Here is a 54,735-nt window from a genome sequence, read left to right on the forward strand (position 1 = left end):
GGCGGCGGCGAGCACCCCCACGACGAGGACGGACACAGCGGCGGAGAGGAACGGACGAACCTGGGCGGGTACGCGTCCCCGACGTGGCACGGTCATTGGTAGCCCCCTCAGTACCTGACCCGGCGCCGGCCTGCGGCTACCGATCCGGCCCGGTTGCTCCGACCGCAGCGCAGCGGGCCGAAGCCCTGCCAAGAATTTATGCCCTTCGATCTATAACCGCATTATGCCGCACGAGCTTCGTACCGGGGCCCCCACGTCGGTGCGATGGCCGCCATTGCTATCTCTGTGCCCGCGATGGCAGCGGCGTCGTCTCCTGCTGGCTAGTCGAACTTGCGTAACTGGCCGCACAGCCGCCGACCGCCCCGCAGCGGCAGTTCCGCGCAGCCGACGCCGCAAAAAGCGCAAGACTCCACGAGATTGCCTAGTGCACGCTTAGCGGCATGGAGCCCACCTACCCCTGTGTGTGCTGCGGATATCGCACCCTCTCGGAACCACCGGGATCCCATGAGATCTGTCCCGTGTGCGGGTGGGAGGACGACGTCTACCAACTCCGTTGGCCGTATCGGGCGGGCGGTACGAACGAACGCTCATTGTTCGATGCCCAGAGGAGCATCACTCCGTTCGTGTCCAGCCCAGATGCCGGTACGCAAACCCGCGCCGACGTAACCGGTTTCGAGCGGGAGCCCTTCTGGCGGCGCATCGATGATCGCCGCGACCGGTTTGAGCCACGCGGCGGGAGCCTGGCCCCGTGGCCCGCCGACCGGACGGTCCTGTACTGGTGGCGGCGCCGCACCGCGCGAGCCTGGTGGGAGGACGTCACGCCCAGTGCCCTCACCTACGGCGACGACGGCGACAGTCGGGTCACCGAATTCGTCGCTGCCGTGCGTGCTGTCGCCGACGCGACGCCGCCTGCCGATCCCGACAACCTCTCCGGCATGGAGATCGACTTCGACCACCACCTCTGGCGCTGCCGATCGATCCGGCAGGTGACCGTGTCCAGCAGCGCGGATCCTGCCCGTCAACTGACCGCCTACTGCCTCGCCGAACAAGCCGCATCGCCGCACCAGGTCGCAGCAGAACTCGAAGATGTGTGGTTGCGGGACCTCCGCTACCAGGACTGGGACGCCCACCTGCTGAAGGTAACGCCGACCTCGGTAGATCTGCACGTGGTGACCGTGAACAGTCAAGGCGGCTACTACATCACTGCTTCGATCATCACACGATGGTCCGGCGATCCCGATGCGCCGGCAGACGCAGCACCCGTGGTCAGAACGTGGCGATCGGGTTGACCGGGCTGCCGGACGTGCCGGCGAAGCGGACCGGCGCTACTGCCAGGTGAAAGTCCCACTGGCCGAGCTCGGTGGCCGTCGTGGCGCACGCCTCCAGGTCGCAGTTGTCGAGCATCCACAGACCCATCGCGACGAGGCTCACGGCGTGCACCGGCATCAACACGTCGTCGTACCCCGACGGCTGAACGTCCTGGGGAGAGTCGGCCCCGATCAGCGCCACTCCTCGTTCCTGCAGCCACGGCAGGCAGGACGCGTGCCAGCCGGCCTGCGTGAAACCGCTGGCCGCACCGTTCTCGTGCCGGAAGCGGCCGTAGCCGGTCCGCAGGAGCACCGCGTCGCCGGGTCGCACCTGCACACCCTGGCGACGCTCGGCCTCCTCGAGATCGTCGGGAAACACGCCGTGCCCCGGCTCCAACCACGGCACCTCGCGGGCCGCCGCAACGTCCAGCAGGACTCCACGCGTGACGATCCCGTTCGCGGCCGCCGTGACGGCCGCCCACGCCGAGCCCGTCGCGGCGTCGACCAACGAGTGGGAGCGCCCGTTGTACGTCTTGCCGTCCCAGAAGATGTGGCACGGCGAGTCGAGGTGGGTGATGGTGTTGCCGTGGTACGAGATGCCGAGCCGCTCGGACGAGAAGCCCCAGCGCCGGTCGGCGTGGAAGGCCGGCGGCATGTTCTCGGCACCCGGCATGTCGGCGGTGCACGGGCAGGCTGTCGTCGTCCGCTCCATGTCTCCCGGTGCGGCAACCTCCCAGGCGCAGGACACGCTCCTGCCGTGACGCACGGCCCGCGCCGCCGCCAGCCGCACGTCGTCGGTGACGTGGTTCAGGGTTCCGAGTTCGTCGTCGTCGCCCCAGCGCCCCCAGTTCGACAGCGTGTCGAAGTACCCGAGCACGTCGTCCTGCGTCGGCATCGCTCGCCCTGCCGTCATGTCAGCATCGACTCCTCTGGTCACGCGGTCTCGAAGCACCGCAGGTCAGGGTATCCCGCTGCTTGATCGACGGACGACCGCAGGCAGCGCGGATGCGTTGCCGCCGGTGTTCTACTCACTGAACTCGGTCACCGAGAGCGCCTTCTCCAGCCGACCGGCGGCCAGGTCGTCGTGGCGGATCACGAAAGTGCCGTGGTAGTACTCGTCGGTCAGGGAGAAACGGGCGAGCGACACCCACTCGCTCGTGAGCCGGTGCTGCTCCCGCTCCAGCTGGGAATACCACTGCGCCACCGGGATGACGATCTCGCCGTCCTTCTCGCGGCCGGCGAGGGTCTGCTCCGCGATACTCCTGATCACCTCGTCGTCGGCATACCCGCCGATGTCGGCGCTGGCAAGCCCTTCGTCCGGCGGCCAGAGGTCGTCGGCCAGCGCGCAGAGCTCATCCAGATGCGGCAGGTCACGCTGCAGGTCACGGGCCAACTGCTGCTGGAAGGGCGACAGGTCGTCCTCGTCCTCATCCTCATCCTCATCGTCGTCTGTCGCGATCCACGGAGGCAGCCCCGCGCCGAGCGTGGCGCAGATGTCGTACTGCTCGCCGACGTGCTCGTAATTGGCGGGCTTCTCCACCACCTGGGTGTCGGCATCGACCGGTACGTAGACGACTCGGGCGTACCCGCGTTCCCCTTTGCCAGCGGCCAGATGGTCCTCCTCGTGGTTCAGGAAGAAGAGCAGGGAGCCGTCCGCCGGCAGGCCGAAGCCGTCGACTCTCGGCAGCGCCGCGCAGTCGACGGAGAAGATGAACGGCAACGGTCTGGCCTCGGCGGTCGGCCAGTCCGTGCCCACCGGCAGTCGGGGCAACCCACCGAACTGCCCGACCGGAGCGCCGCCTGCACCGCCGCTCAACCGGATCGACAGACGCAGGTGCTCGGTGAACCTGCTGATCTCGTCGTCCGGGATGCCCAAGCCGAGCGCGGCACGACCAAACCGCCCCTGATGATCCATGGTCCGGAATGATGCCAGGAAGGCGGCATCACGGCCGTACCGTCAGAGACCCTGTCCGATCTCGACCAGGTATCCGTCCGGGTCGCGCAGGTAGCAGCGGATCTCCGTTCCGTGGTCCTTCGGCTCGGTGAGGAAGTCCGCGCCCCGGGACTTCCACTCCTCGTAGAGTTTCCGGATGTCCCGGACCCGCACGTTCATCGCGCAGCTCAGGGTGTTGGAGTCGGCCGGCGCCTTGGCCTGCACCGTCGGCTTGTCGTCGGTCGGACCGCCCTCGACGTTGATGATGATGTAGCTGTTGAAGAACTTCATGATCAGCGGGCTGCTCTCATGGACGCAGGTCGCCCCGAACACCCGCTCGTAGTACTCCCGGGACCGCTCCAGATCGCGAACGATCAGCAGTGTCGCGAGGAACATGCCGTCCTCGGGCTCGAAGTAGTCGGGTGCCGGGTTGGCCAACGCCATGACCGTCCTCCTGTCGTGAGCGAGTAGCGCGGACATTCGGGCGGCGTCGGTATCCCCCGCAGACGTCGGCGAAAACGCCACCGCGGCGGGTGATGCCCCGAACTCACCCTTCGGACGCCCGAACCCGCACGGACGCACGGGCAGGCCGCCAACCCGGCAGGGGGAAGAGATCTCGCTCTGGCGAGGGAGGCTGTGCGTCAGTGGCGGTGCGATGGTCAGGTCCTGACCGGTGCCGCCAGCGGACGAGGATGTCGCGGCGCGTCGGCGGTGGCGACGGTGACCGAGCGGGGCGGGTTGGGGTGACGATGACGAAGCATGCTGTCCGGGTGGCCCGGATGTTCGACGGCGAGCGGCTCGTGGACGGCGGGGTGCTGGTCCTGCTCGACGACGGACGCATCGTCGACGTGCACCGGGGTAGGGCCGAGGCGCCGGAGGGCTGGCCGGTGCGCGAGGAGCCGAACGGCACCGTGCTGCCCGGCTTGATCGACGCGCACGTGCACCTGTGCGCCGACGCCGGTCCCGACGCGCTCGGCCGGCTCGCCGAGCGTCCCGAGTCGGAACTCGACGCGGTCGTCGAGGCGTCACTGCGCCGGCACCTGGCGGCCGGGGTCACGACGGTCCGGGACCTGGGCGACCGGCGCGGCGCGGTGCTCCGGTGGCGGGGCCGAGGGGTACGCAGCGACCTGCCAACGGTGCTGGGGGCGGGTGCACCGCTCACCAGCGTCGGCGGGCACTGCTGGTTGTTGGGGGGCGAGGCGAGCGGCGTCGACGGGGTCCGCGAGGCCGTACGCCTGCGGGCGGCGGCCGGCGCCGATCTGGTGAAGGTCATGGCGAGCGGCGGGGTGTTCACCCCCGGCACCGACACCACGAGGCCGCAGTTCACCGACGAGGAGCTGACCGCAGCCCTGACCGAGGCTCACGATCTGGGTCTGCCGGTGACCGCGCACGCGCACGCGCTCAGCGCGGTCGAGCAGGCGCTGCGCGTCGGTGTGGACGGCATCGAGCACTGCACCTGCGTGACGGCGGCCGGCGCCCGCGTTCCCGGCGAGCTCGCGGACCGCCTGGCCGCGTCCGGGGTGGCGGTCTGTGCCACGCTCGGCACCGACCCGGCAGTGGTCACGCCACCGGAGGTGGTGGAGATGGCAGCACGGGCCGGGCTCAGTGAGGCCGCGCTGCGGGACGGCGCCGCCACCCTTCAGCGGGCCGGGGTCCGCCTGGTGGCCGGTTCGGACGCGGGTCTCGGCCCCGCGAAGCCGCACGGGATCCTGCCTGAGACGCTCGTCGAGTACGTGGCCTGCGGCATCCCCGCCAGCGCCGCTCTCGCCTCGGCCACCTCGGTCGGCGCCGAGGTGTGTGGCCTGGGCCGACGCAAGGGCCGCGTGCGCCCCGGGTTCGAGGCCGACCTGCTGATCGTGGAGGACGACCCGACGAGCGACATCACGGCGCTGCGCCGCCCGCTCGCCGTGTATCGCGCCGGTGACCTGGTGAGCTAGGTGTGTCGCCGGGTCAGGACGAGCGGAGTTGCTCGCGGAACCAGGCCCGGTCGGGGTTCACGACAGCCTGATCGCCGAGCACGACGGTGGGCACGGTCTCGTTGCCGCCGGCCACCGCCCGGACGGCGGCAGCAGCGGCCGGGTCGCGCCAGATGTCCACCCAGTGCGCGCGTTGGGCGAGCCGGCCCAGGGAGAACCGGAGCTGTAGGCAGTAGCGGCAACCGGGACGCCAGTAGACGATCGGCCGGCCGTCCACCGCGCTGGCCCGCTGCGCCTCGGCGGCACCCACCGAGCGGGGAAAAACCCACGGCGACAGCAGCAGGGCCAACACCAGGAAGACCAACAACTCGACGCCTCCGACGACGGGCAGGCCGGCGGTCAGTTGCGACGCCGCCACCAGCACGCCGCACGTCACCATCAGGATCGCCAGCATCCACCGTCGCAGCACGCCGTTGACACTACTCCCAGGTACGCCGACTGCCGCCGCTCCGGTGGGCGGCTGCCACGCCTTGACATGTATCGATGTTAACGCCAACATAAGTCCGCCACCTGAATGAAACGCCACCGTCACATTCCCAGCCCCTCGTGCGTCTCCCCCGGTCCTGCCCGACGTCGCCGCGTGGCGTCGACCGGATCGGCTACGGCATCGCGGCGGTGATCCCTGTGCTGGTCAATGGCCGTTCCGAATCTCGCGGAGGACAGATGCCGCTGCCACTCGCTCCTACCGATCCGATCACCCGCCAAGGGTTGTCTGCCGGCCGCGGTGGCCCTCGGCGTCTGCGGTCGGTGCTGGCCGCGGTGTTGGTCGTGCTCGCCGTGTCGGCCGGTCTGCCCGTGGCCGGGCCGGCGCACGCCGCGCCGGCCGTCAACTACACGAACCCGTTGGTGAACCAGCGGGCCGACCCGCACATCTTTCGGCACACCGACGGCTACTACTACCTGACCGCGACGGTGCCGCAGTACGACCGGATCGTGCTGCGACGGGCCACCACCCTGCAGGGATTGGCAACGGCGGCGGAGACGACGATCTGGAGCCGCCACACCAGCGGCGAGATGGGCGCCCACATCTGGGCGCCGGAGATCCATTTCATCAACAACAGGTGGTACGTCTACTTCGCCGCCGGCCGGACCGACGACGTGTGGCGGATCCGGATGTACGTGCTGGAGAACGCCAACGCCAACCCGCTGGCCGGTTCGTGGACCGAACGCGGCCGGATCACGACACCCTGGGACACCTTCAGCCTGGACGCCTCGACCTTCGTCGCCAACGGGGTGCGCTACCTGACCTGGGCGCAGCAGGAACCGAGCACGTCCAACAACTCCAACGTCTACCTCGCCCGGATGGGTGCCAACCCGTGGCAGATCACGGGGACGGTGACCCGGCTCGTCGTGCCGACGTACGACTGGGAGACCCGCGGCTACCGGGTCGCCGAGGGGCCGGCGGTGATCCAACGCAACGGTCGGATCTTCCTGACCTACTCGGCAAGCGCCACGGACGCCAACTACTGCCTCGGGATGCTGAGCGCCTCCGCCAGCGCGAACCTGCTCGACGCCGCCTCCTGGAGCAAGAGCCCCAGCCCGGTGTTCGCCAGCAACGCGGCCACCAGCCAGTACGGCCCCGGCCACAACTCGTTCACCGTCTCCGAGGACGGGCAGAGCGACATCCTCGTCTACCACGACCGGAACTACCGCGACATCACCGGCGATCCGCTCAACGACCCGAACCGACGCACCCGGCTGCAGAAGGTGTACTGGAACGCCGACGGCACCCCGAACTTCGGCATCCCGGTGCCCGACGGGGCCACGCCGGTTCGGCTACGGTCCCATGACCAGGCCAGCAGCTACATCCGGCACTACGACTACCGGGCCCGGATCGAGCCGAACGTGACAAACCTGGCCGACTCGCAGTTCCGCATCGTCACCGGCCTCGCCGGCGGCGGATCGGTGTCACTGGAGTCGACAAACTTCCCCGGGTACTACCTGCGCCACCGGGGCTACGCCCTCTACGTCGAGAGGAACGACGGCTCGGCTCTGTTCGGCGGCGACGCGAGCTTCCGTCGTCAGGCCGGCCTCGCCGACAGCGCCGGGATCTCCCTGGAGTCGCAGAACTTCCCGGGCCGCCACGTGCGTCACCGCGACGGACTGCTCTACATCGAGGCGGTCAGTTCGAGCGCCGACCGTGCCTCGGCCACCTTCCACCTGGAGTAGGAGGAGCGATGTCCTTCACCAGCACGAAAAGACCGTCCGACGGCGGATCGGCAGGTCGTGGCCTGCGTACCGGCCTGACGCTCGCCGTGATCACCACGCTGGTCGGCGCGGCCGCTGCCGTGTTGGTCGGCGCACCGCCGGCAACGGCGGCGAGCATCGACACCAGCGCCTACTACGTCCTGGTCAACCGAAACAGCGGCAAGGTCCTCGACGTCCGGGACACCTCGACGGCGGACGGCGCCGTGATCCAGCAGTGGTCCCGTAACGACGGCGCGTGGCAACAGTTCCAGTTCGTCTCCTCCGGCGGCGGCTACTACCGCCTCAAGGCCCGGCACAGCGGCAAGGTCGTCGACCTCTGGGAGTGGAACACCGCCGACGGCGCCGAGTACCGCCAGTACGCCGATCAGAACGGCACCAACCAGCAGTTCCAGGTTCTCGACTCCGACGGCGGCTATGTCCGGCTGATCAACCGTCACTCCGCGAAGGCACTCGAGGTCTGGGAGCGGTCCACCGCCGACGGTGGCCGGGTCAGTCAGTACGCCGACCTCAACGGAACGAACCAACAGTGGCAACTGGTCGCGGTAGGCGGTGGCAGTACGCCACCGGCCACCGGGTGTGGCAGCGGGTCGAGCAACGCCGAGGCCGTACTGAGCGGGAGCACCTGGACGTCCCGCAACGGCTCGTCAACTGTCTACTCGGGTTCGGACATGTTGTCGGCGATGCAGGCGGCGGTCAACTCGCTGTCGGCGGGTCGGACGTCGAAGCAGCGGGTGGTGGTTCGCGGCTCCGGCTCGATGAGCGCGGGCTCGCGGTTGTCGCTGCCGTCGTACACGACCCTGGCCGTGTGCGGCACGATCAACGTGACCGGGTCGGGCTCGGGCGACCAGGCGCCGGTGTACTCGCGGGGAACCACCGACGTCGAGGTGCAGAACCTCACGCTGACCGGTTCGCCGTTGTACGGGATCTTCATGCGCAACGTGAACAACCTGACCCTCGGGCAGATCGACATGCGGCTCTCCGCGGGCCTGGGCGTCCGCATCGACAACCACGGTGGGGACCGAGCGGTCAAGGTGCGCAACATCCGCATCGACAACGTGTACGTGTCGGGGACCGGCACACACGGGGTGGAGACGTACGGCGTGGACGGTCTGACGATCGGCACTGTCACCGCCCGGAACACCCGGGACTCCGGCCTGTTGCTCAACGACACGATCAACGCCACGGTCGGCACTGTCGACGCGCAGGGCGCCGGGGCCGGAACCGGGTACGCGGCGTTCCGGATGGCCAACCGCAACGGCCGGGTGGGCAACTCGTACCCGACAAACATCCGGGTCGGAACCGTGCTCGCGTCCGGCGGTGGCCGGGGGATCTTCTGCGTGTCCGAGTCCGGCGGCGCGGTCATCGACCGGGTGACGATCTCGAACACGGGGAACAACGCGATCCTGGTGGAGAACTGCTACAACGTGGTCATCGCGGGGGTGTCCGGGACGGTGACGGGCGGTGGTGAGGTGAGGATCGCGGCGCGCACCGAGTTCCCTATCTCCTCCGGCATCCGGTTCCAGAATCTGACAGTCAGCGGCACCAACATCACCCAGAGCCCCTGCGGTGGAGCGAACAACACGATCAGCAACGTCACCCGGGTCAACTCGACGCTGACGTGGTGTTGACCCGATGACGAGCGGCCGCCCGGGTTCGGGCGGCCGCTCCTCGCCGGATCGTGGCTGGCGCTGCCGCCCGGAGCGGGCGTGGGGTTTCACCGGCTGGCGCTTGCGGGTAGCGGATGGCCCATGAACCGCAATCTCGTCAAGGCCCTGCAGGTCGCGTGGGAGCTGCCGGAGTTCCGTACCGGGGTGCGACACGTCGTCGATCTCGAGGAGATCGCGGGGCTGCTGGCGACGCTGTCCGTCCCCGATCATGACCATGAGGTGGAGCGCAGCCTGCTGAGCCTGCTGCGGTCCGCCCTGGAGACGGTCGAGATCCGGGAAGCGGTGTTGCTGCTGTTGGAGCAGGACGAGGTACGCAGACCGCTCGTCGCGGCGGCGGTGGAGCCGCTCGCGGGCCGCCCGGGTCAGGCTACCGCCATCACGTCGGCGGCCGAGGACCCTGCCGTGCGGCGTGAGGTGCGGGCGGTGCTGGCCAGCGCCAAGGTACGCGAGCTGATCTGGCAGGCGATCGAGAACCAGATGAGCGACAACCGGCTCGGCCTGATCCGCCGGGCGGCGGTGCTGTTCGTGTGGCACCCGCGCGTCCGACGCCTCACGTGGGCGGTGCGCCGGCACGGCGTGTTGCGCGAGCTACGCCGCAAGTAGTCCGTGCCGGCGCGGCACTCTTCGGCCTGCCCGGAGGGGTCGATCACCGACGACGGCGGGCCATCCACTGCCAGATGTGGGTGCCGTTGAGGCTCGGGTCGTTGCGGGCCACGTAGATCCAGGACCAGTGGCCGGGGAACTGGTAGCCGTTCCAGACGACGTGGTCGTACAGGCTGAGCAGCGAACCCGGGATGAGGTCGTGGGCGTGGATCGTGTTGGTCTCGGGTGGCACGGTGTCGTCGTCGCGCGAGGTGACCAGCCAGGTCGGCGTCCGGATCTTCGCCAGCTCCGCGTCGGTGATCAGCGGCGGACCCTCCCCGCTGAGCGGCTCGACGACGCCGCAGATCGGCACCGACGCGGCGAACAGGTCGGGATAGGTCGAGGTCATCTCCAGGGACATGTAGCCACCGTTGCTGCAGCCGACCACGTAGATCCGGTCGGGGTCGACCGACTCGCGGCGTACGAGGTCTCGAACGATCTCGCGGATCAGCGGGGCGAACCGGGGGCCGTCCTCCATCCAGTAGGAGGTGCTCTGGGGAGCGACGACGTACGCGCCGGAGAAGATCCGCTGTGCCTGCGGAGTGGCGAAGCCGAGCGCGCCGCGGTTGGCGCGCAGCGTGGTCTCGTTGTCGTAGTAGCCGTCGGGCAGTGAGGCACCCTCGCCCCCGCCGTGCAGCCAGACGATCAGCGGCCGTCGACCGCGCCGGGGCGAGTGGTCGGGAGAGTACAGCCGGTACTTCAGACCCGAGCCTGAGACGTGGTAGCTGAAGGCGTCCACCTCGGGGTTCGACAGCCCTGCCTGCACGAAGCGGGTGATGGTGACCGGCGAGCCGTGACGCCTGACGATGGGGGTGTTCTGCGTGATGGTGTAGACGAGGTCCAGTCGGACGTTGCGGCCCCTGCTCAGGATGTAGCCGAGGGTGCCACCGCCGGGTTGACCTTCGGCGTGGCTCAGCTCCAGCACGATGTTCCCGTGTCGGTCGAGCCGGGCCGCGGTCACCGTGCGGTCCAGGTCGTACTCGCTGAAGATCTGGTCGCCGGGAGCGATCGGGATCGGGCTGGTGGCCTTGGCGTGCACGGTGAACGTGCCGGGGGTCAGCCCGGCCGGGTCGATCGGCCCGAGCCGGCCGGTGTCCAGGGTGACCGAGGTGACCTGCTCACCGCCGTCCAGCGTTGTCGCGTCGAGGGTGAAGCTCACGCTGGTGGGATGGTGACCACCGGCGTGGGCGGCGAGGCCGGGCAGGGCCAGGCCGATGGCGGCGCCGGCCCCACCGGCCAGGACGGTGCGACGAGTGACAGGCGTGGACATGCGGGCCCCCGTACCTTGCTAGGTAGACGTTCGTCGATGGCGTCTCAACGTAACGCCGCGGAGATCCGCTGGCAACCGGGTCGTACTTTGGGACGATCTGGAGTCGCACCACCGTTCGTACGATGGGTTCCATGCACCCTCGACTGCACGCGGTGTTGGCCGAGCCTCGTGTCTCACCCACCCCGTCGCGGGTGTGGCGCGACTGGGCGGTGATCGCAGTCCTCGCGCCGGCGATCGTGGTGGAGGGGATCTCCCGGCCCGATCTGCCGTGGCGGGTCGGTTGTGTCGTCGTCGCGCTCGCGCTGCTGCCCACGCTGCGGTGGCGGCGCACTCGGCCGCTCGCGATGGTGGTGATCGCGTTCGGCTGCACGACTGTCGCCCCGTTCGTGCTGCCCGGTGATCCCTGCCAGCTGTTCACGGCGAGCTTCCTGGTCGTCCTGGTCTACGCGCTGTTCCGCTGGGGCGCCGGCCGGGATGCCGTGCTCGGTTCGTTGTTCGTGGTGGCCAAGGTGACCGCCGCCGGCCTGGTCGGCTCGATCGACGGCGGCGAACTGGTCGCCGGCTTCGCGGTGATGTTCGCCGCCGCCACGCTCGGTGTCGCGATCCGCTTCCGCGCCGCCGCCCGGCTGCGCGAGCTCGATCAGGCGAAGCTGTTGGAACGTGAACGGCTCGCCCGTGACCTGCACGACACGGTGGCCCACCACGTGTCGGCGATGGCGATCCGCGCCCAGGCCGGCATCGCCGCGTCGGCGAGCCAACCGGACGCCGCCGTCGAGGCGCTGCGCACCATCGAGGCCGAGGCGTCCCGTGCGCTTGCCGAGATGCGCGCGATGGTCCGCGTCCTGCGCCGCGACCAGCCCGCCGACCTGGGGCCCAACCCGCAGGTCGCCGACATCGAGCGGCTCGCCGACCACTTCCGCACCGGGCCGACCGTCGACGTGGATCTGCGCGGCGACCTCGGCGACCTTCCGCCCACTGTCGGCTCCGCGCTCTACCGCCTGGCCCAGGAGTCGGTCACCAACGCGCGTCGCCACGCCCGCCACGCCACCCGCATCGAGGTCAGCGTCGCGGCCGACGACATGTCCGTGCGCCTGCAGGTCAGCGACGATGGTGAGGCCGGCGCGGCCCGCGCGACCGGCTCGCCCGGTTTCGGCCTGGTGGGCATGATGGAACGCGCCGACCTGCTCGGCGGCACGTGCGAGGCCGGCCCCAATCCGGACCGTGGATGGACCGTCACGGCCGTGCTCCCGCGCGAGGGGGCCGGCGCGTGACGGTTCGTGTGCTCGTGGCGGACGACCAGGAGATCGTCCGCACCGGCCTCACCATCATCCTGAACACGCGGCCCGGCATCGAGGTCGTCGGTGGGGCTGGCGACGGTCGGCAGGCTGTCGAACTCGCCCGGCGGCTCCGCCCGGACGTGTGTCTGTTCGACATTCGCATGCCGGTCATGGATGGCATCGAGGCCACCCGGGCGCTCGCCGGGCCAACGGTCCCGGAGCCGCTCGCGGTGGTCGTCATCACGACCTTCGACCTCGACGAGTACGTGTACGCGGCACTGCGGGCCGGCGCCCGCGGCTTCCTGCTCAAGGAGGCCGGTCCCGACCTGCTCAGCCAGGCCGTGCACGCGGCCGCCATCGGGGACGCGCTGATCGCGCCGAGCGTCACCACACGGCTGCTGAAGGCGTTCGCCGACACGGATCCGGGCGCGCCGCGCCAGCAGCCCATCGACGCGCTCACCGACCGGGAGGAGCAGGTCCTGGTCGCCGTCGCGCGGGGACGCACCAACCAGGAGATCGCTGAAGAGCTCTACATCACGTTGAGCACTGTCAAGTCGCACGTCACCAGCCTGATGACCAAGCTGGGTGTGCGTAACCGGGTCGAGGTGGCGATGTGGGCATACGAGACCAACCGCAGCCGGAGACACTGGTGAGCGGCGAAAGTACGACGACGGCGTCCGACCATGGGCCGACCCGATCGCGGCCCATGTGCCGATGAGCCGGGGCGGGTACGGCGTCCACCATCGGTGGCATGACGATCCGCGAGTGGCGGCTACCGGCCGCGTTGATCCTGCTGGGCCTGATACCGATGCTCGCCGGTGCGGGCCGGCTCACCGAGCTGGGCACCGGACCGGAGGTCACCCCGGCGAACGCGCGCTTCGTCGCCGATCCGCTGCCGGTGGTGCTGCACATCGTCGGCGCGGTGGCCTACACGATCCTCGGCGCGTTCCAGTTCGTACCCCGTCTGCGCCGCCATTCTTGGCACCGCCGTGTCGGTCGGTTGCTCGTCCCCTGTGGACTGACGGTCGCGTCGACCGGCCTGTGGATGGCCGTCGCGTACGACCTGCCGGCCCACGACAACGACGTGCTCGCCGGCATGCGGCTCGTCGTCGGCTCGGCAATGGCCGGCGCGATCCTGCTCGGTCTCGCCGCCGTGCTACGCCGGGACATCGCACAGCACCGCAGGTGGATGGTTCGCGGCTACGCGATCGGTCTCGGCGCCGGCACCCAGGCGTTCACCCATGCGCCGTACCTCATCGCGACCGGCGAACAGCCCGACGGGAACCTCCGGGCCGGCCTGGTGGCCGCCGGCTGGGTGATCAACCTGGCGGTGGCCGAATGGTACCTGCGGCGTCCGGCGCCGGTCGTCACGGCGGCGGCCCTGCGCTGAATCAAGACGGCTCGGCGTCGGCCGGTCGGCGCGGGCCACCCCGGATGTCCTCCTCGATCCGCTTCGCGGCGGCCAGCAGCGGCGGGAGCAGCTCCCGACGGATCATCTCGAAGGACCCGCGGGTGGCGTGCGCGGAGACGTTCACCGCCGCGATCACCGACCCGTTCTCGCCGTGGATCGGCGCGGCCACCGAGCGCAGCCCCTCCTCCAGCTCCTGGTCCACGATGGCGTACCCCTGGGTGGCGATCTTCGTCAGGACGGTGCGCAGCTTGGCCGGGTCGGTGACGGTGCGCCGGGTCAGCGGCCGCAGCTGCGCCGTGGCGAGGTAGTCGTCCAACCAGTCCACCGGTTGCGCCGCGAGCAGCACCCGGCCCATCGAGGTGGCGTACGCGGGGAACCGGGTGCCGACGCTGATCCCCACCGTCATGATCCGTTTGGTGGGCACGCGGGCCACGTAGACGACCTCGTCGCCGTCGAGGACGGACACCGAGCAGGACTCGTGCACCCGCGCGACGAGCGCCTCCATGTGCCGCTGCGCGACCTCGGGCAGGCTCAGGCTGGACAGGTACGCGTAGCCGAGTTCGAGGATCCGTGCCCGCAGCGAGAAGAGCCGGCCGTCGGTGTGCACGTAACCCAACTCGACAAGGGTGAGCAGGAACCGGCGCGCGGCGGCACGGGTCAGCCTGGTCCGTCTGGCCACCTCGCTGAGCGTGAGCCGCGGATGCTCGGCGTCGAAGGCCCGGATCACCGCGAGCCCGCGCTCCAGCGACTGGACGAACTCCGGCGACCTCGCCGCGTCCTCGCTCACGCTCACCCGGCCTCCTGCCGCAGGGTCTCCCGGGCCACCTTGAACGCCCGGTTCGCCGCCGGTACACCAGCGTAGACGCCGACCTGGAGCAGGACCTCCGCCACCTCCGCCGGGCTCAACCCGTTGCGCAGCGCGGCTCGGACGTGCATCGCCAACTCCTCGTCGTGGTGCAGGGTGGCGAGCACGGCGAGGGTGATGCAACTGCGGGTACGCCGGTCGAGGCCCGGCCTGCTCCACACCTCCCCCCAGGCGTAGCGGGTGATGAAGTCCTGGAAGTCGGCGGTGAACTCGTCAGTGCCGGCGATCGCGCGGTCCACGTGCGCGTCACCGAGCACCTGTCGACGTACCGTCATGCCCGCCTCGTGCCGCTCGCGGTCGTTCATCCGTCACCACGTTCCTCGTGGAAGTGTTCCAACAGGAGTCGGCACACCTGCTCGGGTTGCTCGACGTTGGCCAGGTGCGCCGCCGCGTCGACCACGACCAGCCGGGCCTGTGGGATGCGCCCGACGATCCCGCGGGCGTGCTCCACCGGGGTGGCCGGGTCGTCCGCGCCCGCGACGACAAGCGTCGGCGCGGTGACGCGGTCGAGGTCGGGCCGGAGGTCCATCGCGGCTATCGCCTCGCAGCAGGCGGCGTATCCGGCCGACGACGTCGCGGTCAGCATGGTGCGGTGGGCGGCGACCACCTCCGGCCGAGCCGCGGCGAAGGCCGGGGTGAACCAGCGGGCCACCACCGCGTCGGCGATCGCCGGCAGACCGTCAGCGCGTACCGTCGCGGCTCGGTCCCGCCACTGCTCGGGTGGGCCGAGCGACGCCGACGTGCAGAGCAGCGCCAGCCGCCGCACCCGCTCGGGCGCGTGCGTGGCCAGCCACATGCCCACCATGCCCCCGAGGGACAGCCCCGCGTAGTGGACCCACGCCACGTCGAGGTCGTCCAGCGTCCGCAGCAGCTCCCGACCCAGCAGGTCCACCGTGTACAGCCCGGACGGCACCGCCGAGCGGCCGTGACCCAGGTGGTCGTACCGGATGACCCGGAACCGTTCGGCGAGCGCCGGGACCTGGGGTTCCCACATCGCGGCGGCGGTGCCGAGGGAGCTGCCGAGCAGCAGCACCGGAGCGGCGGCCGGGCCGTCGACGGTGAGATGCAACCGGGAGGTCATCCGTCGGCTCCCCGAACGGCGACCAGGGCGCTGTCGACGAACCGGCCGGCCGAGCCGAGCCAGCGGTACGGGTCGAGCGCCTCGGCCAGCTCCGTGTCGGACAGGTGGGCGCGGACCTCTGGGTCGGCGAGTAGCGCGGCGCGGAACGACGGTTCGGTGGCGGCGCGGGTCACCAGGTCGTGTGCGACGCCGCGACCGACAGCGGGCGCCAGCCGCACGGCGACGGCCTCGGCGAGCAGAAGGCCGCCTGTCGCATCGAGGTTCTCCCGCATCCGCTCCGGGTGGACCTGTAGCCCGACCAGCATCCGGGCGCAGCGGGCGGCGGCGCCACCGGCCACGTGCAGCAGATCGAGCAGCGGCTCCCACTCTGCGTGCCAGGCGCCGGCGGCCCGCTCGTGCTCCTGCACCGCCGTGGCGAACAGGGTGGCGACGAGACCCGGACCCCGTCGCACCGCGGCGGTGACGAGGATCGAGTCAACCGGGTTGCGCTTGTGCGGCATGGCCGAGGACCCGCCGCGTCCGGTGCCGCCCTCGGCGACCTCGCCTATCTCGTTCTGGGCGAGCGACCCGACGTCGAGCGCGACCTTGCCGGCGGCCACGAGCAACCCACCGAGGGCGGTGGCCAGATCGAGCCAGGGCTGACGGCGGGTGTGCCAGGGCAGCGGGCTCGACGGGAGACCCAGGTGCGCGGCGAACCGCTCGGTGACCTCGGCACCGGCCGGGCCGAACGCGGCCAGGGTGCCGACGGCGCCACCGAGTTGCGCGGGCTGTGCGACGCGGACCTGACGCAGCCGGTCCCGGGCCTCGACCAGACCGGTCAACCAGCCGGCGGCCTTGAGCCCGAACGTGGTGGGTGCCGCCTGCTGCCCGAGTGTCCGAGCGACCATCACGGTGTCCCGATGGGCGTCGGCCAGCCGGGCGGCCGCGTCCACGGCGGCGTCGAGGTGACCCAGCAGCGGCCCGAGCGCCCGCACGGCCACCAGGACCAGCGCGGTGTCCAGGACATCCTGGCTGGTCGCCCCGAGATGCACCCAGGCTCGGGCGTCCTCCGGCACGGCGGCGGTCAGCTCGCCCACCAGCGGGACCACCGGGTTGCCCGTGGCGTCGGCCGCCCGGCCGAGCGCCCCCGGGTCGTACCGCTCTGCGCGGCACTGCTCGACGATCGCCTCGGCCGCCGGTGCGGGCAGGATGCCGGCGTCCGCCGCGGCGCGGGCGAGCGCGGCCTCCACGTCGAGCATCGCCTGGAGCACTGACGGGTCGCTGAGTTCCGCGTCGACGTCCGGGGTGCCGGAGAGACCGCCGAGCAGGCCGTCAGACGGCGAAGAAGACGGTCTCATCGTCGCCCTGCAGGTGGATGTCGAACCGGAATCCGTCCGAGGCGGGACTCGCCAGCAGGGTGCCACGGCGGTCGGCGTCGACGCTGCCCAGCACGGGGTCGGCGGCGTTCGCGGCCTGCTCGTCGGAGAAGTAGAGCCGGGTGACGAGGCGGTGCAGCAGCCCTCGCCCGAAGACCGACAGGGCCAGGTGGGGCGCTTCGGTGCCGCCATCCGGCTCGGGCAGCGAACCCGGCTTGACGGTCAACAGCCGATACCACCCCTGCCCGTCGGTCTCACTGCGTCCGAATCCGCGAAAGCCGGCGAGCGCGGGTTGCCGGGCCCCCCGAGGGTCGTCCGGATGGTCGAACCAGCCGTCCGGGTCGGCCTGCCAGCTCTCCACCATCGCGTCGACCACCGGCGTCCCGGTGCCGTCGACGATCCGACCCCTGATCCAGAACGCGCCCGGCGTGCCCTCGGGTACGACGTACGGGCCGTCCGGCCAGCGCAGGCCGATGTGCAGGTACGGCCCGACGGTCTGCGCGGGCATCACGCCCAACTGCTCACTCATCGTCGTCCTCGTCCTCGAAGGGGGTGCTCTCCCGACCACGCAGCACGATGTCGAACTCGAACGCCAGCGCCCACTCCGGTGCGGTGGTGGCGTGGTCGTACCGGGCGATCATCCGTTCCCGGGCCTTCGGGTCGCGGACCGAGTTGAAGATCGGGTCCTGGAAGAAGAGCGGGTCGCCCGGGAAGTACATCTGCGTCACCAGCCGCTGGGTGAACGCGCGGCCGAAGAGGGAGAAGTGGATGTGTGCCGGCCGCCAGGCGTTGTCGTGGTTACGCCAGGGATAGGCGCCGGGCTGCACGGTGATGAATTGGTACCTCCCCTGATCGTCGGTGAGCGCCCGACCCACCCCTTCGAAATGGGGGTCGAGCGGCGCCGGCCAGGTGTCGCGTGCGTCGCGGTAGCGGCCGGCGGCGTTGGCCTGCCAGATCTCGACAAGCGTGCGGGGTATCGGTCGGCCGTCGCCGTCGCGGACCCGCCCGTGCACGATGATCCGCTGGCCCTGCGGCTCACCGTCGCACTGCCGGGTCAGGTCGTGGTCGAGCGCACCGAGCCGCCCCTCCCCCAACAACGGCCCGGTGACCTCGGTCAGCCGCTGCGGCAGGTAGATCAGTGGGTGACTCGGCGCCCGCGCCACCGTCGACTTGTAGCCGGGACTGAGCAGGGGTGGGTGGGCGTCGACGTCGTCGCGCCGGTACCGCGGTAACACCAGGCCGCCGGCGTCCTGAGTGGTCATGGTCGTCTCCCGTCTGACTTCGTCGCCTCCAGTGCCCGCAGCACAGTGAGTTCCCGCGCCGTCGGCGGCTCGCCCGTGGCCAGACCCTCTGCGACGGCGAGGTCCCAGCCGGTGGCCGCCCGCGCCTGCTCCCGCGTCACGCCCGGGTGCAGGCGGGTCAGCGTGAGTTCACAGGTGACCGGATCGGGTTCGAGGACGCCGAGATCGGTGATCACCACTCGGGGACCTCCGCCGCGCAGGCCGAGTCGTTCCCGGTCTCCCGGGCCCGTCCCATACCCGACCGACGTGACGAAGTCGACCCGTTCGGTGAAGGTCCGGAGGTCCTGCCGGACGATCACCACGACCTCACCGCAGGAGGCGGCGATCTCCGGGGCGCCACCGGCGCCGGGCAGCCGGACCGTCGGGGCGTCGTAGTCGCCCCCGACGACCGTGGTGTTGATGTTGCCGTACCGGTCGAGCTGCGCGGCGCCGAGGAAGCCCACGTCGATCCGACCGGGCTGGAGCCAGTAGTTGAACACCTCGGGCACCGACACCACCGCGTCCGCCGTGTCGGCGAGGATTCCGTCTCCGATGGAGAGCGGAAGCCGGTCCGGCTTCGCGCCGAGGCACCCCGATTCGTAGATGAGCACGAGGTTCGGGGCGTGGGTCGCCCGGGCGAGATTCGCGGCGGTGCTGGGCAACCCGATCCCGACGAAGCAGGCGGTGTCGTCGCGCAGTTGCCGCGCGGCGGCGACGGTCATCATCTCGTCCGCGGTCCAGTCCGCCATCGCGTCCCCTCGCTCGCCGCGCTGACTCACGCCATCGCCCCGGCCCCGTGCACGTGCTCGTCCAGCCAGGCGCGAAAGGTGTCGCGGTGCCGGCTGACGGCATCCCAGGCCCGGTAGAAGTCGTTGTCGCGCACCGAGTAGCCATGGGCGTAGGAGGGGTGCGCGCCTCCGGGCACCTCGGCCACCGCGGTGACCGCCCAACCGGGCAGGACGACCTGTCCGGGTACGGGTTCCAACTCGTCCACGATCTCCTCGACGGTGACCAGTGACCGGTGGGCGGCGAGGACCGCCTCCTTCTGCACCCCGGTGATGCCCCACATCTGCACGGTGCCGTTCCGGTCGGCGCGCTGGGCGTGCACCACAGTGACGTCGGGGCGCAGGGCAGGGACCGCGGTGAGCGTCTCGCCGGTGAAGGGGCAGGTGATGGGCCGGATGTTGGTCGTGTGCTCGGGCAGGTCGGTGCCGGTGTAGCCGCGCAGGACGGCGAACGGCAGCCCGGACGCCCCGGCGACGTAGCGGTTCGCCATGCCGGCGTGACTGTGCTCCTCCAACTCGAGCGGACGGGGCCAGGTGTGCTGCACGGCGTCCCGGAAGCGGTGCAGCGACCCGACGCCCGGGTTGCCGCCCCAGGAGAAGACCAGGCGGCGGGCGCACCCCGCGCCGATGAGCTGGTCGTAGATGACGTCGGGGGTCATCCGCACGAGGGTCAGGTCCTGCCGTCCCTGGCGGATGATCTCGTGACCGGCGGCGAACGGGATGAGGTGGGTGAACCCTTCCAGGGCCACCACGTCACCGTCGCGGACCAGGTCCGCCACGCCCTCGGCCAGCGAGACGAGCTTCGCCATGGGCCTCCCCGCCTCCTGCGAAAACCGTGCTGCCGCCAGCCGTTCGCTATGCGGACTGCCGTACTCATCTCGAACGTACGACTGTGGGTGCCATCCGTCAACGACAGGTTGGCCCAGCGTCCACAGTGCTTCGGACTGACGTCGGGCGATGCGTTGACGCGAGCCGGACCACGTGCCAACGTTCATGGAGAGAACGGCCGTTCGGTAAGCGAACACCTCCGAGGAGGACCGCCATGACACTGCTGGACGCCACGACCTGGCAGGGCACCCTGCACAGCAACGGCTGGGTGGAACCGGCGGGCGGGATGGCGCCCGTGCGATCCCCCGCCACCGGGGAGGAGATCGGCCAGGTCGGCGTGGCGAACGCCGAGGATGTGACGCGCGCCTGCGAACGCGCCGCCACCGCCCAGCGCGCCTGGGCCGCCACCGGCTACGCCGAGCGGGCCGCGGTGCTGCGCCGGGCCGGGCACCTGTTCGAACGGCACGCCGCCGAGATCGGCGACTGGATCGTGCGGGAGTCCGGGTCCACCCCGCCCAAGGCCGTTGTCGAGACCGACACCGCGGCGCAGGAGTGCTACGAGGCGGCGGCGCTGGCCTCGCACCCGCTCGGCGAGATCATCCCGAGCGCGCAACCGCGGCTCAGCCTCGCTCGCCGGTTGCCCGTCGGCGTCGTCGGGGTCATCGCGCCGTTCAACTTCCCGCTCATCCTGGCCACCCGTTCCGTCGCCCCGGCCCTGGCGCTGGGCAACGCCGTGGTGCTCAAGCCCGATCCGCGCACTGCCGTCTGCGGCGGTGTCACTGTCGCCCGGGTCTTCGAGGAGGCCGGCCTGCCCGATGGGTTGCTGCACGTCCTTCCCGGCGGGGTCGAGGTCGGCGAGGCGCTGGTGGCCGACCCGAACGTACGGGTGATCAGCTTCACCGGCTCGACCGCCGCCGGCCGCAAAGTCGGCGAGGCCGCGGCACGCCACCTCAAACGCGCGCACCTCGAACTCGGCGGCAACTCGGCGCTGATCGTGCTGGACGACGCCGACCTTGACCTCGCGGTCTCTGCCGGCGCCTGGGGGTCGTTCCTGCACCAGGGCCAGATCTGCATGACCACCGGCCGACACCTGGTGCACGAGAGCCTGTCCGAGCGGTACGTCGAGCGGCTGGCCGAGAAGGCGGACCACCTGCCGGTCGGCGACCCGGCGAAGGAGCGGGTGGCGCTCGGGCCGATCATCGACGAGCGCCAGCGCGACAAGATCCATGCGCTGGTCACGGCGAGCGTCGACGCGGGCGCCCGACTGGCGGCCGGGGGCACCTACGAGGGGTTGTTCTACCGGCCGACGGTGCTGACCGACGTCACCCCCGCGACCCCGGCGTACGCCCAGGAGGTCTTCGGCCCGGTCGCGCCGGTGATTACCTTCGCCGACCAGGACGAGGCCGTGGAGTTGGCCCGGCAGACCGAGTACGGCCTGTCGCTGGGCATCCTGAGCGGCGACGTGATGAGGGCGATGGCCCTCGCCGACCGGATACCCAGCGGGATCGTGCACATCAACGATCAGACGGTGAGCGACGAGGCGGTGGCGCCGTTCGGTGGGGTGGGAGCGTCCGGCACCGGCTCCCGGTTCGGCGGGCCCGCGGCGAACGTCGACGCGTTCACCGAGACCCAGTGGCTCACCGTGCGGGGCGCCATCACGCGGTACCCGTTCTGAGACCGGGAGGAGAGAAGCGTGCCAGGAATGCGTACCCAGGTCGGCGTCGTCGGCGCCGGGCCCGCGGGACTCATGCTGTCGCACCTGCTGCACCTGCGCGGAATCGAGTCCGTGGTGCTGGAGAGCCGCAGCCGCGACCACGTCGAGCACCGGCTCCGGGCGGGCGTCCTCGAACAGGGTTCGGTCGATCTGCTCTGCCGCAGCGGCGTCGGCGAGCGGCTGCAGCGGGAGGGGCTGCGCCACGAGGGCATCGAGCTGCGCTTCGCCGGTGAGTCGCACCGGGTGCCGATGGCGGACCTGACCGGGCGGGCGATCACCGTCTACGGGCAGCAGGAAGTGGTCAAGGACCTGATCGCCGCCCGGCTCGCGGCCGGCGGCTCGATCCTCTTCGAGGCCGACGCGGTGCGCCTGGACGGTCTCGACTCGGACTCGCCAATCGTCCACTTTCGACGTGACGGTCGCGACGAGGAACTGCGCTGCGACTTCGTGGTCGGCTGCGACGGGTTCCACGGGGTGAGCCGCGGCGCGGTGCCCGAGGGGGTGCTGACCACCTACGAACGGGCGTACCCCTTTGCCTGGTTGGGGGTCCTCGCCGCCGCGCCACCGGCGGTGGACGAACTCATCTACGCCAACCACGAACGCGGCTTCGCCCTCTACAGCATGCGCTCCCCCGAGATCTCCCGGCTGTATCTACAGGTCGCGCCCGACGAGGACATCGCCGCGTGGCCGGACGAGCGGATCTGGACGGAGCTGCGGGCACGGTTGGAGACGGTGCCGGGCTGGTCGCTCAACGAGGGGCCGATCCTGGAGAAGTCCATCACCGGAATGCGCAGCTTCGTGGTCGAGCCGATGCGGTGGGAGCGGCTGTTCCTGGCCGGGGACGCCGTGCACATCGTCCCGCCCACCGGCGCGAAGGGCATGAACCTGGCCCTCGCCGACGTCGCGTTGCTCGGCGACGCCTTCGCCGCCTGTTACGACGGGGGCCGCACGGATCTGCTGGAGACCTACTCGGCCACGGCGTTGCGCCGGGTCTGGCGGGCCCAGCACTTCTCCTGGTGGATGACCTCCATGTTGCACCGACTGGAGCGCGACGACCCGTACGAGGCGAAGCTGCAGACCGCCACGCTGAGGTACGTCGCGACGTCCGAGGCGTACGCCAGGAGCCTGTCGGAGAACTACGTGGGCCTACCCGAGGTCTGAGCACGAGCCTGCGCGACATCGCCACAGCAGAGCGTTGTTCAACTTATTCATGACGGGCGTCAGAAATTCTTGACTTTCGATGCCGGGGTGACTGACCATGGCCACCACAGCGGCGTGCGCCCCCACGCAGCGGTAGTTCACCCGCAGATCCGAGGCATCCGCCGACTTCCGACGCACCCACCACCCCCGCCCAGGAAGGGCCTCGTCAATGAAGAAGGTCATGGCTCTCGGGCTGATCGCCGCCACCGCGATCGCCCTCACCGGATGTACCGACTCCGACGCGTCCAACCCGTCCGAACAGACCTCGGGCGACCTGCGCAAGGTGCGGGTCGCGGCGCTGCCCATCACCGAGACGGCCGCGCTGTGGGGCGGCATCAAGGCGGGCCTCTTCACCGAGCGCGGCCTCCAGGTCGAGGTGCTGCCCGCCCAGGGCGGCGCGCAGGCCATTCCCGCGCTCCTGAACGGCGACATCGACTTCGCGATCGGCCAGCCCTTCGGCCCGTTCCGGGCCGACCTACGGGACCTCGGCGTCGTCATCATCGGCAACTACGCCTCCTCGTACGCCGACGGCGACGACATCAACGCCGTGGTGGCCTCGGCGAAGTCCGGCATCAAGCGGCCGGCCGACCTCGCGGGCAAACGGGTCGCGGTCAACAGCCTGGGCGCCGCCGGCGACGTGACGATCATGGCAGCGGTCGAGAGGGACGGCGGTGACCCGTCGAAAATCAAGTTCGTCGAGGTCGCCTTCCCGGACGCCCCGGCCCAACTCGAATCCGGCAACATCGACGCCGCCTGGGTGCCGGAGCCCTTTGTCACGCAGCTGAAGGCCCGTGGCGACACCTTCGTCGTCGCGCCCTACCAGGCGGTGGTGCCCGGCCTGGCCACGCTCACCACCATCACCACCAAGGAACGCACGGAGAAGGACGCCAAGCTGGTCGAGGACTTCACGGCGGCGATGAAGAAGACGTTGGAGTGGGCCAAGGACCCCGCCAACGAGGCGGCGCTCCGGCAGGCCATCAAGGACAATCTGCAGCTGCCCCCGGCGGTGGCCGAATCGGTGCGGCTCCCGGCCTTCGGGTGGGAGGTCGACAGGTCGAGCCTGCAGACCCTCGCCGAGCTCGCGCAGAAGTACAAGGTGCTCGACAAGCAACCCAACTTCGACCGTCTCATCCAGCAGCAGTAGCCGGCGTGACGACGGGAGTGACATGCGCGTGTTCTCCACCCGACGCCTGCGCGCCTTACGCAAAGCGATGCTGGGTGTCGTCGGCCTGACCGGGTTCCTCGTCGTCTGGCAGCTGATCCCGACGCTGGGCCTGATCAACCCGCTGTACCTGCCGTACGTGACGGACGTGCTGGCGCGGCTGTTCGAGCAGCTCGTCGACCTCGCGTTCTGGCGACGGCTGTGCAGCACCATGACATCCTGGGCGATCGGCCTGACGGTGGCGACGATCGCCGCCGTCGCCCTCGGCACTGTCGTCGGGTTGGTGCCGTTCCTGCGGCGCGCGACCCACACGACTGTCGAGTTCCTGCGACCGATCCCGTCGGTCGCCCTCATCCCGCTCGCCGTGCTGATGTTCGGCATCCAGCGGCAGGCCGCCCTCGTCATCATCATCTACGCGTCGTTCTGGCAGGTGTTCCTGCAGGTGATCTACGGTGTCGCCGACGTCGACTCGGTGGCTCGCGACACCGCCCGCAGCTTCGGTCTGACCCGGCGGGAGCAGCTGTCGCACCTCGTCCTGCCGACCACCCTGCCGTACCTCATGACGGGTCTGCGGCTCGCCGCGGCGGTCGCGCTCATCCTCGCCATCACGGCGGAGATGGTGATCGGCAACCCCGGTCTCGGGCGCATGATCGAGTTGTCCCGGTCCGCCGGGGACGCCGCCGGCCTGTACGCGCTGGTCGTGGTCACCGGCCTACTCGGGCTCATGGTGAACGTCGTCTTCCGGTTCGTCGAGCGTCGGGTGCTGTCGTGGCACCAGTCCGTACGAGGTGAGGAGCCGCTGTGACCGCGTACACCGGGCGGATCGCCACCAGGCCACGCAGCCGCCGGACGATCGGATCCCGGATCGCGGCGAGCCTTCTCTACCCGCTGGGGCTGCCGACGCTGCTGCTGGTGCTCTGGGGTCTGGTGGCGACGAGGACGACGAGTCGGTTCTTCCCAGACCCGTTGACGATCGCCGAAGCCTTCCGGGACACCTGGGTCGGGCCGGCGTTCGTCGACGACGTGCTGCCGAGCCTCGCCCGCCTCGGCCTCGGTGTCGCCGCGTCGATCGTGCTCGGCATCGCCGCCGGCACCGTCATCGGCCTGACCCGCTGGTTGCGCGACCTCCTCGAACCACTGCTGGAGTTCCTCCGGGCCATCCCGCCACCGGTGCTGATTCCGGTGGCGATGCTCCTGCTCGGGATCACGGACACCATGAAGGTGGTCGTGATCGTCTCCGGCGCGGTCTGGCCGATCCTGTTGAACACCATCGAGGGGGTCCGAGGGACGGACAGCGTCATGAAGGAGACCGCGGAGTCGTTCCAGGTCTCCTGGTGGGAGCGGCTCTGGTTCCTCGTGCTCCCGGCGGCCAGCCCACGGATCATGGCCGGGGTTCGTCAGGCCCTCTCGGTCGCGCTGATCCTGATGGTCATCTCCGAGATGTTCGCCTCCTCCTCCGGCCTCGGCTACCGGATCGCCTACTTCCAGCGCAACTACCTGATCGCCGAGATGTGGAGCGGCATCGTCCTTCTCGGTCTCGTCGGCGTCTTCCTCGCCGTCGCTTTCGGTCTCGTCGAACGGCGCGTTCTGCGCTGGTACCACGGAATCAGGGAGGTCAACCGTGCCTGATCGGCGCACCCTGTTGCGGGTGGAACACCTGCGGAAGGTCTACGAGTCCGCGACGGGCGACGTCGAGGCGATCGGGGACATCAACTTCACGATGGACGCCGGTGAGCTCGTCTGCGTCGTCGGGCCGTCCGGGTGCGGCAAGACCACCCTCCTGAAGTGCCTCGCCGGCCTGCTGCGGCCCACCAGCGGCGTGGTCGAGATGGACGGCTCGCCGGTGACCGGGCCCAGCCCGGCCATGGCCGTCGTGTTCCAGGAGTACGGTCGCAGCCTCTACCCGTGGCTCACGGTGCGCGGAAACGTCGAGCTTCCGCTGCGGCACAAGAAACTCTCCCGGGCGGCCCGGACCACGCTTGTCGTCGACGCTCTCGAGGCGGTGGGCCTCGCGCACGCCGCGCGAAGCCACCCGTGGCAGCTCTCCGGGGGGATGCAACAGCGCGTGGCGATCGCGCGGGCGATCGCCTACCAACCCGACGTCCTGATCATGGACGAACCGTTCGCCGCGGTGGACGCGCAGACCCGGGCCGACCTGGAGGACCTGGTCCGCGAGCTGCACGCGAGCCGCACCATCTCGGTTGTCTTCGTCACTCACGACATCGACGAGTCGGTGTATCTCGGTCAGCGGGTTCTAGTATTGTCCACGTCGCCGACCTGGGTCCAGGAGGACCTCGCGATCGACCTGCCGCCGGAGCGCGATCAGATCACGACCCGCGCCCTGCCCCGTTTCACGGAACTGCGGACGCACGTCTACGACCAGATCCAGCGGGCCAAGCGCGGGCAGGCTGTGGCCCCGCGACCCGCGCGGTGATCGGCGGCCAGGCCAACGAGTTCGCCGAAGGGAAGGGCTGTGAGTAGTCGTCAGCCGAAGCAGTTGTTGCTCGCCTTCTTCGGCGAGCATGTCGTCGACGGCGCCACGGGGCCGATCCGGGCGAGCGTCCTGATCAACGTGCTGGAGGGCGCGGACGTCGCCGCGCCGGCCACCCGCGCGACCCTCGACCGTCTCGTGCACAGCGGCATCCTCGCCCGCAGCAGGAGTGGCCGGGAGACGCTGTTCTCGCTGACCGACCACGGCGTCGCGGTGCTGCGCGAGGCGAAGTACCGCGTGCGCGGGCCGCGGCCGTTCGACCCACAGGGCAGCGGCTGGACCCTTGTCACCTTCTCGATCCCGGAGGGCCAGCGGATGCTGCGGCACCGACTGCGCTCAACCCTCACCTGGGAGGGCTTCGCGCCGATCCGCGACGGGCTCTGGCTCGCGCCCGGCGAGGTCGACCTCGCCGGATCGTTGGAGCCGCTGCGGCAGGACCTCGCGCCCAACACCGTGGTCGCCTTCCACGCCCGCGAACTCGCCGGGTTCCCGATCGGCGAGAGCGTACGCGCGGCGTGGGACATCGAGGCGATCCGGCGCGCGCACCTCGCCTTCATCGACGTGTGGGACGACCCGTCGGCGCCGACGACGGCGCCGAGTGCCCTCACCGTACGGACGATGCTCGTGGCGGACTGGCTCGCGCTGCTGCGCGCCGACCCGAGACTGCCGGCCGAGTTCATGGACGCGGAGTGGCCCGCCGGGAGATCGGTGGAGACCTACCGTCGGATGCACGAGAAGCTGGCCGGGGCGTCCGCGGCGGAGTTCGCCGCACTCGTCGCGGCCCGGCCCGCCGCTAGGCGCCGAATCGGGTCCGCAGATCGGCCTTCCGCACCTTCCCCGACGCCGTCCGCGGCAGCTCGTCCACGATGACGACGTTCTTCGGAAGCTTGTAGCGCGCGATCCTGCCGTCGAGGCACGCCCGGACGGTGGCGGTGTCCACGGACACCCCCTCCCGGACGGTCACGATCGCCCACGGCACCTCCCCCCAACGCTCGTCCGGTACGCCGATGACAGCCGCCGCGGTCACCCCGTCGACCTCGCTGAGCAGCTGCTCGAGTTCGAGCGGGTAGATGTTCTCGCCCCCCGATATGATCATGTCCTTGAGGCGGCCGGAGATGTAGAGGTAGCCGTCGGCGTCCAGGTGGCCGAGGTCGCCGGAGCGGAACCACCCGTCGGGCGTGAACGCCTCGGCGGTCGCCTCCGGGAGCCCGTGGTAGCCGGGGAAGACGTTGGGCCCGGCCACCTCGATCTCACCGACAGCGCCGGTGGGCAGCACGGCCCCGGCCGCATCGGTGATCCGCACATCGGTGAAGAAGTGCGGCAGACCGACACTGCCCTGCTTGACGCGTGTCATCGCCGCCGGCAGCGCGGTCGCGCCCGGCGCGGCCTCGGTCATGCCGTAACCCTGCGAGAACGACAGCCCCCGCGCCTCGTACGCGTTGAGGATGCGGGTCGGCACCGCCGAACCTCCGCAGGTGAGCTTCGTCAGCGTCGACAGGTCGGTCGACGCCCAGGCGGGGTGGTCGGCCATCAGCTGGTAGGTGGTCGGCACGCCGCTGAGCATGGTGATCCCATGTCGCTCGATCTGCGCGAGCGCGCGGCCCGGCTCGAAGCCCTTCTCGATGACCATCGTGGCGCCCTTGAGGATGACGGGCAGGGCGCCCATCCCGAGCGAGGCGACGTGGAACAGCGGCGAGATCATGAGCGCGACGTCGGTGGAGACGACGTCGTAGTCGACGACACAGTTGAGCGCCACCCAGGTGAGGTTGCCGTGGGTGAGCACGGCGCCCTTGGCCCGGCCGGTCGTGCCCGAGGTGTAGACGATCGCCGCGGGATCCTCGTGGGCGGTGTCGGCGTGGTCGGTGAACTGGGTGCCGGCGGCCCGTGCCAGGCGGGCCAACCCGGGCCGGTCCGCGGTGCCCTCGCCGTTGACGATGACGTACGGGGTCCGGGCGGCCGGCGCGGCAGAGGCCACCGACACCGCGAAGTCCGGGTCGTGGATCAGCACCCGCGCGCCGCTGTCGGCGAGGACGTAGGCGATCTCGGGTGCGGCGAGCCGGGTGTTGACCGGCACGAAGACGGCCCCGACCTGCGCCGCCCCGAACATCACCTGGAGGAATTCGGGGCTGTTCTCCCCCAGGTAGGCGACGGGGTCGCCCTTGCCGACGCCCCGCTCCCGCAGCACCGCCGAGATCCGGTCGGCGGCTTCGGCGAACTGTCCGTACGTCATGGGCGACCGGTCGCCGTGGATGATCGCGACCTGGTCCGGGGACTTGAGCCGGCGCTTGGCCATCCAGGAACCGATTCCGTGCTGCTGCATCAGCATTCTCCCGGGAGTGGAGGTGGTGTGCTCGCCCGGCTCGACGGATGCCCCCGGGCTCAGGCGTAGAAGCGGTACAGCCCTCGCGCGACGACCGCCGGCTTGGTCCCGCCCTCGATCTCGATCGTCTGGTCGACCGCGATCTGGTAGCCGCCGCGCACCTCGACGACCTCGACGACTGTGGCCCGCATGCGCACGCGAGCCCCGACCACGACAGGTGCGGGGAAACGCACCTTGTCGAGGCCGTAGTTCACCTTCGTGGTCACGCCCTTGACCTCGAGCAGTTCGGTCCAGAAGGGAACCGCCAGGGAGAGGGTGAGGAAGCCGTGCGCGATCGGCGCGCCGAACGGACCGGTCCTGGCCCGTTCGGGGTCGACGTGGATCCACTGGTGGTCGTCCGTGGCGTCCGCGAAGAGGTCCACCTGGTCCTGGGTGACCGTGCGGTACCCGGTGTGACCGAGATCCGTGCCGGCCAGGTCGCCGAGCCGGTCGTAGGTGATGGTCGTCGTCATGGCGTTTCCTCTCGTCGTCACCGGGCGAGGCCCAGCAGTCGGGCCGCGTTGTCCTTCAGGATGCCCGGGAGCACGTCCGGCTTGAGGTCGGTCGCCTGCACGTCGCGCAGCCACCGATCGGGGGTGAGCATCGGGTAGTCGGTGCCGAAGAGCACCCGTCGTTTCAGCACCGAGTTCGCGTAGCGCACCAACTCGGCCGGGAAGTACTTCGGGCTCCAGCCGGACAGGTCGATCCAGGTGTTGTGCTTGTGCGTGGCCACCGACAACGCCTCGTCCTGCCAGGGCACCGACGGGTGGGCCATGATGAGCTGCAGGTCGGGGAAGTCGGCCGCGATCGGGTCGAGCAGGATCGGATTCGACAGACCGAGCCGCAGACCGTAGCCACCCGGCGTGCCCGCGCCGATGCCTGTCTGCCCGGTGTGGAAGAGCGCCGGGACACCCGCCCGCTCCAACAGCCCCCACAGCGGCGCGTACTCGTCGTGGCTGGGGTCGAAGCCCTGCACGGTGGGGTGGAACTTGAAGCCGCGTACACCCTCCTCCTGGATCAACCGCTCGGCGAGTTCGACTGCCGCTCCCCCGGTGCGCGGGTCGACCGACCCGAACGGGATGAGCACGTCTGCGTGGTCGGCCGCCGCGCGGGCGATGTCGGTGCTCGACAGGGGCTGATGCTTCAGTTGGGTACGCGCGTCCACGGTGAAGACGACGGCCGCCATACGCCGCTCGCGGTAGTACCGCGCCACCGCGTCGACAGCGGGCCGTGGGCCGTCCGTCTTGAAGTACGCCGACGCCGCCGTCACGAGCGGTTCGGGCAGTGAGGTGTGACCGTGGTCGTCGACCTCGATGTGCACGTGCATGTCGATCGCCGTGACGTCGTCGAGGTTGATCGCGGGCTGGTACATGGGGCCAACCTTCGTCGGGCGCGTCGATGCGGGCGGGTCAGGACGTCGGCGGCTCGAACTCCTCGGGGAGTTTCGGGAAGCGTTCGCCGACGCTCTGTGCGGCACCGGCGAACGTCGTCGGCCAGGCGTTCACGAGCGCGTCGTACGTCCAGCCGCCCTCGCGGTGCGCGGTCAGCGTCGCCTCGGGGTGGGTCCAGATCTGGAGGCGGTCCCCGCCGACACCGATCACCTGGCCGGTCACCGAGGCCGCCGCGTCGGAGCCGAGGAACGCGACAAGTCCGGCCACGTCGTCCGCCGTGCCGAACCCCAGGTCGTGTCGGAAGAACGCGGGCATCGGCTCGCCGTTCGCCTCGGCCCGCACCGCCGCGGCGAAGTAGGGGACGGTGGCGGTCATCGCGGTCGCGGCGACCGGAACGACGGCGTTGGCGGTGATGCCGGCCCGCTTGAGTTCGAGCGCCCAGGTACGGACCATGCCGACGATGCCCGCCTTGGCGGCAGCGTAGTTGGTCTGGCCGAAGTTGCCCCGCTGCCCGGTGGGTGACCCGACGCAGATGATCCGTCCGCCCTCGCCGGCCTGCCGCATGTGCTGCACCGCCTCGCGCACGGTGGTGAACGTGCCGCGCAGGTGCACGTTGATGACGGTGTCGAAGTCGTCGTCGCTCATCTTCCACAGCACCGTGTCACGCAGGAAGCCGGCGTTGGTGACGAGGATGTCCAGCCGCCCGAAGTGCTCGACCGCGGTGCTGACGAGTTCCTTCGCGGTCTCGGTCGGGCCGACCGGCGCGACCACCGCGACGGCCCGGCCGCCGGACGACTCGATCGCCGCCACGGCGGCGGCCGTGGCCTCGGCGTCCACGTCGTTGACCACGACCGAGGCGCCGCGCCGCGCCAACTCCTGGGCATAGGCGAGGCCGAGACCCCGCCCGGCCCCGGTGACGATGGCGACCTTGCCGTCCAGAGACATGAGTGCTCCCTTTCGTCGATGCCGATCTGCGCACGAGGGTGGGGAGTAACACGCGCACGGGCAACGTAATGCAGAATTTGATCGGGCGTCAACGATTTGCAGTCTGTCTACATCAGACGGCGGGTCGGGTGGTGCTGTTCAGCGCCCGGGAGACCACCCGGCCCGCGGCCTGGACCAGCGGGGCCAACGCCACCGGATCCGCCCGGTCGTGGGCGACCACCAACGAGATCGCCGCCACCACACCCTCCGGTACGCGGATCGGTGCCGCCACCGAGAGGGCGTCCATCGTGACCTGGCGGTCGCTGACCGCGTACCCGGCCCGGCGAACCTCGGCGAGGCAGCGACGCAACCGCCTCGGGTCGGTGATGGTCAGCTCGGTGTACCGCTCCAGCGGGGCGGCCAGCACCTGCTCCTGCACCTCGGCCGGCGCGTGGGCGAGCAGGACCAACCCGACGCCTGTGGCGTGCAGCGCGAAGCGGCCCCCCACCCGGGTGAGCACGGGCACCGCGTGCCGCCCGGCGATCCGTTCGATGAAGACGAGTTCGAGGTCCTGCCGGACGGCGAGCTGGACGTTCTCGTGCGTCACCTCGTACAGGTCCTCCATGACCGGCAGGGCCAACTCCCGCAGCCCCAGGCCCCTCGGGGCGAGCGAGCCCACCTCCCACAGCCGCAGACCGATCCGGTACCGCCCGTCGTCGCCGCGCTCCAGCGCCCCCCACGCGACCAGCTCCGCGGCCCGCCGGTACACGGTGGGCAGGGGCAGCCCGGCGCGACGCGCCAACTCGCTCAGGGTCAACGCCGGGGTGGCCGGGCTGAACGCGTCGAGCAGCGCCAGGACCTTGCTCGTCACCGACCGCCCCGGTTCTGCGCGCACCCCGTCATCATCCCCGCCGGCGCCGCGCGCTCACAGCTCCAGCACGAGTCGGGGCGTACGGGCCCGGGAGACGCAGATCATCATGGTGTCCCCGGCGGCCCGCTCCTGCTCGGTGAGCAGGCTGTCGCGGTGCTCCGGCACGCCGGCGAGCACCGGGGTCTCGCAGGTGCCGCAGGTGCCCTCCCGGCAGGACGAGAGGACCTGCACACCGGCCTCCTCCACAGCCTGAAGGATCGACGTGCCCGGCGGCACGGTCACCGTCCGCCCGGAGAGCGTGAGCTCGACCTCGATCGTCGTCTCCGGCGCGCCGGTGTCGCCAGACGCGGTGAACCGCTCGACGTGCAGGCAGCCGGGTGGCCAGCCGCGGCAGTGTTCCTCCACCGCTGTGATCAGTGGTTCCGGGCCACAGCAGTAGATGAGCCCCATGCCGGGCCGGCCCAGCAACCCGGGCAGGTCGAGCAACCCGGTCTCGTCCTGCGGGTGCAGGCTCACCCGGTCGCCGTGCTTCTCCCGCAGGGCGGCGGCGAAGGCCATGGTGGCGCGGCTGCGTCCCCCGTACACCAGTCGCCAGTCCGCGCCCGCGGCGTCGGCGGCGGCGACCATCGGTGCGATGGGAGTGATACCTATGCCACCGGCGACGAAGAGGTAACGCGGTGCCGCGACCAGCGGGAAGGTGTTGCGGGGTCCGCTCACCCGGACGGTCGCGCCGACGGTGAGCCGCTCATGCGCCAGTCGGGAGCCGCCGCGTCCGTTCGGTTCGCGCTGCACCGCGATCCGCAGGACGGACCGCTCCGCCGGGTCGCCGCAGAGGGAGTACTGCCGGGCCAGCCCGGCGCTCAACTCCAGGTCGATGTGCGCGCCCGGCGTCCACTCGGGCAGGTCGCCGCCGTCCGCGCGACACAGGCTGATCGCCATCACCTCGGCCGCCACCTGGTCCCGGCCGGCAACCACCAGCTCCACACCGGTCAGCACGTCCACCGTCACTCGCGCATCGCCAGCCGCCTCGGCGGTCCGGGCGCCGGCACGGCCACGCCCCGGTGCCCCTGCGGGTGGGCGAGCAGCCACTCCCACAACTCGACCGGGTCCTCGGCGAGGCGCTCGGCCCCACAGTGGCAGATCCCGCGCAGGGTGTCGGTGCCCGGCACCCAGTGGATCCGGTAGACCCGGTCCCCCGTGCGGGCGCCTGTTCGGGAACTCACCGCGCCGCTCCCACCGTCCCCGACCCGATCATCCGGGCCAGCAGCCGCCGGGCGGCCAGGCCACCGGTGTCGATGTTGATGCTCAACTCCTGATACCTGTCCGGCTCGGTCGTGATCACCTGCTCCAGGATGTTGAGCGCGGTCACGTCCTGCATGACCACCGTGTGGTTGCTGTGGTGGAGGTACTCGCTCACCGACTCGTCGTCGATCGCGAAGTCGCGTGCCACCGCCCAGAAGTCATAGGTGGTGTGCTCGGTCGACGGGGTGATGGCGTACACGATCTCGGCGTGGAACGCTTCGCTGTCCTCGCCCTCGACGGGCGGATAGACACCCTGCGGCGCGATCCGGCTGTGCAGGAGGTAGAGGCAGGGCGTGTGGTATTCGATGTCCTGCCACCGGGTGATCCGACCCTGGATCCCGGTCGAACGCGCGTAGAACGGTGGGCACTCGGCGTCGTCCATGCGCCGACTGACGTAGACGATCCCCCGGTCCTCGTCCACCTCGGTGGTGATCGGGGTGTTCGCCACCTCCGGCGTTCCGATGTAGCCGCCGTGCAGGTAGGTCTCATGCGACAGGTCCAGGAGGTTGTCCACCAGCAGGCCGTACCGCGCGTTCAGTGGCGCCATGCCCCGCACCACCGCGTAACGCGGGTCGGCGAGCCACGGTGCGCGCGGAATCGCGGCCGGGTCGGCGCGGTCCAGGTCGCCGATCCAGACCCAGATGAAGGAGTCCTGTTCCACCACGGGGAAGGAGACCACCCGCGCGGTTCGTGGGATGCGCTGCTGCCCGGGTACGAAGACGCACGCGCCGGTCGGATCGTAGGTGAAGCCGTGGTAGCCGCAGACGATCGTGTCGCCGTCGAGCCGGCTCTCCGACAACGGGAAGCGCCTGTGCACGCATCGGTCGGCGAGCGCCACCGGCTTACCGGCACCGGTGCGGTACAGCACCAGCGGCTCACCGAGCACCGTGCGGGCGAGCAGGTCCCGCCCCACCTCACTGCCGTAGGCCGCCACATACCACTGGTTACGCGCGAATGCCATGCGACCGGACCTCCATGCCGACGGACGTCGATGGAGCCGGATCGTCCCGTGCGGTGTCCCCGTTGGGGAACCGGAGCTTTCACTGAATGAAAGGCTGGACTCTCTCGCACGTGACGGTGTGGCTGCCGTGCCCGTCGGCGCGGCAGCCACACCCGGGCGTCACCTGTTCTGCTTCTCCTGGCACGGCACGCAGAAGCGCGCGTGCGGAAGGATCTCGAGCCGCTCGGCCGGGATACTCCGGCTGCACTTCTGGCAGGCACCGTAGATGCCGTCGCTGATCCGGCTCAGCGCACCGGTGATCTGCTCGATGTTCTGGCGGGTGGCCATCAGCAGCGCGGCCTGGTTGTGGGCCTCGCCGGGGTCGCCGGTGTCCGCGTTGAGCTCGGTCAACTCCCGCAGTCGAGCGGTTTGGGTGGCGAAGTCGTCCGCCAGGGACGCTCGCATGTCAGCGAGCCAGCTCTGGTCGAGAGTACGACGATGATCGACGCTCATGGTCTGCCTTTCCAGGGGATCGGGCGGGAAAAACAAAAAGGGCCGAAGCTGGATAGCTTCGCCCTGGCGGTCGTTCTGGGTATGCAACGATTCCGCAGGTGGGCCTCGGCCGGTTCGCGTCGGGCTCGACATTTCGTGTGTGAGCGCGACGTGCGGCGCGCGGACAACCGGCACCCGCATGTCGGCCTTGAGGCGTGTCGCCGTCGGCACGCGGACAGCACCGCCCAGCGCCACCTCGATGGCGGCGGGCGAGCGGAAGGTCACCGGCGACATGCCCCCACCATAGAGCGGTGTCGCCCCAACGCCAACGTCCGCGGTGGGATCTCATTCCGACCCCGAACTGCCGCTCTTCGCCGTAACAGGGCCGTTGTCAGGACCCGGTGGGCTCCCTTCGATGTCACGTCGGCCAATCCGGCGGGGCTCTGGTGGGCGGTCGACGAGGGTTGAGTCAGCCTGGGGTGAGGAGACAGAACTCGTTGCCCTCCGGGTCGGTGAGCACCCTCCACGGGACGTCTTGGCCCAGGTCGACGCCGGTCGCGCCGAGACCCCGCAGCCTGGCCGCCTCAACCTCCGGGTCGTCACCGGGGTACGGGCGTACGTCGAGGTGGACCCGGTTCCACCCGCTCTTCACCTCCGGGGTCCGGACGAACTCCAGATAGGGGCCGACGCCCTTGGCGGACCGCAGTCTCGCACCCCGATCCGTCACCTCGTGCAGGGTCCAGTCCATCGCCTCGTTCCAGAACCGGGCCATGGCCCGCGGATCCGCGCAGTCGACCACCACTGCGGCGATCGGCCCGGTGTCCCGGTAGAGCGGTCGGGGCTCCAGCACGCAGAACTCGTTGCCCTCCGGGTCGGCCAGGACCGTCCATGGCACGTCGCCCTGGCCCACATCGGCAGCTGTCGCGCCGAGATCCTTCAGGCGCGCGACCACCTGCGCCTGGTGGGCCGCCGAGGTGGTGGCGAGGTCCACGTGGACGCGGTTCTTCACCGTCTTGGGCTCCGCGGAGCCGACGAGGTCGACGCAGACGGCGACGGGGTCGGGGTAGACGAAGCCCTCGGGTTCGAGGTTGGTCACGCCGGGTCCCTCACTGGAGACTCCCCAGCCGAGCGCCTGCGCCCAGAAGCCGCCCAGCGCGGAGTCGTCCCGAGCCTTCATGTTGATCTGAACAAGCCGTGTTGCCATGGCGGCGATGCTAGGGCCTCTGTCGACGTCTCGCTGACCGTCATCGCCGCCCAGCTGCGCTACCGTCCGCGGGCTGCTCCTTCGTCAGGTGCAGCAGCCACCCCTCCCCGGTGCGGATGAGCGCGTACCGCCGACGGCCGGTGCGGCCGTGCAGGGTGAACAGCATTCGCCGGTCGGTGCGATCGTGCTCCTCCCAGGTGCCGATGTCGGCTATCGACTTGTCGACGTCCTCGTAGGTGAGATGATCGAGGTCGTGGTCGGGTACGGCGATCGCGAGCCGGTTGTCGCTGGGGCTGTCCGGCAGACCGCGAGGCACCGCCCACGAACGCAGCACACCATCCTCCTCGAGCCGCAGGTCGTAGTGCGGTCGTGGTTTGCGGTGGTGGTGCAGGACGAAGGCAGGTGCCACTCTTCCCATTGTCGACCTCTGCCGGCCCGTCCGCCCGTCAACGCGACCACGCCCTCCAGTCCTCGACCGGAGTGAGCGGAACCGGCGCGGGCCGCTGCGCCACCGTCGTCAGCTCGATCCGCTGACCTTCCGCCGCCGACCGGATCAGGCTGGTCATCGTTTCGAGTACGTGCAGCGCTACGTCGCCGTCGGCGCGCGGCGGACGCTGATCGTCGGCCCGGACCAGGTCGATCAGACCGATGCCCCGGGAACCCTTGGCGTAACCGGCCCGCGGTTCGAGAGCGCGCCATTCGGTGTCGCCGAGCGCGAAGAGGCGGACCTCACCGTCGAAGTAGTTCGGGTCGGGTACGGCGAGCGTGCCGGCCTCCCCGTGCACCTCGATCGGGGCGGCCGTCGTCCGGACGCCGTCGAAGCTCGTCGTGATGGTGGAGAGAGCACCGTTGGCGTGCTCCAGTACGCCGCTCAGGTGGGTGTCCACCCCCACCGGGATCCGCTGGCCGGCGCGCGGGCCCGAGCCGATGACGCGTTCGGCGCGCAGTCGGCTGGCGGCTCCGGTGACCGCGCGAACCGGCCCGAGCAGGTGGATGAGCGCCGAGATGTAGTACGGCCCCATGTCCAGCATCGGGCCGCCGCCCGGGGCGTAGTAGAAGTCCGGGTTGGGATGCCAGCGCTCGTGCCCCGCAGTGACCATGACCGCCGACGCGGACATCGGACGTCCGATGAGCCCGCCGTCGATCGCCGCCCGCGCCGTCTGCGTACCCGTGCCCAGGACGGTGTCCGGCGCGCAGCCGACGCGGACGCCGGCAGACGCGGCTCGTTCGATGATCGAGCGGCCGTCCGCGAACGTCACGGCGAGCGGCTTCTCGACGTACACGCTCTTGCCCGCGTCGATCGCGCCCACCGAGATGTCGGCGTGCGCTGCGGGGATCGTCAGGTTGAGCACCGTCCGCACGTCCGGGCGGGCGAGCAGGCGCTCGACGCTCATCGCCTCGGCGCCGGGAATCGTGGCGGCGACCGCGGCCGACCGGGAGGCGTCGAGGTCGGCCACCGCGGCGATGCTCACCTCGGGGTGGTCCGCGAGCGTGTCCAGGTACGCACGGGAGATGACCCCGAGACCTACGACGCCGACGCGGTGCGGGTCGCCCACACCATCCCCCTCTCGATGACGGTACGAACGCCGGCGTGCTCCAGCACGTCCAGGCTGTGGCCCGGGGTCGTCACGACGATGCGCCCGGCACCCCACAGTCGGGTCCAGATCGCCGGCGAGGTGACCGGCCGGTGCCATGGATGCCACGCCTGCGTCGGGTGGGTGGTCACGGCCAGCACGTCGATCAGGTCGTCGTGCAGCACCCAGTACTGTTCGGTGACCAGGTCGAAGTCCTCGATCCCCGCAGTGATCGGGTGCTCCCGGCCGAGGTCGGTGATGCGCACCGTGTGCGGCAGGAAGTTGTCCTCCGGGCCACCGTGCCGCTCACACGGCTCCCGGCCCGGGTGGGTCGCGAACTGGCCGCCCACCAGATGCAGGTATTCGGAGGACGCGCGGAACGAGTCCACGATGCCACCGTGCCAGCCGGTGAAGCCCGTGCCGGCGATGACCGCCGCGCTGAGGCCCGCCACCTGGTCGGCGGTGATCTGCGACATGGTCATGCACTGCACGACCAGGTCGGTCTCGGCCATCTCGGCGGCATCGGCGTAGATCTCCGTCGACTCCTCGACCCGTACGGCGTAGCCGCTACGTTCGAGGAAGGGGAGGAACAACTCCGTCGCCTTGACCGGCTGGTGTCCCTCCCAACCGCCCCGGACCACCAATGCTCTGCGCTGCGCCACCCTCGCTCCCTCCCACGGTCCGTCACCACCGGGCTGGCCGCGCCCGCCCCGGCGACGTGCCGCCGATACCCGTACGTGTCGAGCACCGAAACCGTACCCGTGCCCTACGTGGGGCGTGCGGGCCGCGCCGTGGATCCGTGGTTACGTCGCGACGACGGTCAGACGGCCGTGCGGGACCACTGCTGGTTGGCGCCGGTGTTGCACGAATACTGCTTGAGGACCACCCCGTCCGCTGTCGACGCGGCCGGTACGTCCACGCACTTGTTGCTGTGTCGCGCCCGGAGCTGGAAGTAGCTGCCGTTGGTGACCATCTGGAACTGCTGGTTGGTGCCGCTGCCGCAGGTGTACTGGACGAGCTCGGCGCCGTCGGCGGTCGACGCGCTCACCACGTCGAGGCACTTGCCGCTGTTTCGGCTGACGATGCGCCAGTAGCCGCTGCCGGCGTCCTGGAACTGCCACTGCTGCCAGGCGTTGCCGCCGTACGTGTACTGGCCGACACGCGCGCCGTTGTCGGTGTTCGGCGACTGGACGTCCATGGCCTTGCCACTGTGCCGCACGTTGATCCGGTAGAACGTCCCCGTCGGCGGCGGCGTCGTCGGGTCGCCGCCGCCGATGGTGTCGCCCCACGCGTATCGGATCCGGTCCGCGCCGGAGGTGTTGCGGACGGTCAGGTTGAGGTCGGTGCCGCTGCCGGTGAGGGCGAACATCGAGTACCAGTCGTAGCCGATGGTGCCGGTCTTGCCGCCGAGGGCGGGCCAGTAGGTGCCGCCCATCTGGTTGTCCCGCATGACCTGGGCCATGGCCCGGATGTAGCGCACGAAGTTGTCGGTGCTGCCCGCGTCGGCGTAGTTACGATCGTCGTTCATGGGCCCGCCGAACTCGGTCGCGACCGCGCGGGAGGCGCAGTTGCCGAGGCGAGTCTGGATGTGGCTGCGGAAGGCGTCGTAGGTCATCGCGCCGTAGAAGAACGCGTAGTAGTGGAAGGACAGCAGCGTCGAGTTGAAGCGGCTGTCGTTGCAGATGTCGCGCAGGTCCTGGCTGAAGCCGGTGCCGCCGATCAGCACCCGGCCGGGCACCGCCGAGGTGTGGTAGCTGAGCCAGTTCGCGGCGACGTTGCGCCACTCCGTCGAGCTGTAGCCGTGCGGCTCGTTCATCGGCTCGAAGTAGACGTTGGTGTTCGAGCCGTACGTGTTGGTCACGGTGGACCACATCGTGTTCCACGCGGCGAGATTCGTGATTCTGCCGCCGGAGGCGGCGCCGTCCTCCCAGTAGGCGAGGATGACCTTGAATCCACGGGCGGTGGCAGCGTCGATGGCGCCTCGGTACGCCTCCCACCAGGCCGTCCCCACCGTGTGGGTGTTGATGGGCAGCCGGACCGTGTTGACCCCCATGGTGGACGCCATGTCGTCGTAGAGGGCGTTGGCCTTCGCCCGCACCGTCGCGTTGCTGTCGGACGAGTTCAGACCCTGCACGACGAGGGGGCTGGTCTTGAAGTTGTCACCCAACATGGCCCAGTTCATGCCTCGGAACTGGTTGGTGGCGGCGGTGGCCGGCGACGAAACGACGACGACGACGCCAACCATCGCCGTTATCGCGGCCACCAGGGCAATCACTGTCCGGCGCAACGACCGGCTGACTCGTTCCATGGAATGTCCAATCACTAGAGCTTGCCTCTCCGGGAACGTCGTGGAGGTCGGGGTTCAGCTGGTCACGCGGAAGGTGGCGTCGGCACGGCTCTGCGTATCGGGGAGCGGGTCGAGCCGGAGCAGGTAGCCGTAGTGCCGGATGTAGCGATCCGGGTGGCTGTAGGACTGGAATGACGTCCACGAGGAGTTGGCGAGGCCGGCGACCTGACGGAAGGTGGAGTCGGCGGCGAAGGTGGTGGTGCCGTCGTTGGCTTCCAGCCGGAAGTCGAATCCGTAGTGGCGCAGGTAGTAGCCCGGGTAGTTGACCGACTGGATGGAGACCGTGCCGGAGCCGACCAGGCCGGGTACCACGCGCCACTGGCCGTCCTGGGCCGGGGTGACGTTCGGGTCGATGCGGACGTCGTAGTCGTAGTGCCGCACGTACCGGTCCTGGAAGTTGTACGACTGGATCCGGTTGACCGCGGTGACGGGCCAGCGGGCGAGCACGCGGTCCTGTTCGGCGGCGGTCAGGTTGAGGATCGTTCCGTGCCGCTTCTTGGTGCCACCCATGGAGTACGAGCCAGACGCCGGCAGTCGGTAGCTGCTCGCGCTGGACGGGTTGGTGGTCAGCACCGGCAGGTAGCCGCGCCCGCTGGCGTACTGGTCGAGGTAGAGCACCCACTCGTTGCGGTTGTTGTACTTCATCCACATCGGGCCCTCGACCTGGGCACCGGTAAGCCCGATGCCGGACAGGTTTCCGAGGCCCGTCCAGGTGCCGAGGATGGAGTTGCTGCCCTCGATGGCGATCTGGCCGTCCCGGGAGGCCCGAACGTAGCGGTAGGCGCCGGCGCCGGCCGGCACCTCGACGATCTGGGTGTCGATGATCTCCTGATTGCCGGGTCGGTTGATGTAGACCTGCGGCGTGGTGATGCTGCGGAAGTTCGCCGTGCGCGCGGAGTAGATGCGGTGCTTTGTCGCCCCGTTGAGCGGGACGTTCGTCGCCCAGTAGAGGACGTAGTCGTTGGTGTCCGGGTTCCAGATCGCCTCCGGCGCCCAGGCGTTGCGTCCGTCCGGGATCGCGCCAGCCACGTTCAGCAGCCACGGCGCGGACCAGTTGACCAGGTCGGTGGACTCCCACACGACGAGGTTGCGGCTGCCGTTGTTGATGGCGGTCGACCAGTCCTGGCCGCAGCCGATGCACAGGTCCGTGGCGATGATCCAGTACCTGTCGCCGCCGGGTGAGCGGACCAGTGCGGGGTCGCGGACGCCGCGGGTGCCGACTGTGGAACGCAGGACAAGCCCACCGTTGTTGAGGTCGGTCCAGCGGAGGCCGTCGGTGCTGTGAGCGAGGTAGATCTGTTGGTCGGTCGACGACTCGCCGGTGAAGTGCGCCATCAGGTAGCCGACGGTCGGGTCGAGCGCGGCCGCCTCCTTCGGTGTCGCCGCCGACCAGGTGGTGAACAGCAGGCACGCGGCGACCGCAACCGCGCCGAGCCGGGCGAGGACTCTCGACATGTGTCTCTCTCCTTCGCGCAGGGGCGTACGAGTCAGCTAGAGGGTCGGTACGACGGGGCGGATGGTGCCGTCGGTGTTGAACTCCATCCGGTCGATGGCGGTCTCGCGGTTGGTGCCGTTGCCGGCCGGCACGGCAAATCGGTGGTAGGCGATGTGCCAGGTGTCGCTGCCGGGCGCCCGGACCACCGAATGGTGACCGGTGCCCTTGATGCCGACCTCGAGCCGCTTCTGCAGCACCACGCCGCGTCTGGTCCACGGACCGAGGGGCGATGGGCCGGTGGCGTAGGCGACCCGGTAGTCCTCGCTACGCGTGTCGTTCTCCGACCACATGAAGTAGTACTGACCGTTGCGCTTGAACACGAACGGCGCCTCGTTGTAACCGGATGGCGTGACGACCCGTACCTGTGCCGCGTCGAAGGAGGTCATGTCGGCGTTCAGCCGTACCGCCCGTGCGACGCCCTGACCCCAGTACAGGTAGGACTGCCCGTCGTCGTCGGTGAACACCATGGGGTCGATCGCCTGCCCGCCGGAGAACTGGTCGCTGCGGATGAGCGGTCGGCCCAGCGCGTCACGGAACGGCCCGGCGGGGCTGTCGGCCACCGCCACGCCCAGTTGCTTGGCCGTGTTGCCGCTGGCCGCGCCGCCGCTGAAGTACAGGTAGTAGCGGCCGTTGGCGCTGGCCACGGCGGGTGCCCAGGCCGAGTTGTCCGCCCAGGACACGTCGGGGCCGTGGTCCAGGATCACGCCGTGGTCGGTCCAGTTGACCAGGTCGGTGGAGGAGAACGCCTTGTAGTAGGTGCCGGCCCAGCTCGCGTAGCCGTCGGTGGTCGGGTACAGGTAGTAGCGGCCGTTGAAGACGGCGATGTGCGGGTCGGCGAAGAGGCCCGGGATCACCGGGCCCTTGGTAGTCCTGGGCGCCCAGGGCGCGACGAGGCGGAATGAGCTGTCTGCCCGGAACGCGGCAGTGTCCTGGTAGGCGTCGATCCAGAGTGCGTAGTCGCGGTGCCGGATCCGCCGATTCGGATAGTTGTACGAGGCGAGCGCCACTGACCCGCTGACCGAGCCGTCCACCGCGCAGAAGGTGGCGTCGGCCCGGAACGTCGCGTCGCCGGTGTTCGGGTCGACCCGGATCCGGTAGTCGCGGTGCCGCAGGAACATGCCTGTCTTGGTCTGGAACGAGTAGCAGGTCGGCGACGCCAGGCCGTTGACCACGGTGAAGGTGGCATCGAGCTTGGTCTGGTTGGCGCTGCTGGAGGTCACCGGATCGAGCTGACCGAGATAGTCGATGTGCCGTACGTACCGTCCGGCCTGGTTGGTCGCCTCCAGCGAAACAGCGCCGCTCGGCAGCGTGGCGGCCTGCGCCGGTCCGTCGGCCACCACCACGACAGCTGCGGCGGCCACGGCGGAGAGTACGAGGAGGGTACGTAAGCGCATGCTCGATGCTCCCGACGGCGATGCCGCTGTCATACGCCGTGGAACCACGTCTCGACCCCTCTCAAAAAGATCATCTATGTTAGCGTTAACACAAGGCGACGTGATCGGGCTCGGGCTTTGGGACTCTGACGACGGCTGCCATACCCGCGCGGACACACTTGTGGTGCGTCACGCTGCTACAGGCACAATGTGTTCTGCTCGTTAAGTTCGCGTTGCGGACAAGTGTTAGCGATCGCATCTATCAGTGTCAAGGGATCGACCGTGGACGCTCCCCCGCGACCCCGTCACGCCCGAACCGTGGACCGCGCCACCGGGGCGTGCGTCGGCGAGGTGGTCCTCAACGACTGGGACCCCGTCAACCGCAGCTGCAACTTCCGCACGCTGCTCACCGCGACCGGCCGCGACCGTGGCCTGGGCACCGAGGCGGTGCGCCTGATCGTCGGCCACGGTTTCGAGAGGCTCGGTCTGCACCGCATCTCGCTGGAGGTGTTCGCCTTCAACCCCCGGGCGCGGCGGGCGTACGAGAAGGTCGGCTTCGTCGTCGAGGGTGTGCTGCGGCAGGTCCTGCGCGACGGCGACGACTGGGTTGACGCCGTGGTGATGTCGATCCTCGCGCCCGAGTGGGCGGCGCACCGGGGGCATCCCGAGCACCGAGACGCGTAGCCGGCGAAGACCGAAGGCGTCAATCCTGGATGGAGAAGGTCGCGACGACACCGCTGTGGTCGGACTTGGTGCCACCGACGATGTCGTAGCCGGTCATCCACATCAGCTGGTACTCGGGCAGCCGCTTCCAGAAGTAGACGTAGTCGATGTGCCGGTTGCCGTGCGTTCCGGTGCCCTTCTCGCCGTAGAGGTTGTAGTTGGAGCGCAGATTTGGCAGCTCGTTGGCCTCGAAGACCTGCCACGGGAACTTCGCGTACCCGTAGCTCCGGTCGGCGCTGAAGTCGACGTTGAGGTCACCACTGACGATGACCTGACCCTCGTCCTGCTTGTCGACCGCCAGTTCCTTGAGGCCCTGGAACTGCGCCTCGGCACACCTGGTGCGCGGCAGGTCCTCGGGCCGGCCGGCGGTTTCGATGCTGGCCACCGCATGGGCGTTGACGTGTGTCACGTTGCGGCCGGTGGCCTTGTGCCGGTACTTGACCCAGTTGTTGTAGCGCGCGGGCGGAACCTCGCCCGGACCGTTGGTGTCACAGACGAAAATCGAGCCCTTGTCGAGTACGTCGAACATGCTCTTCTTGGCGATCAACGCTTCGCCAGCCTGGTTGGTGCCGCCCGGCGCGTACAGCCACCAGCCGTTGTTGGCGGCCCAGTTCTCCAGGAACGCCTTGCGGGCACCGACCTCGTTGAGACCGACGAGGTCCGCCTTGGACGCGATCAGGTTCAGGTCGTGCGCGAAGTCAGCCTGGCTCAGCCCGTAGTAGATGTTCAGCGTCGCCGTCTTGAAACCCACGCTCGCGGCAGCCGCCGGGGCCGCCGGCAGCAGGGCCGCCACCAGCGCGATCGCGCCCGCGAGGGCGCCCAGGGCCCGGGCCGACCAGTCCGTTGTCCTGCGCATCGATGTCCCTCCGCACGGACCGCCGTGGGTGGCGGCCAACGCACACTATCGATTCGAGTCGACGCGACGCCGAACATCCGGTGACGAAGCATGGACAGTCCCGGGTCGACCGGTGCGGGGGTGACCAGCTCTCCCAGTGGCGGTGGTGGAGCTACGCGAAGGTGAGGCCGTCGGACCGGGCGCGTTTGAGCTCGGAGAAGGCCCGGCAGCCGGCGAGCAGGCGGGCGCCGTCGAAGACGCGGACGGCCTCCTCCCCGCGAGGGATCGAGGTCAGCACGGGGCCGAAGAAGGCCACGTCGTCGACGACGACCGTCGGGGTGCCGAGGTCCTCGCCCACCAGTTGCTGCGCGCGGGCGGTGCTCGCCCGCATCCGCGGGTCGACGTCGCTCCGATGGGCGACGTCGGCCAGGTCGGCGGGGAGACCGGCCTCGGCCAGGGCCAGCGGGACGACGGTGTCGAAGTCCTTGTCGCCGGCGTCGTGGATCCGGCGACCGAGCGCCGGGTACAGCCGTGCGAGGGCGGCGGGGCCGTGTTGTGCGGCTGCCGCCACGCACACCCTGGCCGGCCCCCACGCTCGGTCGTTGAACTCGCGGTACCACGGCTCCAGGTCGCGATGCTCGTTGATCACCGCGAGGCTCATCACCTCGAACCGCAGAGCGAGCGGCCGCATCTTCGCGACCTCCATGAGCCAGCGGGAGGTGATCCAGGCGAACGGGCAGGAGGGGTCCACGTACGCCGTGACCATCGGAGCTGACGTTCGCGTCGAGTTGTCTTCCACGGAAGGCAATTTATCTTCCCCGGAAGGTAAGATGCAACAGTGAATGAGGACCGGATCGCCGACATCGTCGGCCAGTGGGCCCGGGAGCGACCGGACCTCGACCCCACCCCGTTGCTGATCATCGGTCGCATCCAACAGATGGCCGCCGCACTCGACACCGCACTGCGACCGCCGTTCGCTGCGGCGGACCTGGGCAACGGCGACTTCGACGTGCTCGCCGCGTTGCGCCGCGACGGCGCGCCGTACACGCTCACGGCGGGCGAGTTGAGCCAACGGATGCTGGTGACCACCGGAGCGGTGACCAAACGGGTGGACCGGCTGATCGCCCGTGGCCTCGTGTCGCGCTCGGTCTCCGCAGCCGACGCGCGCGGCAGAGTGGTCGGGCTGACTCCCGCCGGAGTGGCGTTGACCGATCGTCTCATCGAAGAACATCTCGCCAACGAGGCGGCCATCCTTCGTGGCCTCGGCGACAGCGACCGCAGAACGCTCGAGCGCCTACTCGCGGCGATGAATCGGGCCCTGGACTCCCGAGATCCTGGTCCTTAGGGCGAGGTCAGGCCGGATGGTGGGCCCGGCCGTGGTCGGCCAGCCACGAATTATCATTTCGCCATGGACGACACCACCCGCGGCGTACGTATCAGACGCGGTGGCCTGGCCGACGCACCCGCCGTGCTGGACATGCTCGACGCGGCGGTGGCCTGGATGAATGGTCGCGGCAACACCGAGCAGTGGGGCACGACCCCGTTCTCCGAGAAGCCCGGAGGGGCCGACCTGGTCGACCGCTACCTGACCGAGAACCTCCCGTACATCGCGGAGGTGGACGGGACGCCGGCCGCAGCCCTGGTGTTGGACTCCGGACCCGACCCGCGGGCACCGATCGCGCCTGCGGACGAGCCCGAGCGGTACGTCCGCCTCCTGGTCTCCGACCGCCGAGTCGCCGGCCGGAATCTTGGGTCGGCCCTGTTGGCACACGCCGTGGAGGAAACCCGGCAGGCCGGCGTGCGGTTGCTACGGGTCGACTGCTGGGCGGGCGGCGGTGGCGAGTTGGTGGCGTACTACGAGCGCCACGGGTTCACTCCCACCGAAACCTTCCTGGCTGGATCCTGGCCGGGGCAGGTTCTTGCCCAGCGGGTTCCGACCGCCCGCTGACGTCGCTATCCGCTGGTGGACTCCAGCTGATCGAAGGCCATGCTCCACCAGGACTTCGGATCGGCGAACGCGGACGAGTCGACGGCCGTCAGTTCCTCGCGGATCGCGGCGGCGCGGGTGGCGCGAGCCCGACCGCCCGGGTCCGTCGCGATGAGCTGCCCGAGCCGGTAGAGGAACTCGACGAACGCGGCGAAGGTCGCGTTCACCGCCTCGAAGTTGGGGGTCTCCAGGTCCAGCAATACGACGGCTCCGGTCAGAGTGTCGAGGCAGAAGAGCAGCTGCGGGTCCTCGGGCGAGCTGCCGAGGACGATGTGGATGCGCGGGCCGGCCTCGCCGATCTCGATCTTCAGCTTGGAGAACAACTCCATGCCGGGGACGTTGACGTCGACCGTGAACAGGATCGGCACGTCGACAGGGATCGCCCCGAACGGTGGGAAGACTTCTGGCGGCAGCGGGCCGAGGACGTCGTCGAACCGGTCGAGCGGAAAGTAGATCATCCCGTCGGCGCCCCAGAGCGCCGTGAGCTCCTCATGTGTCGCGGTCAATCGTCCGTCTCCTCGTCCTCGTCGCCCGGCGTGGTCAGGCCCTGCTCGTCGAGGAAGCCCCACCACTCGTCGTCGTCGCTGTCGACCTCGCCGTACCCGGCGCCGAAGACGTAGTAGGCGAGGAACGAGTCGAGGTCCGGTGCGACTTCGAAGAACGCCTCACGCATGAACCACTCGTCGGTGGTCTCCGCCGGGAAGTACCAGACCGCGCCGGTGTCGCGTCGGATCAGCAGCGGCTCGTCGTTCAGCGTGCCGAAGACCAGCCACTCGGCGGGTTCGTCGGCGACGCCGGTGAACTCGGGCATCAGCTCGAGGTAGTACTGGATACGGTCGAGTCGCGCAGCCGAGCGCAGGTCGAACCCGCCGGCCCGGAGGCCGTTGGTGGTCTCCAGCAGCTCCCGGACCGACTGCGGCAGACCGGCGGGAATCTGGTCGGCCGGAGCGCCCTCGTTGAGCTGGGCCCACACCAGCGTCGCCGGCTGGTCCGCCTCCAGGTCGGTGCGCAGCTCCGCGATGAGCTCCCGCAGCTCGGGGTTCAATCCACTACCTCTATCCGGATCGGGGTGCCGTCGGGCAATTTCATGATCTGTTGACGGATCTGCCGGCCGACATCCTCGTTTGTATGACCGTGCAGGAGCTTCAGATTACTAACGTCGTCGGGGCCGCCGAGTTGCAGCTCCCACACATGGTCGGGATGCTGGTCGGTGAGCCGCTCGGAGAGTCTGTTCGCCAACTTCTTGTCGTGGGGCCAGTACTTGTCGAAGATCTTCTGCCGGATCCGAGCCTTGTAGGCTTTCGTGATCGATTCGTCCCGGGCAACCGGGTTCGCCTGCTTGAACAGCTTGCCCTCGTCGCTGAGCTTCTTCAGCGCGTTCATCTTCCGGTCGAACTGGGCGCGCGCGTAGGTCGGCTTGCGCTGCACCTTGATCGTGACCTCGGGCAGGTCGTTGTTACGCACGACCGGCTTGGCGGCGGCCTTCTTCACCGCCGCACGGACAAGCTTGCCAGCCTTCGGCTTGCCCGCTCCGCCGCGTTGTTTTGAGCTCTTCGGCGCCCTGCTAGGCATCGAGGAGTTCCTGGATCACCTGGTCGATCAGCAGGCCGACGATCTCCCGCGTGATCATCTGGAAGATCGGGATCTCGGCCAGCGACGCGCCGAACGTGACGACGGCGGTGGCGATCGCCTGAGCCACCGCGAACGCGAGGATCGCCAACTGCACTATCACTTGGATCTTCAGCGCGAGCACGATCGCGGCGGCGATGATCATCCCGGTGCCGATCAGCATGGCGGCCTGGGAGTAGTCCGGCAGCGTTCCGGGACCATTCTCCGGGTTGGACCACCATTTCTGGAACGCCTGCATCGACTCGCCCTGGTGCTGCGACCAGACCGCCGCCGCGGCCGAACCTGCCTCCCCGGAGGCGTTCGCGACCGTGCCGGAGAAGTCCAGCCAGGCATGGCCCATCTCGAACAGCTTTTCCTCGTCGGCCTCGGGCCAGGTGTAGCCGATCCAGCCGAGTGCCGTGATCAGCTCACCCGGCAGTTGGAGTCCCATCTCGTCACCCCAGCATTCCCTGGATGTCCCGCAACGCGCCCGCGGAGGCTTCCTCGACCAACTCGAAGTTGTCGGCCATCTGCGTCAGGTCGCTGCCGGCCGAGCCGATCTCCTCGGCGGCCACGCCGATGCAGTCCAGGACCCAGGTGGACGCCTCCGTGTACGCGATGCCGATCAGCGAGCCGATGTCGTCGGCGCCCCACGGCTCGCCGTACCCCTGCATCTGTGTCTCGAAGCTCTCCAGCTGCCCGATGAAGCGTTCGGCGGCGCCGATGACCTCATCGCCGCCGGAACGCAGCAGCGCGGGCTCGACCTCGAAGCCGTTCATCGGGAACCTCCTCGGGCCATCCGCTCCTGCGCGTCCGTGAGCGCCTGCAGGAACGCGCCGAGCCGCGGCACGGCCGTGTCCCGGACCTGCTCCAGCTGCTCGGTGAGCTGCGAGAGGTCGCCGGAGGCCACCGCCGGGCCGCCGCCGCGCATCGAGTCGATCGCCGCGTTCACCGCAGCGATCACGTGGTCGCAGACCTCGGCCGAGCCGAGGCGCATCATCCGCGGGTCCAGCGTCAGCGACTCCAGCCGGCCATCGGCGCCAAACTCGGCACGGACCTGCCCCTCGGCGGACTCACCCACCCGGCGCAGACGCGCGGCCTCCTCGTCCTCCGGGGCGGTGTTGGTGGCGCGCAACGCGCCAACCGTCGCGTCCAGCATGCGAGCGAACTCCCCGCTCGCCGGCCCATTCACCGACATGCGCCCTCCATCGATCGCGTCCGAAACAGTGGAAAGCCTAGTCAGATCCGGCAAGCAGTGTGGTCCCGCGAGGCAACGCTACATCGACGCTCATCGACGGCTGCGGGGGAGCCACAGCAGGCCCACCACTGCCGCTGTGGCCGACAGGAGAACAAGCTTCAGCCACGGGCCGCCGTCGCCCAGGTGTGGCATCGTCTCGTCGGCGAGGTTCCATGCCGCGTGCATCAGGATCGCCGCCGGGACACCACCGCGCAGGCGTTCGGTGACGAAGAGCATGAGGTAGGTGAGTGGAAAGAGCCCCAGGAAGAACACCGCTCCCTGCTGGGTGAACAAACCTTCGTCGTGCTGCCCGGTGCCAGGCAGGAAGTACAGCGGCACGTGCCACAGGCCCCAGGCGGCTCCCAGCACCAGGGTCGTCACCATCCGGCTGTAGGACTGCCTCAGGCGTGGCTGTACGTACCCACGCCAGCCGAACTCCTCCGCCACCGGCCCTGCGAGCAGCGTGTAGGCCAGCGCGATGAACGGTCCGCCCACACCGGCGACCACCGAACCCGCGTGCTGCGGGATCGCCGACAGGTCGTTCAGGTTCACCAGGACCGCCGCACCCACAGGGGCGACCCCGCCCAGCAGTACCGCCACCACTGACGTGCCGAGCGACCATCGCGTGCGGGGGCCCGGACGCCTTTCCCCGCGGCGCCGCAACCACAGGATCAGCGCGGCCAGGGACGGGCCGCTCGCCGCGAGCGCGAACACCAGAAGTCCGGGGCCCTGGTCGATGCTCACTCCCAGCACTCCCAGCAGTGCAAACGGGATCCAGGTCAGCAACAGACACACAGCCCAGAACTCCAGCAGCCGCCGGCGGACCAAGCCGCGTTCGGCGGGCAGATGAGGCGTCAGCGCGAATTCGTCCGCCACCGCGGCCCGGGTGACCGGACGGCGATGCCCACGCTGCCGTTGGTGCAACTTGGCCATGGTGTGCTCATCTCGTCGTCGCATTGATGATCACGACGCTACGAGGCTCCACAGTGCCCTAACGCTCCGGCTAGTCGGTGGACTGCCGGTAGGGTTAGCCCGCCTCGTCCCGCCACCGCGAACGTTCGTTTCCTCAGGCGGTGGCCAGCCGGACCATGAACTGGCAGCCGTCCGGGGTGTTGCGCACCTCGACCCGACCCCCGTGCGCCTCCACCAGGCCATGGACGATGGCCAGGCCGAGCCCTCCGGACGCCCCACCGTCACCGGGGCCGGGCGTGCGGGCCGGTTCACCACGGAACGCGATGTCGAACAGCCGGGGAAGGTCGGCCGGGGGGATGCCGCCGCAGGTGTCGGCGACCGACAGCCAGGCGTGGTCGTCCTCGCGGCCGGCTTCGATGCGTACGGTGCCGTCGGCTGGGGTGTAGCGGACCGCGTTGAGCAGCAGGTTCGCCACGACCCGAGCCAGTTCCGGTTCGCTCGCGGCGACCGTCGGCCACCCCGACTCGCTGGCGATCAGCTTGATCCGGCGCGCGTCGGCCAACGGGGTGGTGCTGGCCAGCGCGTCCGAGACCACCTCCCCGAGCGGCACCGCCGTCAACGACAACCGCAGCGCTCCCGCGTTGATCCGGGACAGCTCGAACAGGTCGTCGACGAGTCGGGTCATCCGGTCGGTCTCCAGCCGGATGCGTCGGTGGTACTCGTCGACAGTGTCCGGATCACGAACCACCCGGTCCTCCAGCGCCTCGGCCATGGCCCGCAGCCCGGCGAGCGGGGTACGCAGGTCGTGGGAGACCCAGGCGACCAGGTCGCGACGGCCCTTCTCCAGTTGCCGTTCCCGCTCCCGGGCCTGGTCGCGCCAGACCGCGGCGCGGGCCAGTCGACCGCCGAAGTGCCCGCCGACGGCGAGGCTGACCACCGCTGCCGCCGCGACGGTGATCAGGACCACCTCAAGGTCGTGTGCGGAGAGGAACATCGCCTCCGCGACCGCCATCACCCCGACCGCGACGGCGATCACAGTGGTGGTGAGCAGCACGCTGAGGTGCACGGTGATCGAGCTGCGTCGAAGCACGCGGAGCAGCACCGCGCCCGCGAGTCCGATGCCGAGTGCCGCGCCGAGGGCGATCGCGAAGATCAGGAGTACGTCACGCATGGGCCGGCTCGTAGCGGTAGCCGACGCCCCAGACGGTCACGATCCGCTGCGGATCGGCCGGGTTGGTCTCGATCTTCTCCCGTAGCCGGCGTACGTGCACGGTCACGGTCGAGTGGTCCCCGAAGTTCCAGCCCCAGACCTGCTCGAGAAGTTCGGCCCGGCGAAACACCCGGGACGGATGCCGCATGAGGTGGACGAGCAGGTCGAATTCGCGCAGCGTCAGAGCCAGATCGGTGCCGGCGAGGCGGGCGGTTCGGGAGGTCGTGTGCACCACCAGATCGCCGTCGGTGAGCGCCTCCGGCCGCTCGGGTGGCGCCCCAGCGCCGGCGCGACGGAGCACCGAACGGACCCGCAGCACCAACTCCCGGGGGGAGAAGGGCTTGGTCAGGTAGTCATCCGCGCCGAGCTGCAGCCCGAGGATCCGGTCGGACTCGTCACCGCGCGCGGTGAGCATGACGATCGGTACGCCGTCGGGCCGTACCCGCAGCGCCCGGCACACCTCCAGGCCGCTGATCCGAGGCAGCATGAGGTCGAGTACGACAAGGTGTGGTGCCTGCCGCTCCACGGCGGCGAGTGCCGCCGCACCGTCCGCCGCGAGGCTCACCTGGAAGCCGTCGTTCTCGAGGTAACGACGGATGACGTCGCTCACGGTCTGATCGTCGTCGACCACCAGCACGCGCTGCGTCACGAACCTTCCCCGTCCGGCCCCGTCAACGTCTCCCCCAGTTGTCCATCGACCCAGCGTAGCCACGCACCGGCGTCCGCCCGCACCAGCAAACCTTGCGAGGTTCTTACGGCTGCGTGCGGGGACCCGCGTGGGCGTACCCGAGGTCATACGGTGACCGGAATGCGGATACTTGTCACCGGTGCGGCCGGATTCATCGGCTCACACGTCGCCGACCTGCTCACCGAACACGGGCACGAGGTGGTGGCCGTGGACGCGCTCCTGCCCGAGGCGCACGGTGCGACAGCACCGCCCTGGACCGAGCGGCACGACCTCGTGGTCGGCGACGTACGCGACGGCGAGCTGCTGACCCGGCTCCTAGCCGGGGTCGACGCGGTCTGCCATCAGGCAGCCATGGTCGGCCACGGCCTCGACCCGGCCGACGCCCCCCGGTACGCCGCACACAACGACCTCGGCACGGCCACCGTCCTCGCGGCGATGCACGCCACCGGCGTACGCCGGTTGGTGCTGGCCAGCTCGATGGTGGTCTACGGCGAGGGCCGCTACCACTGCCGCGTCCACGGAATCGTCCGGCCTGCCGGCCGGCGGGCCGCCGATCTGGCCGAGGGCCAGTACGAGCCGACCTGCCCGCGCTGCGATCAGGCGCTCTCCCCCGGTCTCGTGCCCGAGGACGCACCGTTGGAGCCGCACAGCACGTACGCCGCCACCAAGCTGGCCCAGGAACACCTCGCCGGCGCCTGGGCCCGGCAGACCGGCGGATCGGTGTGGGCCCTGCGGTATCACAACGTCTACGGTCCGCGAATGCCTCGTGACACCCCGTACTCGGGGGTCGCGTCGATCTTCCGGTCGGCCCTGGCCGGCGGGCGACCGCCCCGAGTCTTGGAGGATGGTCGGCAACGGCGCGACTTCGTGCACGTGACCGACGTGGCGGCGGCGAACCTGCTGGCCCTCACGACACCGGCTCCGGATCCCCTGACCCCGGTGAACGTCTGCTCAGGTGAGCCGCACACCGTCGGCGAGTTGGCCCACGAGCTGGCGTCGGCGATGGGCGGGCCGTCACCGGTCACGGTCGGGGGCGGGCGGACGGCGGACGTACGGCACGTCGTGGCCGACCCGGCCCGTGCCACCCGGCTGCTTGGTTTCACCGCCCAGGTCGGCTTCGCCGCCGGCATCGCCGACTTCACCACCGCTGTGATGCGGGATCCGGCATCCCTCACGACACCGTCAACAGTAGGTGGTTGACGGCGAGGGCCGTGGCCGCCTGGGCGGCCAACCACCACCGTCGGTGACCGTGGGGCAGGTGCGCGGTGGCGACCAGCAGCCAGACGGCGAACGGTAGCCAGATCCGCTCGACCTCGGCCTTGCTGAGCCCGGACAGGTCCGCCGCGAGCACCGCCGCCGTCGCCGCGACGGGCAACCACACAGTAGGTCCGGCGCTGGCGATCCGCTGTCGGAGGGCCGCCGCGCGCGGTGGGTGTGGTGGTCGGATCGGCACGGCGGCCACCGCCCGCCGCAGCGCCGGCCCGACCACCGGGCCGGCGGAGAGCAGCAGAGCGGCGAGATTCGCCCAGACCCAGTAACCGTATGGACGCTCCGCCGCCCAGCCCTGGTAGTAGCGACGTGCCACCAGGTGGTAGCCGTCCAGCCACCAGAAGCCGGCGAGGGTGAACGCGGCGACCACGGCCGCGACCGCCGTCGCCGCGACCAGGAGCACGCCGAGACGGTCCCGCGCCCGGAGCAGCACCACTGTCAACGCGAGCAACCCGACCAGGACGAACCCGTACGACAGGTAGAGCGCGAAGCCGAGCAGCAACCCGCCAAGCGCGGCCCCGGGTCGACCGCCCACCGCCAGCAGCGCCAGCCCGGCCGCGACCACCGCGGCGAAGATCCCGTCCGCGGACGCGCCCACCCAGACCGCCCCCGGGAGGAGAACCAGGAACGGCCACACCGCCCGGGCCGCGTCCTCGGCGCCGAGCGCCCGCAACGTCACCGGGACCGACACGCAGACCGTGGCGCCGAGCAACACACAGGCGAGCCCGGCGGCGGTCCCGCCGCCCAGGCCGATCCGCTCCAACCAGACGAAGAACAGCAACGCTCCCGGTGGGTGAGCGGCGGCGTGGGTGGACCACGAGTCGGGTTGGAAGTCGAGGATACGGTCGGCGAAGCCGGACAGCATGATGCCGACATCCGTCACCCGGGGCACCTCGTGCAGGTACTCGGCCTGCACGGTGAGCCGTTCGGTCAACCCGGCGGACCAGCCGTCCACCAGGGCCAGCGAGAGCGTCCAGAGCACCGCGGCGAGATAGCCGACCCCCAGCAGCCGCGGCCACGGCGTCTCGGTTCCCCAGCGCGTGCCACGCCAGACGAACAGCGCCGCGACGAGAAGCGCGGCGGGGGTGCCGGGGCCCAGATGGGGTTGCCAGGAGGCGTAGAGCGGCGCGGCGTCGGCATGCAGCCGGACGCCCTGATGGTTGAGCAGCGCGCCGACGGCGACGGCGACGGCGAGCAGGGCCACCTCGGCGCCGAGGACGATCAGGTCGGCGGACCGGGGTCGTCCCGGCCGGGTCATCATGGTCATGGTGACGGCCGACGATACGACCTCTGACCAGGCATCCGACAGCCAGACGTGGATACGTCAGGGAGTCGTAAGATCCGCTGCCGCGTAAGCGATTCGTAAGGAGGAACCGCGGCCCGGACGGGCCGTGGCGGGCCTAGCGTCGCCGGTATGCACACAACGATCGACGTGGTGCTGCCGTGTCTGGACGAGGCGGCCGCACTGCCTGTCGTACTGAGCGGGCTGCCGCCCGGCTACCGCGCCATCGTGGTCGACAACGGCTCCACTGACGGTTCACC

At 70.1% G+C, this 54,735-nt stretch carries 62 protein-coding genes and 1 pseudogene (2 of these 63 running past the window's edge); 21 read left to right on the forward strand and 42 right to left on the reverse strand.

Annotated features, from left to right (window positions below; all coding sequences use genetic code 11):
• On the reverse strand, positions 1-96 hold the start of the coding sequence (locus KBX71_RS03700) for a glycoside hydrolase family 6 protein (RefSeq protein WP_210816521.1). The gene continues 1,260 nt to the left of window position 1, outside the view; 96 of the gene's 1,356 nt are visible here — the first part of the coding sequence; it begins with the start codon at positions 94-96; its stop codon lies beyond the left edge, outside the window.
• 344 nt (positions 97-440) lie between these two features.
• On the opposite strand from KBX71_RS03700, the pseudogene KBX71_RS34740 reads away from it, so the two are divergent.
• Positions 441-602, forward strand: a pseudogene (locus KBX71_RS34740) (CPCC family cysteine-rich protein); the annotation flags it as partial.
• 21 nt (positions 603-623) lie between these two features.
• Positions 624-1,289, forward strand: a complete 666-nt coding sequence (locus KBX71_RS03705) for a hypothetical protein (RefSeq protein WP_247682848.1) — start codon at positions 624-626, stop codon at positions 1,287-1,289.
• Here the strand turns inward: KBX71_RS03705 and KBX71_RS03710 are convergent.
• From KBX71_RS03710 to KBX71_RS03720, 3 genes are all read right to left on the reverse strand, one after another.
• Positions 1,267-2,220, reverse strand: coding sequence for a cyclase family protein (locus KBX71_RS03710; protein ID WP_247682849.1), 954 nt, complete (start codon positions 2,218-2,220; stop codon positions 1,267-1,269). The two genes, KBX71_RS03705 and KBX71_RS03710, sit on opposite strands and share 23 nt — an antisense overlap.
• A gap of 111 nt (positions 2,221-2,331) precedes the next feature.
• Positions 2,332-3,222: a DUF1963 domain-containing protein gene (locus KBX71_RS03715; protein ID WP_210816523.1), complete on the reverse strand. Its 891-nt coding sequence runs from the start codon at positions 3,220-3,222 to the stop codon at positions 2,332-2,334.
• A gap of 42 nt (positions 3,223-3,264) precedes the next feature.
• Positions 3,265-3,684: a VOC family protein gene (locus KBX71_RS03720; RefSeq protein WP_124820120.1), complete on the reverse strand. Its 420-nt coding sequence runs from the start codon at positions 3,682-3,684 to the stop codon at positions 3,265-3,267.
• Positions 3,685-3,989: 305 nt separating this feature from the next.
• Between KBX71_RS03720 and KBX71_RS03725 the strand changes: the two genes are divergently transcribed.
• Positions 3,990-5,177 (forward strand): amidohydrolase family protein, encoded by a 1,188-nt coding sequence (locus KBX71_RS03725; protein ID WP_210816524.1) that lies wholly within the window; start codon positions 3,990-3,992, stop codon positions 5,175-5,177.
• A 13-nt stretch (positions 5,178-5,190) separates the two neighbouring features.
• On the opposite strand, the gene KBX71_RS03730 is transcribed toward KBX71_RS03725, so the two are convergent.
• Positions 5,191-5,625, reverse strand: a complete 435-nt coding sequence (locus tag KBX71_RS03730) for a glutaredoxin domain-containing protein (protein ID WP_210816525.1) — start codon at positions 5,623-5,625, stop codon at positions 5,191-5,193.
• Positions 5,626-5,879: 254 nt separating this feature from the next.
• Here KBX71_RS03730 and KBX71_RS03735 point away from each other — a divergent pair, with 254 nt between their 5' ends.
• The 3 genes from KBX71_RS03735 to KBX71_RS03745 all read left to right on the forward strand — a co-directional run bounded on the left by KBX71_RS03735 (position 5,880) and on the right by KBX71_RS03745 (position 9,694).
• A complete protein-coding gene (locus tag KBX71_RS03735) occupies positions 5,880-7,385 on the forward strand; it encodes a family 43 glycosylhydrolase (protein WP_247682850.1) in 1,506 nt (501 codons plus the stop codon).
• An 8-nt stretch (positions 7,386-7,393) separates the two neighbouring features.
• Entirely contained in the window at positions 7,394-9,052 is a 1,659-nt protein-coding gene (locus tag KBX71_RS03740) for an RICIN domain-containing protein (RefSeq protein ID WP_210816526.1), read from the forward strand.
• Between the two features lie 120 nt (positions 9,053-9,172).
• Positions 9,173-9,694, forward strand: coding sequence for a hypothetical protein (locus KBX71_RS03745; RefSeq protein WP_210816527.1), 522 nt, complete (start codon positions 9,173-9,175; stop codon positions 9,692-9,694).
• Positions 9,695-9,737: 43 nt separating this feature from the next.
• On the opposite strand, the gene KBX71_RS03750 is transcribed toward KBX71_RS03745, so the two are convergent.
• Entirely contained in the window at positions 9,738-11,003 is a 1,266-nt protein-coding gene (locus KBX71_RS03750; protein WP_210816528.1) for a prolyl oligopeptidase family serine peptidase, read from the reverse strand.
• A gap of 131 nt (positions 11,004-11,134) precedes the next feature.
• On the opposite strand from KBX71_RS03750, the gene KBX71_RS03755 reads away from it, so the two are divergent.
• The 3 genes from KBX71_RS03755 to KBX71_RS03765 all read left to right on the forward strand — a co-directional run bounded on the left by KBX71_RS03755 (position 11,135) and on the right by KBX71_RS03765 (position 13,670).
• Positions 11,135-12,274 carry a sensor histidine kinase gene (locus KBX71_RS03755; protein WP_210816529.1) on the forward strand — a complete coding sequence of 380 codons (1,140 nt, stop codon included), beginning with the start codon at positions 11,135-11,137 and terminating at the stop codon, positions 12,272-12,274.
• Positions 12,271-12,933: a response regulator transcription factor gene (locus KBX71_RS03760; RefSeq protein WP_210816530.1), complete on the forward strand. Its 663-nt coding sequence runs from the start codon at positions 12,271-12,273 to the stop codon at positions 12,931-12,933. The genes KBX71_RS03755 and KBX71_RS03760 overlap by 4 nt, the downstream gene beginning before the upstream one ends.
• Positions 12,934-13,031: 98 nt before the next feature.
• Positions 13,032-13,670: a DUF2306 domain-containing protein gene (locus tag KBX71_RS03765; protein WP_210816531.1), complete on the forward strand. Its 639-nt coding sequence runs from the start codon at positions 13,032-13,034 to the stop codon at positions 13,668-13,670.
• 1 nt (position 13,671) lies between these two features.
• Here the strand turns inward: KBX71_RS03765 and KBX71_RS03770 are convergent, their stop codons facing one another.
• From KBX71_RS03770 to KBX71_RS03805, 8 genes are read right to left on the reverse strand one after another with little or no spacing between them, the layout of a single operon-like run.
• The gene (locus KBX71_RS03770; protein WP_307846947.1) at positions 13,672-14,484 is read right to left on the reverse strand and encodes an IclR family transcriptional regulator C-terminal domain-containing protein; all 813 of its coding nucleotides are present in this window, start codon (positions 14,482-14,484) and stop codon (positions 13,672-13,674) included.
• A complete protein-coding gene (gene pcaC, locus KBX71_RS03775) occupies positions 14,481-14,861 on the reverse strand; it encodes a 4-carboxymuconolactone decarboxylase (RefSeq protein ID WP_210816532.1) in 381 nt (126 codons plus the stop codon). The genes KBX71_RS03770 and pcaC overlap by 4 nt, the downstream gene beginning before the upstream one ends.
• Positions 14,858-15,637, reverse strand: a complete 780-nt coding sequence (gene pcaD / locus KBX71_RS03780; protein WP_247682851.1) for a 3-oxoadipate enol-lactonase — start codon at positions 15,635-15,637, stop codon at positions 14,858-14,860. The genes pcaC and pcaD overlap by 4 nt, the downstream gene beginning before the upstream one ends.
• Positions 15,634-16,974: a 3-carboxy-cis,cis-muconate cycloisomerase gene (pcaB, locus tag KBX71_RS03785; RefSeq protein WP_210816533.1), complete on the reverse strand. Its 1,341-nt coding sequence runs from the start codon at positions 16,972-16,974 to the stop codon at positions 15,634-15,636. The genes pcaD and pcaB overlap by 4 nt, the downstream gene beginning before the upstream one ends.
• Positions 16,949-17,521, reverse strand: coding sequence for a protocatechuate 3,4-dioxygenase subunit alpha (pcaG, locus tag KBX71_RS03790; protein ID WP_210816534.1), 573 nt, complete (start codon positions 17,519-17,521; stop codon positions 16,949-16,951). The genes pcaB and pcaG overlap by 26 nt, the downstream gene beginning before the upstream one ends.
• Positions 17,514-18,254 carry a protocatechuate 3,4-dioxygenase subunit beta gene (pcaH, locus tag KBX71_RS03795; protein ID WP_247682852.1) on the reverse strand — a complete coding sequence of 247 codons (741 nt, stop codon included), beginning with the start codon at positions 18,252-18,254 and terminating at the stop codon, positions 17,514-17,516. The genes pcaG and pcaH overlap by 8 nt, the downstream gene beginning before the upstream one ends.
• A complete protein-coding gene (locus KBX71_RS03800) occupies positions 18,251-19,021 on the reverse strand; it encodes a CoA-transferase subunit beta (protein WP_210816535.1) in 771 nt (256 codons plus the stop codon). Before KBX71_RS03800 ends, pcaH begins: the two co-directional genes overlap by 4 nt.
• 26 nt (positions 19,022-19,047) lie before the next feature.
• Positions 19,048-19,866, reverse strand: a complete 819-nt coding sequence (locus tag KBX71_RS03805) for a CoA transferase subunit A (RefSeq protein ID WP_210816536.1) — start codon at positions 19,864-19,866, stop codon at positions 19,048-19,050.
• A gap of 233 nt (positions 19,867-20,099) precedes the next feature.
• Between KBX71_RS03805 and KBX71_RS03810 the strand changes: the two genes are divergently transcribed.
• From KBX71_RS03810 to KBX71_RS03840, 7 genes are all read left to right on the forward strand, one after another.
• Positions 20,100-21,560 (forward strand): benzaldehyde dehydrogenase, encoded by a 1,461-nt coding sequence (locus tag KBX71_RS03810; RefSeq protein WP_210816537.1) that lies wholly within the window; start codon positions 20,100-20,102, stop codon positions 21,558-21,560.
• Between the two features lie 27 nt (positions 21,561-21,587).
• A complete protein-coding gene (locus KBX71_RS03815; RefSeq protein ID WP_210816661.1) occupies positions 21,588-22,760 on the forward strand; it encodes a 4-hydroxybenzoate 3-monooxygenase in 1,173 nt (390 codons plus the stop codon).
• Between the two features lie 208 nt (positions 22,761-22,968).
• Positions 22,969-23,943 (forward strand): ABC transporter substrate-binding protein, encoded by a 975-nt coding sequence (locus tag KBX71_RS03820; RefSeq protein WP_210816538.1) that lies wholly within the window; start codon positions 22,969-22,971, stop codon positions 23,941-23,943.
• Between the two features lie 22 nt (positions 23,944-23,965).
• On the forward strand, positions 23,966-24,766 hold the full coding sequence (locus KBX71_RS03825; RefSeq protein ID WP_210816539.1) for an ABC transporter permease: 801 nt from the start codon (positions 23,966-23,968) through the stop codon (positions 24,764-24,766).
• Positions 24,763-25,590, forward strand: coding sequence for an ABC transporter permease (locus KBX71_RS03830; RefSeq protein WP_307846948.1), 828 nt, complete (start codon positions 24,763-24,765; stop codon positions 25,588-25,590). The genes KBX71_RS03825 and KBX71_RS03830 overlap by 4 nt, the downstream gene beginning before the upstream one ends.
• The gene (locus KBX71_RS03835) at positions 25,583-26,395 is read left to right on the forward strand and encodes an ABC transporter ATP-binding protein (RefSeq protein WP_210816540.1); all 813 of its coding nucleotides are present in this window, start codon (positions 25,583-25,585) and stop codon (positions 26,393-26,395) included. Before KBX71_RS03830 ends, KBX71_RS03835 begins: the two co-directional genes overlap by 8 nt.
• A 39-nt stretch (positions 26,396-26,434) precedes the next feature.
• The gene (locus KBX71_RS03840; RefSeq protein WP_210816541.1) at positions 26,435-27,322 is read left to right on the forward strand and encodes a PaaX family transcriptional regulator C-terminal domain-containing protein; all 888 of its coding nucleotides are present in this window, start codon (positions 26,435-26,437) and stop codon (positions 27,320-27,322) included.
• On the opposite strand, the gene KBX71_RS03845 is transcribed toward KBX71_RS03840, so the two are convergent.
• From KBX71_RS03845 to KBX71_RS03920, 16 genes are all read right to left on the reverse strand, one after another.
• Entirely contained in the window at positions 27,246-28,772 is a 1,527-nt protein-coding gene (locus KBX71_RS03845) for a long-chain fatty acid--CoA ligase (protein ID WP_247682853.1), read from the reverse strand. The two genes, KBX71_RS03840 and KBX71_RS03845, sit on opposite strands and share 77 nt — an antisense overlap.
• A 59-nt stretch (positions 28,773-28,831) precedes the next feature.
• Entirely contained in the window at positions 28,832-29,284 is a 453-nt protein-coding gene (locus KBX71_RS03850) for a MaoC family dehydratase (protein WP_124820097.1), read from the reverse strand.
• 17 nt (positions 29,285-29,301) lie between these two features.
• The gene (locus tag KBX71_RS03855) at positions 29,302-30,183 is read right to left on the reverse strand and encodes an amidohydrolase family protein (RefSeq protein ID WP_210816543.1); all 882 of its coding nucleotides are present in this window, start codon (positions 30,181-30,183) and stop codon (positions 29,302-29,304) included.
• Positions 30,184-30,220: 37 nt separating this feature from the next.
• Positions 30,221-31,147 (reverse strand): SDR family NAD(P)-dependent oxidoreductase, encoded by a 927-nt coding sequence (locus tag KBX71_RS03860; protein WP_210816544.1) that lies wholly within the window; start codon positions 31,145-31,147, stop codon positions 30,221-30,223.
• 112 nt (positions 31,148-31,259) lie between these two features.
• Positions 31,260-32,021 (reverse strand): IclR family transcriptional regulator, encoded by a 762-nt coding sequence (locus tag KBX71_RS03865; protein ID WP_210816545.1) that lies wholly within the window; start codon positions 32,019-32,021, stop codon positions 31,260-31,262.
• Between the two features lie 30 nt (positions 32,022-32,051).
• Entirely contained in the window at positions 32,052-33,005 is a 954-nt protein-coding gene (locus KBX71_RS03870; RefSeq protein ID WP_307846949.1) for a PDR/VanB family oxidoreductase, read from the reverse strand.
• Positions 33,002-33,220 carry a hypothetical protein gene (locus KBX71_RS03875; protein ID WP_210816546.1) on the reverse strand — a complete coding sequence of 73 codons (219 nt, stop codon included), beginning with the start codon at positions 33,218-33,220 and terminating at the stop codon, positions 33,002-33,004. Before KBX71_RS03875 ends, KBX71_RS03870 begins: the two co-directional genes overlap by 4 nt.
• Positions 33,217-34,260 (reverse strand): aromatic ring-hydroxylating dioxygenase subunit alpha, encoded by a 1,044-nt coding sequence (locus KBX71_RS03880; RefSeq protein WP_210816547.1) that lies wholly within the window; start codon positions 34,258-34,260, stop codon positions 33,217-33,219. Before KBX71_RS03880 ends, KBX71_RS03875 begins: the two co-directional genes overlap by 4 nt.
• Before the next feature lie 159 nt (positions 34,261-34,419).
• Positions 34,420-35,025, reverse strand: a complete 606-nt coding sequence (locus KBX71_RS33505) for a TraR/DksA C4-type zinc finger protein (protein WP_247682854.1) — start codon at positions 35,023-35,025, stop codon at positions 34,420-34,422.
• Positions 35,026-35,200: 175 nt separating this feature from the next.
• The gene (locus tag KBX71_RS03890; RefSeq protein ID WP_210816548.1) at positions 35,201-35,935 is read right to left on the reverse strand and encodes a VOC family protein; all 735 of its coding nucleotides are present in this window, start codon (positions 35,933-35,935) and stop codon (positions 35,201-35,203) included.
• Positions 35,936-35,975: 40 nt separating this feature from the next.
• Entirely contained in the window at positions 35,976-36,353 is a 378-nt protein-coding gene (locus tag KBX71_RS03895) for a DNA polymerase ligase N-terminal domain-containing protein (RefSeq protein WP_210816549.1), read from the reverse strand.
• Positions 36,354-36,381: 28 nt separating this feature from the next.
• Entirely contained in the window at positions 36,382-37,491 is a 1,110-nt protein-coding gene (locus tag KBX71_RS03900) for a Gfo/Idh/MocA family protein (protein ID WP_210816550.1), read from the reverse strand.
• A complete protein-coding gene (locus KBX71_RS03905) occupies positions 37,461-38,171 on the reverse strand; it encodes a ThuA domain-containing protein (RefSeq protein ID WP_210816551.1) in 711 nt (236 codons plus the stop codon). Before KBX71_RS03905 ends, KBX71_RS03900 begins: the two co-directional genes overlap by 31 nt.
• A gap of 158 nt (positions 38,172-38,329) precedes the next feature.
• A complete protein-coding gene (locus KBX71_RS03910) occupies positions 38,330-39,817 on the reverse strand; it encodes an RICIN domain-containing protein (RefSeq protein ID WP_210816552.1) in 1,488 nt (495 codons plus the stop codon).
• A gap of 54 nt (positions 39,818-39,871) precedes the next feature.
• Entirely contained in the window at positions 39,872-41,311 is a 1,440-nt protein-coding gene (locus tag KBX71_RS03915; RefSeq protein WP_210816553.1) for a glycoside hydrolase family 43 protein, read from the reverse strand.
• Between the two features lie 36 nt (positions 41,312-41,347).
• Entirely contained in the window at positions 41,348-42,745 is a 1,398-nt protein-coding gene (locus KBX71_RS03920) for a family 43 glycosylhydrolase (RefSeq protein ID WP_210816554.1), read from the reverse strand.
• A 261-nt stretch (positions 42,746-43,006) separates the two neighbouring features.
• Between KBX71_RS03920 and KBX71_RS03925 the strand changes: the two genes are divergently transcribed.
• Entirely contained in the window at positions 43,007-43,408 is a 402-nt protein-coding gene (locus KBX71_RS03925) for a GNAT family protein (protein ID WP_307846950.1), read from the forward strand.
• Positions 43,409-43,427: 19 nt separating this feature from the next.
• Here the strand turns inward: KBX71_RS03925 and KBX71_RS03930 are convergent, their stop codons facing one another.
• Both KBX71_RS03930 and KBX71_RS03935 read right to left on the reverse strand, forming a co-directional pair.
• Complete coding sequence (locus tag KBX71_RS03930) at positions 43,428-44,303, reverse strand: endonuclease/exonuclease/phosphatase family protein (RefSeq protein ID WP_210816555.1); 876 nt, start codon at positions 44,301-44,303, stop codon at positions 43,428-43,430.
• A 151-nt stretch (positions 44,304-44,454) separates the two neighbouring features.
• Positions 44,455-45,048 carry a disulfide bond formation protein DsbA gene (locus KBX71_RS03935; protein WP_210816556.1) on the reverse strand — a complete coding sequence of 198 codons (594 nt, stop codon included), beginning with the start codon at positions 45,046-45,048 and terminating at the stop codon, positions 44,455-44,457.
• Between the two features lie 72 nt (positions 45,049-45,120).
• Between KBX71_RS03935 and KBX71_RS03940 the strand changes: the two genes are divergently transcribed.
• Both KBX71_RS03940 and KBX71_RS03945 read left to right on the forward strand, forming a co-directional pair.
• Positions 45,121-45,627: a MarR family winged helix-turn-helix transcriptional regulator gene (locus KBX71_RS03940; protein WP_210816557.1), complete on the forward strand. Its 507-nt coding sequence runs from the start codon at positions 45,121-45,123 to the stop codon at positions 45,625-45,627.
• Between the two features lie 63 nt (positions 45,628-45,690).
• Positions 45,691-46,230, forward strand: coding sequence for a GNAT family N-acetyltransferase (locus KBX71_RS03945; protein ID WP_210816558.1), 540 nt, complete (start codon positions 45,691-45,693; stop codon positions 46,228-46,230).
• A 5-nt stretch (positions 46,231-46,235) separates the two neighbouring features.
• Here KBX71_RS03945 and KBX71_RS03950 read toward each other — a convergent pair whose 3' ends face one another.
• From KBX71_RS03950 to KBX71_RS03990, 9 genes are all read right to left on the reverse strand, one after another.
• Complete coding sequence (locus KBX71_RS03950) at positions 46,236-46,775, reverse strand: SUKH-4 family immunity protein (protein WP_210816559.1); 540 nt, start codon at positions 46,773-46,775, stop codon at positions 46,236-46,238.
• On the reverse strand, positions 46,772-47,314 hold the full coding sequence (locus tag KBX71_RS03955; RefSeq protein ID WP_210816560.1) for an SMI1/KNR4 family protein: 543 nt from the start codon (positions 47,312-47,314) through the stop codon (positions 46,772-46,774). Before KBX71_RS03955 ends, KBX71_RS03950 begins: the two co-directional genes overlap by 4 nt.
• Positions 47,311-47,841, reverse strand: a complete 531-nt coding sequence (locus tag KBX71_RS03960; protein WP_210816561.1) for an endonuclease — start codon at positions 47,839-47,841, stop codon at positions 47,311-47,313. Before KBX71_RS03960 ends, KBX71_RS03955 begins: the two co-directional genes overlap by 4 nt.
• Positions 47,834-48,328, reverse strand: coding sequence for a hypothetical protein (locus KBX71_RS03965; RefSeq protein WP_210816562.1), 495 nt, complete (start codon positions 48,326-48,328; stop codon positions 47,834-47,836). The genes KBX71_RS03960 and KBX71_RS03965 overlap by 8 nt, the downstream gene beginning before the upstream one ends.
• Positions 48,329-48,332: 4 nt before the next feature.
• The gene (locus KBX71_RS03970; protein WP_210816563.1) at positions 48,333-48,656 is read right to left on the reverse strand and encodes a hypothetical protein; all 324 of its coding nucleotides are present in this window, start codon (positions 48,654-48,656) and stop codon (positions 48,333-48,335) included.
• Positions 48,653-49,075, reverse strand: coding sequence for a YbaB/EbfC family nucleoid-associated protein (locus KBX71_RS03975; protein WP_210816564.1), 423 nt, complete (start codon positions 49,073-49,075; stop codon positions 48,653-48,655). Before KBX71_RS03975 ends, KBX71_RS03970 begins: the two co-directional genes overlap by 4 nt.
• 90 nt (positions 49,076-49,165) lie before the next feature.
• The gene (locus tag KBX71_RS03980; protein WP_210816565.1) at positions 49,166-50,047 is read right to left on the reverse strand and encodes a type II CAAX endopeptidase family protein; all 882 of its coding nucleotides are present in this window, start codon (positions 50,045-50,047) and stop codon (positions 49,166-49,168) included.
• A 133-nt stretch (positions 50,048-50,180) separates the two neighbouring features.
• Positions 50,181-51,197 carry a sensor histidine kinase KdpD gene (locus KBX71_RS03985; RefSeq protein ID WP_124820069.1) on the reverse strand — a complete coding sequence of 339 codons (1,017 nt, stop codon included), beginning with the start codon at positions 51,195-51,197 and terminating at the stop codon, positions 50,181-50,183.
• A complete protein-coding gene (locus KBX71_RS03990) occupies positions 51,190-51,885 on the reverse strand; it encodes a response regulator transcription factor (protein WP_307846951.1) in 696 nt (231 codons plus the stop codon). Before KBX71_RS03990 ends, KBX71_RS03985 begins: the two co-directional genes overlap by 8 nt.
• Before the next feature lie 159 nt (positions 51,886-52,044).
• Here KBX71_RS03990 and KBX71_RS03995 point away from each other — a divergent pair, with 159 nt between their 5' ends.
• Positions 52,045-53,124 carry an NAD(P)-dependent oxidoreductase gene (locus KBX71_RS03995; protein WP_210816567.1) on the forward strand — a complete coding sequence of 360 codons (1,080 nt, stop codon included), beginning with the start codon at positions 52,045-52,047 and terminating at the stop codon, positions 53,122-53,124.
• Here the strand turns inward: KBX71_RS03995 and KBX71_RS04000 are convergent.
• Positions 53,096-54,460: a hypothetical protein gene (locus KBX71_RS04000; RefSeq protein WP_210816568.1), complete on the reverse strand. Its 1,365-nt coding sequence runs from the start codon at positions 54,458-54,460 to the stop codon at positions 53,096-53,098. The genes KBX71_RS03995 and KBX71_RS04000 overlap by 29 nt on opposite strands.
• 147 nt (positions 54,461-54,607) lie before the next feature.
• Here KBX71_RS04000 and KBX71_RS04005 point away from each other — a divergent pair, with 147 nt between their 5' ends.
• Positions 54,608-54,735: the 5' end (the start) of a glycosyltransferase family 2 protein gene (locus KBX71_RS04005; RefSeq protein WP_210816569.1), read on the forward strand. The gene runs 550 nt beyond the window's last position; the window shows 128 of its 678 coding nt (coding positions 1-128); the start codon lies at positions 54,608-54,610; its stop codon lies off the right edge, out of view.

It is taken from the genome of Micromonospora sp. D93, from assembly GCF_018070365.1.
Lineage (GTDB): Bacteria > Actinomycetota > Actinomycetes > Mycobacteriales > Micromonosporaceae > Micromonospora > Micromonospora ureilytica.

Excerpts from the sequence above, each read along its gene's own strand:
- KBX71_RS03880 (WP_210816547.1), bottom strand. The coding sequence starts at position 34,260 with ATGGCATTCGCGCGTAACCAGTGGTATGTGGCGGCCTACGGCAGTGAG.
- KBX71_RS03820 (WP_210816538.1), top strand. The coding sequence starts at position 22,969 with ATGAAGAAGGTCATGGCTCTCGGGCTGATCGCCGCCACCGCGATCGCC.
- pcaC (WP_210816532.1), bottom strand. The coding sequence starts at position 14,861 with ATGAACGACCGCGAGCGGCACGAGGCGGGCATGACGGTACGTCGACAG.
- KBX71_RS03860 (WP_210816544.1), bottom strand. The coding sequence starts at position 31,147 with ATGTCTCTGGACGGCAAGGTCGCCATCGTCACCGGGGCCGGGCGGGGT.
- KBX71_RS03985 (WP_124820069.1), bottom strand. The coding sequence starts at position 51,197 with ATGCGTGACGTACTCCTGATCTTCGCGATCGCCCTCGGCGCGGCACTC.
- KBX71_RS03980 (WP_210816565.1), bottom strand. The coding sequence starts at position 50,047 with ATGGCCAAGTTGCACCAACGGCAGCGTGGGCATCGCCGTCCGGTCACC.
- KBX71_RS03975 (WP_210816564.1), bottom strand. The coding sequence starts at position 49,075 with ATGTCGGTGAATGGGCCGGCGAGCGGGGAGTTCGCTCGCATGCTGGAC.
- KBX71_RS03740 (WP_210816526.1), top strand. The coding sequence starts at position 7,394 with ATGTCCTTCACCAGCACGAAAAGACCGTCCGACGGCGGATCGGCAGGT.
- pcaD (WP_247682851.1), bottom strand. The coding sequence starts at position 15,637 with ATGACCTCCCGGTTGCATCTCACCGTCGACGGCCCGGCCGCCGCTCCG.
- KBX71_RS03720 (WP_124820120.1), bottom strand. The coding sequence starts at position 3,684 with ATGGCGTTGGCCAACCCGGCACCCGACTACTTCGAGCCCGAGGACGGC.
- KBX71_RS03710 (WP_247682849.1), bottom strand. The coding sequence starts at position 2,220 with ATGACGGCAGGGCGAGCGATGCCGACGCAGGACGACGTGCTCGGGTAC.
- KBX71_RS03810 (WP_210816537.1), top strand. The coding sequence starts at position 20,100 with ATGACACTGCTGGACGCCACGACCTGGCAGGGCACCCTGCACAGCAAC.
- KBX71_RS03755 (WP_210816529.1), top strand. The coding sequence starts at position 11,135 with ATGCACCCTCGACTGCACGCGGTGTTGGCCGAGCCTCGTGTCTCACCC.
- KBX71_RS03825 (WP_210816539.1), top strand. The coding sequence starts at position 23,966 with ATGCGCGTGTTCTCCACCCGACGCCTGCGCGCCTTACGCAAAGCGATG.
- KBX71_RS03815 (WP_210816661.1), top strand. The coding sequence starts at position 21,588 with ATGCGTACCCAGGTCGGCGTCGTCGGCGCCGGGCCCGCGGGACTCATG.
- KBX71_RS03945 (WP_210816558.1), top strand. The coding sequence starts at position 45,691 with ATGGACGACACCACCCGCGGCGTACGTATCAGACGCGGTGGCCTGGCC.
- KBX71_RS03800 (WP_210816535.1), bottom strand. The coding sequence starts at position 19,021 with ATGGCGGACTGGACCGCGGACGAGATGATGACCGTCGCCGCCGCGCGG.
- pcaG (WP_210816534.1), bottom strand. The coding sequence starts at position 17,521 with ATGAGTGAGCAGTTGGGCGTGATGCCCGCGCAGACCGTCGGGCCGTAC.
- KBX71_RS03930 (WP_210816555.1), bottom strand. The coding sequence starts at position 44,303 with ATGCGCAGGACAACGGACTGGTCGGCCCGGGCCCTGGGCGCCCTCGCG.
- KBX71_RS03765 (WP_210816531.1), top strand. The coding sequence starts at position 13,032 with ATGACGATCCGCGAGTGGCGGCTACCGGCCGCGTTGATCCTGCTGGGC.
- KBX71_RS03725 (WP_210816524.1), top strand. The coding sequence starts at position 3,990 with ATGACGAAGCATGCTGTCCGGGTGGCCCGGATGTTCGACGGCGAGCGG.
- pcaB (WP_210816533.1), bottom strand. The coding sequence starts at position 16,974 with ATGAGACCGTCTTCTTCGCCGTCTGACGGCCTGCTCGGCGGTCTCTCC.
- KBX71_RS03910 (WP_210816552.1), bottom strand. The coding sequence starts at position 39,817 with ATGGAACGAGTCAGCCGGTCGTTGCGCCGGACAGTGATTGCCCTGGTG.
- KBX71_RS03965 (WP_210816562.1), bottom strand. The coding sequence starts at position 48,328 with ATGGGACTCCAACTGCCGGGTGAGCTGATCACGGCACTCGGCTGGATC.
- KBX71_RS04000 (WP_210816568.1), bottom strand. The coding sequence starts at position 54,460 with ATGACCATGATGACCCGGCCGGGACGACCCCGGTCCGCCGACCTGATC.
- KBX71_RS03715 (WP_210816523.1), bottom strand. The coding sequence starts at position 3,222 with ATGGATCATCAGGGGCGGTTTGGTCGTGCCGCGCTCGGCTTGGGCATC.
- KBX71_RS03735 (WP_247682850.1), top strand. The coding sequence starts at position 5,880 with ATGCCGCTGCCACTCGCTCCTACCGATCCGATCACCCGCCAAGGGTTG.
- KBX71_RS03850 (WP_124820097.1), bottom strand. The coding sequence starts at position 29,284 with ATGACGACGACCATCACCTACGACCGGCTCGGCGACCTGGCCGGCACG.
- pcaH (WP_247682852.1), bottom strand. The coding sequence starts at position 18,254 with ATGACCACTCAGGACGCCGGCGGCCTGGTGTTACCGCGGTACCGGCGC.
- KBX71_RS03745 (WP_210816527.1), top strand. The coding sequence starts at position 9,173 with ATGAACCGCAATCTCGTCAAGGCCCTGCAGGTCGCGTGGGAGCTGCCG.
- KBX71_RS03935 (WP_210816556.1), bottom strand. The coding sequence starts at position 45,048 with ATGGTCACGGCGTACGTGGACCCCTCCTGCCCGTTCGCCTGGATCACC.
- KBX71_RS03750 (WP_210816528.1), bottom strand. The coding sequence starts at position 11,003 with ATGTCCACGCCTGTCACTCGTCGCACCGTCCTGGCCGGTGGGGCCGGC.
- KBX71_RS03895 (WP_210816549.1), bottom strand. The coding sequence starts at position 36,353 with ATGGGAAGAGTGGCACCTGCCTTCGTCCTGCACCACCACCGCAAACCA.
- KBX71_RS03995 (WP_210816567.1), top strand. The coding sequence starts at position 52,045 with ATGCGGATACTTGTCACCGGTGCGGCCGGATTCATCGGCTCACACGTC.
- KBX71_RS33505 (WP_247682854.1), bottom strand. The coding sequence starts at position 35,025 with ATGTCGCCGGTGACCTTCCGCTCGCCCGCCGCCATCGAGGTGGCGCTG.
- KBX71_RS03805 (WP_210816536.1), bottom strand. The coding sequence starts at position 19,866 with ATGGCGAAGCTCGTCTCGCTGGCCGAGGGCGTGGCGGACCTGGTCCGC.
- KBX71_RS03970 (WP_210816563.1), bottom strand. The coding sequence starts at position 48,656 with ATGAACGGCTTCGAGGTCGAGCCCGCGCTGCTGCGTTCCGGCGGCGAT.
- KBX71_RS03960 (WP_210816561.1), bottom strand. The coding sequence starts at position 47,841 with ATGCCTAGCAGGGCGCCGAAGAGCTCAAAACAACGCGGCGGAGCGGGC.
- KBX71_RS03855 (WP_210816543.1), bottom strand. The coding sequence starts at position 30,183 with ATGTACCAGCCCGCGATCAACCTCGACGACGTCACGGCGATCGACATG.
- KBX71_RS03890 (WP_210816548.1), bottom strand. The coding sequence starts at position 35,935 with ATGGCAACACGGCTTGTTCAGATCAACATGAAGGCTCGGGACGACTCC.
- KBX71_RS03915 (WP_210816553.1), bottom strand. The coding sequence starts at position 41,311 with ATGTCGAGAGTCCTCGCCCGGCTCGGCGCGGTTGCGGTCGCCGCGTGC.
- KBX71_RS03920 (WP_210816554.1), bottom strand. The coding sequence starts at position 42,745 with ATGCGCTTACGTACCCTCCTCGTACTCTCCGCCGTGGCCGCCGCAGCT.
- KBX71_RS03845 (WP_247682853.1), bottom strand. The coding sequence starts at position 28,772 with ATGCAGCAGCACGGAATCGGTTCCTGGATGGCCAAGCGCCGGCTCAAG.